A 57671-nucleotide genomic window follows, 5' to 3' on the forward strand; every position below is an offset into this window, starting at 1 on the left:
TATTTAGCACCAAGCGCTAACCAATGCGGAGCGGTAGTTCAGTTGGTTAGAATACCGGCCTGTCACGCCGGGGGTCGCGGGTTCGAGTCCCGTCCGCTCCGCCACTTATTTAAAGAACCTCAGCTGAAAAGCTGAGGTTTTTGCAAATCTAGAGAATAGAAATTCTGCAGGGGTGTAGCTCCAATTGGCAGAGCAGCGGATTCCAAATCCGCGTGTTGGGAGTTCGAATCTCTCCACCCCTGCCATTATTAGAAGCCTCAGTCGAAAGACTGGGGCTTCTGTCGTTTGGATAATAGGAATTTCTTGAGTAGTCGGTGAGATTAGCCAGTGGTTCGTAGGTTTCTACATCAGTAATGAAAATATGCTTACCAAATTGGTTACTTTGTTATCATTAATATCGGTGATATTATCGCCCTACTTGCTTACATAAACGCCATACCGTGATTTACTCAGCTTCCGATCTCATTAACTTTGCTAGCGTCTTAAACAATATTATCTGCAGTGTTGTCGGATGTTTGTTCTTATTACAAATTCGTAGTGGTTTGTCTGGCTATCAGCGACTCTCAGCGTCGTATTTTTTCCTATTTTTTCTGTTGTTAGGTTCTGCTTTTTTTGCAATGGCTATCCGCTCTTGGGTTCCTCTTGGCTACTCTGTATTAATTAATAATGCACTCTATATGAGCGTGGCTTATCTGCTCTTATTTGGCACTCTAAGCTGGTATAAGAAACCAATAAAGTCTTGGCTATGGAAGGTTGCGGTTATCCACGTTCTTGCTTACACGGCTGTTCAGTACGTAATTTACTATAACTGGCCTGGAACCCTTCAGATAAGAGTTCAGTTAGCTTTCTTGAACTTTATTATGGTTTATCTCCCTGCATATTGGGTTTGTTATCGGAATCGACACCTAAACGGAAGGGGCGAGCGCATGTTGGCGCTCTCTGCTGTGGTTTGTATGATTGCCGCCAGTTTCCCCACTATCGCTTTGATTATGACCAACAGTCCTGATTACTATCGTGTGGCCGTTGTTGTTACTCAGAACATTGTATGTTTCTTTTTGCTTGGTTCATTGCTGTCGCTATTTTTATTTAACCAGATAGATTGGCATTATGAGCGCTCTATCCGTGATGAACTGACAGGGTTATACAACAGGCGCTATATCAATGAACGTATTTCTCAATCTTTATCCAATTCTGGCTCTCGAGGTGTTATCGCTGTTGTTGATATCGACCATTTTAAGAAGGTAAATGACTCTTTTGGGCACGATGTTGGTGACAATACGCTTATTGCCGTCTCTAACATCCTTAAGTCATTTATGGGGCAGCAAGACCTGATTGGTCGTTACGGTGGCGAAGAGTTTGTTCTTTTTCTTTCTCAGAGCGATTCTGAGAGTGTTAAAACGCTTTTAGAAGAGATGAGTAAGGCTGTTGAAACCAAAGCATCGGTAATGCTTCCTAACCCCGTTACAATCAGTGTTGGCTACAGCGAAGTGAGCAAAGAAGACACGCTACATAGTTTATTCAGTAAAGCGGATTCAGCGTTGTATATGGCGAAGCGCAACGGCAGAAACTGCATCATTAAAAAATAGGTGTGTGATAGCAATTTAATTACCACTATTGTTTACATTGTGATGAGAATAAGTTTTATTAACGCTTTGTTGTGTTGCTTTACCTGAGGCAGAAATGGATATTACTCGTCGTCGCTTTCTTTCAGTTAGTTCAGCTCTTGGACTATCTACGTTATTACCTGCCTGTTCATTGATTCGAACTGATCACGAAAGATATGTTTATGAACTTACAGCGGAAGCTTCTTCTGCTGAGATCGTTCCGGGTTATATCACTCCTGTTCTTGGCTTCAATGGTTCAATACCCGCTCCGACAATACGCTGTCGTCAGGGGGAAAAAGTGACCATTCGTTTTACCAACAAACTTGATGAACCGACAACAATCCATTGGCATGGCTTGCGTATACCTATTGGTATGGATGGTGTCCCATTTTTAAGCCAGAAGCCGATTATGCCCGGAGAGACGTTCGTTTATGAGTTTACTCCACCGGATGCGGGCTCCTTCTGGTATCACCCTCATATGAACAGCGTAAAACAACTGGGTATGGGGCTGGTTGGTCTTATCGTGGTGGAAGAAGTACAACCAGTCACTTTCGATGAAGAACATGAGTTAGTTCTTAAACATTGGCATCTTGATAAAAAAGGCCAATGGAAGGACTTGATGATTCCACGCTACAGCGCTCGCATGGGTACTCCGGGGGAGTGGGGAACGGTAAATGGTATTCACAATCCTAGTTACGATGTGCAGCAAAATGCCAGTGTCAGATTGAGAATTGCTAATGTCGACAACACGATTACTTATCCAATAGCTGTTGAAGGTGCTGAAGCGTGGGTAGTGGCTATTGATGGTAATCCGATTAAAACGCCTTATCCTTTAAAAGAGCATAAGATTGGGCCGGGAATGAGAGTGGACATCGCTTTTATTGCGCCTAAGGCTGGAAATGTGGTTTACGTGCGCCAGATGAAAGGAAAATTCCCGTTCCCACTGTGCGAATTTAAATGCCAGCAATCAAAGCTCGCCGAAGACAACGAGATCCCAGCTTTACCTCTCAATCCAATTCCTAAGATTGATTTAGCCAATGCACAATCCATAGACTTCGTTTTTGAGTGGGAAGGTGCCGTTGCTCCTGCTGATGAAAGTGGACATGCTGTACCTAATTTTTGGCTGATTAACAAACGAGCTTGGGAAGGAATGAGCGCCAATAATATTCCTGCACCACTCGCTAGTTTAGAACTCGGCAAAACGTATATTTTTAATCTCAAAAATGTCACGCAGTATCATCATCCTATTCACTTGCATGGACATACGTTTACCGTGTTAGAGTTGGATGGCAAACCTGTCGATGCTCCTTTTCATACTGATACAGTATTGCTCGGAAAAAATGGCTCGGCGAAGGCTGCGTTCGTTGCCGACAACCCAGGGCGATGGATGTATCACTGTCATGTGATTGAACACATGAAAACGGGTTTGATGGGATATATCGAAGTTGCTTAAAGTGACTCCTGTAACTTTTTAAAACTATTCAGTTAAAGAGGGTAATTCCTCTTATTATGAGAACATTATTTTCATCATTTTTGACTCTTTTGTGCTCAATAAATCAGTACAATGGCTGAAATGAATTTGGGAGGGTACATGGGACAATTTTCAATTTTGGGTCTTATTGCGATCGGTGGTGCGATCGGTGCGTGTTCTCGATACTTAGTATCAGAAATGTGTGTCACCTTATTCGGACGATCTTTTCCATATGGCACGCTAACTGTTAACGTGGTCGGCTCATTTATTATGGGGCTGCTAATCGCTGCAGTAGAAAATGAGTGGTTGGCTCCTTACCCGTGGCGACAAATTATCGGTTTAGGTTTCCTTGGTGCACTGACCACGTTTTCGACCTTCTCAATGGATAACGTACTTCTTATGCAGCAAGGTGCGTTTGTGAAAATGGGTTTTAACGTGCTACTTAATGTGCTGTTGAGCATTTCAGCTGCCTGGCTTGCTTATCAATGGTTAATAAAAGGTTGATTAAAAACTCTACTTTTGTTCTTGGTTAACTAAGTTTCTTTATCTATAATCGTTTCACTTGTCGGAGTGCCATAAGGCTGAGACCGTTTATTCGGGATCCGTTGAACCTGATCTGGTTAATACCAGCGAAGGGAACAAGAGAAGACCCTCTTTCTAGATTGGTTGGCGATAAGCCCCAAACCTAAGATCCGTCTACTCATCTCTTATTGACACATTTTTCCGCCAAGCATTTATCCCTAAAAACAATACAAGGAAAATGCTATGTCGAGTCGCAAACAAGCGAGACTGGAAGCAAAACAGTTTATCGAGAACCTCTCAGTTCAACCTTATCCAAATTCTAGTAAGACCTATGTCGTTGGCTCTCGTGCCGATTTACGCGTACCGATGCGTGAGATTTCACTTGCTGATAGCTTAATCGGTGGAAGCAAAGAAGCTCCGATATTTGAGCCTAACGAACCTATTTGTGTTTACGATACTTCTGGCGTTTATACCGATCCTGAACATGAAATCGATTTATACAGCGGGTTACCTAAACTAAGAGCTGGCTGGGTTGAAGACCGAAACGATACTGAAATTCTGCAATCGATGAGTTCTGAATACGCTCAAGAGCGTCTATCAGATGAAACATTAGACGAACTGCGCTATGGCAATTTGCCATCGATTCGTCGCGCCAAAGAAGGAAAACGCGTTACTCAGCTGCATTATGCTCGTCAGGGTATTATTACTCCTGAAATGGAGTTTATTGCGCTGAGAGAGAACATGGGTAATCGCCGTTACCAAGATGAACAACTCAACCAGCAGCATTCAGGACAGAGTTTCGGTGCAAATCTGCCTAAAGACATAACGCCTGAGTTTGTGCGCAAAGAAGTGGCTGAAGGGCGCGCGGTGATTCCATGTAATATCAACCACCCAGAAGCTGAACCTATGATTATAGGTCGTAACTTCTTAGTGAAAGTAAACGCCAACATTGGCAATTCGTCAGTGAGCTCTTCAATTGAAGAAGAAGTAGAAAAGCTAGTATGGGCGACGCGTTGGGGTGCTGATACGGTTATGGATCTTTCTACTGGCAGAAATATCCACGAAACACGCGAGTGGATATTACGTAACAGCCCAGTTCCGATTGGTACTGTTCCTATGTATCAAGCTCTGGAAAAGGTAAACGGTGTAGCTGAAAACCTGACTTGGGAAGTGATGCGAGATACCTTACTTGAACAAGCGGAGCAGGGGGTCGATTACTTCACAATTCATGCCGGTTTGCTTCTTCGATACGTACCTATGACTGCTAAACGCGTAACCGGTATTGTCTCCCGTGGTGGCTCAATCATAGCCAAATGGTGTTTGGCTCATCATCAGGAAAACTTCCTTTATACCCACTTCAGAGAGATTTGCGAAATTTGTGCGAAGTATGATGTTTCGCTTTCGTTAGGTGATGGTTTGCGCCCAGGCTCGGTTGCTGATGCGAATGATGAAGCTCAGTTTGCTGAGTTAAGAACACTTGGCGAGTTAACCAAAATCGCTTGGGAATATGATGTTCAGGTTATTATCGAAGGCCCGGGTCATGTTCCGATGCATATGATTAAAGAGAACATGGAAGAGCAGTTGAAGCACTGCCACGAAGCGCCTTTCTATACTCTTGGTCCTCTGACGACAGATATTGCACCTGGCTATGATCATATTACATCTGGTATCGGCGCTGCCATGATTGGTTGGTATGGCTGTGCCATGCTTTGCTATGTCACGCCAAAAGAGCATTTGGGACTTCCTAACAAAGTAGATGTAAAAACAGGGCTTATTACTTACAAGCTTGCTGCTCACGCTGCTGACCTTGCTAAAGGGCACCCAGGCGCTCAAGTCCGCGATAACGCTTTGTCAAAAGCTCGTTTCGAATTCCGTTGGGAAGACCAATTCAACCTGTCTCTCGATCCAGTTACGGCACGAGCCTTCCATGACGAAACACTTCCTCAAGAATCAGGGAAAGTTGCTCATTTCTGTTCTATGTGTGGTCCTAAGTTCTGCTCAATGAAGATCTCACAAGAGGTTAGGGAATACGCGAATAACAAGGAACAAGTTGCCGCTGACCAAGCCATCGAAATCAAAATGCTTGATGACCCACTGCTATTTGAACAAGTAGATCAAGGTATGCGTCAAAAATCTCAGGAGTTTTTGCAGTCAGGTTCTGAGCTTTACCATCCAGCAGTTAAACAGAACTCTGTCGTTACGGAGGAGTAACTTGTGAAGATACTTATCCCATCTCATTGCCTTGAGTTTACGGGAGAAGTTCAACAAGTTTTGCTGCTCGCAGCTGAGCAGGGGTTCAATATCAGTCACATTGAGTTGGGCGTAAGCCCGACCCAATGCATTGAACTTGTTGATACAGAGACTTCTCGTTTATACAGCAATTTATTTGAACTAATTGGCGACGGTGATATAGAGAGTAAACTGACGTTTCTCTACGGGGGGCAACCTCAAGAGATTTGTCTACCTAATGTTGTTCAAATTGGCGTTTCTCATGATGAACGTCTGGTAGATAGCTGGCTTCATTTAGATAAAACAACGCTCTTGATTCATAGTCAGACCTTATCTTCGGATCAATCTTGGCTTCATTTTGCCTGGGTTGTAGCTTCTCTCGCTCTCGATTTCCCTCTGGAAGATGCTCTTGTTTTGAGTCGGGCTGCAATGAATGTTTCACGTGAAACATGGCCAACACAGTTCCAACATTTTCCGTTTATCGAGCAACCTGCAGTTTCCATTGCTCAAACAGGTTTCACCACTCTAGGTAAACAATCATTGGGTCTATACCCAGTCGTTGACAATGTTGAATGGATTGGAAGATTGCTCAAGTTGGGAATTAAAACCATACAACTACGGATTAAACACCCGAATGAGCCAAGTTTAGAACGACAAATCGCTAAAGCTATCCAGTTGGGTAGAGAACACAAGGCACAAGTGTTTATTAATGACTATTGGCAGTTGGCTTTGAAGCACAAAGCTTTTGGTGTTCACCTTGGTCAAGAAGACGTACTAGACGCAGATTTGGAGCTTATCGCAGATAGTGGGGTGGCATTGGGGTTATCCACTCATGGCTATTTTGAGTTGCTACGTATCCATCAGCTATCACCGAGCTACATCGCCCTTGGACATATATTTCCTACCACTACTAAGCGAATGCCATCGAAACCACAAGGCTTAGTACGATTGGGACTTTATCAAAAGCTGCTTGATAGTATGCCTTATGGCAAATCCATCGGAGTACCAAGTGTCGCGATTGGCGGTATTGATTTAGACAATATTCAGCAAGTGCTCGATCAAGGTGTTTCAAGCATTGCTGTGGTCAGAGCGATTACCGAAGCAAAAAATGTGGAAACGAACGTAAAAGAGTTGCAGTCAAAGTTTAGCCGCACCTTGAATGGACAGGTGGTGTTCGATGCTATCTGACAATGCCTTTTTACGATATCAACGCCAAGTTTGCTTGCCTGAGATCGGTGAATCAGGACAACAAAAACTGTGTGACTCTTCTGTACTTATCATCGGCTGCGGAGGCTTAGGTAACTCGGCTGCACTATACCTAGCTGCTGCAGGAGTCGGAAAGCTGGTTCTTTGTGATGATGATGAGGTAGAAGTTTCTAACTTATCTCGTCAAATCGCATTTCGTAATCATCATGTATCAACACCAAAAGTCGAAGCATTAGCGCAACAACTACGAGCTTTAAATCCAGAGTGTCATATTCGAACGGTACAACGACGAGCTGATAAGAATCTGTTGCCTTTAGAAGTGTCGATGGCGGATGTGGTGTTGGATTGTTCGGATAACTTAGAGACTCGACATCTCGTTAATCAGGTGTGTTTTGAGTGTCAGGTTCCACTTATATCCGGTGCCGCAATTGGTTGGAGTGGTCAGGTTATCGCTTTTGATTTTACCGCAGCAAATAAAGCAACTGGCTGCTATGCCTGTATGGTTCCTCGCGACTATACCGATCAAGTGGGGAAATGCAGTGACCTTGGGATTATCGGTCCGGTAGTTGGAACGATTGGCAATCTACAAGCCTTGTTGGCCATTCAATATTTGGCTGAGTTGCCTGAGTTTAAAACTCATCAGTTAATGACATTCGACGCTAAACACCTAGATTGGCAAAAGTGGCAGTTGATGGCAGATCCTGATTGTGAAATCTGCGGAGCCAAAGAAACCACTACTAATAACAACGAGGGGGTGATATGTCCATCACTGTAACCGTTAATGGCGTTGTTCAGCAGATCAATCAGCAAACCACGCTTACTTCTTTGCAACAGCAATTAGATTTACCCGCAGTTGGTTGTGTCTTTGCCATCAATGATCAAATCATCCCTAAAGGCTTGTGGTCATCTCAGGTGCTCAATGAAGGGGACCGAATCTCTCTTTTTCAAGCGATAGCAGGAGGCTAACGTTATGTCGAATAACCGTCTTTCAGGTCAAAATTTACTAACAATTGCGGATAAAACATTTCGCTCAAGGCTACTCACTGGTACTGGCAAGTTTTCTAACCGCGATACTATGACTAAAGCTATTCAAGCTTGCGAATCTGAATTGGTTACTATGGCCCTCAAGCGAGTGAACCTTGAGACTCGTGACGATGATATTTTGTCTCCGCTAATAGAAGCTGGGGTGAATATATTACCAAATACATCAGGTGCTAAGTCAGCAAAAGACGCCATTTTTGCCGCGCATTTGGCTCGTGAAGCACTTGGTACAAATTGGCTTAAATTGGAAATTCATCCAGATCCAAAGTATCTGATGCCAGACCCAGTGGAAACGTTGTTGGCCGCAGAGCAGTTAGTAAAAGATGGCTTTATCGTATTGCCATACTGCCATGCAGATCCTGTACTGTGTAAAAGATTAGAAGAGGTTGGCTGTGCTGCTGTTATGCCGTTGGGGGCGCCTATCGGTACCAACAAGGGATTGGTATCCCGTGAGTTCCTCGAAATTATCATCGACCAGGCGAATGTTCCTGTCATTGTTGATGCTGGAATTGGCGCACCGTCAGACGCTGCATTAGCAATGGAACTAGGGGCGGACGCTGTATTGGTGAATACCGCAATTGCTATTGCGGGTGATCCGATTGCCATGGCCAAAGCATTTAAACTGGCAGTGGAGGCGGGGCGAATTGCTTTTGAAAGTGGATTGGCAGGTCAGGTAAATCACGCTGTAGCGTCAAGTCCGTTTACAGAGTTTCTGGGAGGCGCGTGATGAGCTTTCTGGAGCGATTTAAACAACTCGACTGGGATGATATTAAGCTCTCTATATACAGTAAAACTTCTCAGGATGTCGAACTGGCGTTAAGCAAGTCAAAGCGAAATCTTGAAGATTTTAAAGCGCTAATCTCTCCTGCTGCAGAACCATACTTAGAGCAAATGGCGCAACAGTCTTACTTGAAAACTCGCCAGCGCTTCGGTAATACGATGTCGTTCTATGTTCCGCTCTATCTATCAAATTTATGTTCTAACGATTGTACCTATTGTGGGTTTTCAATGGGTAATCGTATCAAACGTAAAACCTTAACTGATGATGAGATAGAGGCTGAAGTAAAAGCGATTAAAGAAATGGGATTTGATAGTGTTTTGCTGGTCACTGGCGAACATGAAACCAAAGTAGGAATGGATTATTTTCGAAGAACCGTTCCTCTGATCAAGTCTTCATTTAACTATCTGGCTATGGAAGTTCAGCCCCTAGATCAAGCGGAGTATGCGGAACTAAAAACGTTAGGTTTAGATGCAGTCATGGTTTATCAAGAGACCTATCATCCGTCGACTTATAGTAAACATCATTTACGTGGTAAGAAGATGGACTTTCTATATCGCCTAGATACACCGGAGCGTTTAGCCAAAGCGGGTATAGATAAAATTGGGCTAGGGGCGTTGATTGGTTTGGAAGATTGGCGAACGGACTGCTTCCATGTAGCCGCGCATATCGACTATCTGGAAAAAACGTATTGGCAAAGCCGATACTCGATTTCCTTTCCACGATTAAGACCGTGTGCCGGAGCCATGCAGCCGAAATCTGTCATGAGTGATAAGCAGCTTGTGCAGCTCATTTGTGCCTATCGATTATGGAATGGTGAAGTAGAACTCTCTCTATCGACACGTGAGTCTGCTAGTTTTAGAGACAATGTTTCAGTGCTCGGTATCACTAGTATTTCTGCCGCTTCGAAAACTCAACCCGGTGGTTACGCAAATTCTAATGTTGAGTTGGAGCAGTTTGCGATTAGCGACGAACGCTCTGCAAATGATGTGGCTATGGCGATGAAGAGCAAAGGGTTGGAAGCAGTGTGGCAAGATTGGCATTTTGCCTATTCAGGATAAAAGTTCCCACGCACTATTTGACTTGAAAGCTACAGATAAAAAGACGAATAGAGACAAAAGATGTTTCACGTGAAACATAAAAAAGGCGACCATAAAGTCGCCTTTCTCTTATAAATCTGAATCTACTAATCTAAGCAGCTTGCTCTTGCTGATACTTACCAAGTAGAGCGTGGTAGAAATCATGGTCACTTAACGTTCCAACTAACTCTCCATTCTCGATCAGCACAATAGGGTTACCAGTATGGTAGCGAATTTCGATAGCATCACGCATTTCGATATCTGGCGAAGCAACTACAAGTGAATCACTGGTTAATTCTTCGAACTTAGTCTGTTCGTTCCATTCAATCAGCTTCAGTTTTGGCGAAGAAGATACATTCCATTTGTTGTCATTTTTCTCTATCCAAACATCAGCTTGTTGGCATATCTGCCAGCGACCAGATTCTTGCTTAAGCTCATCACAACTGTTCATTAAAGATCGTCCTTTAAGGACATTTAATGGGTTGGTATGAGAAACGAAATCTTGGACGTACTGAGTCTTCGGCTTGAGAACAATCTCTTCTGGTTTGCCATATTGGATCAGCTTTCCTGATTCCATAATGGCGATACGAGATCCAATTTTCAGTGCTTCATCTAAATCGTGGCTAACAAACACAATGGTTTTGTTTAGGCGTTTTTGTAGGCTGAGTAGCTCATCCTGAAGTTGCGATCGAATCAATGGATCAAGCGCAGAGAAGGGTTCATCCATTAACAGAATATCGCTATCCATCGCGAACGCTCGTGCTAAGCCAACGCGTTGTTGCATGCCGCCAGACAGCTCATGTGGAAGCTTATCCTCCCATTCTGCAAGTCCAACCATTTCAAGTTTTTCACGTGCGCGAGCTCGGCGTTCCTTTTTAGCTAGTCCCTGCATTTCAAGACCAAAGGCCACATTGTCCAAAACACTTAGCCAAGGCATGAGCGCAAACTTCTGGAATACCATAGAGACTTTATTGGTGCGTAGTTCTCGCAGAGTTGTTTCATTACATGTGGCTAAATCGATGCTTTGCTCTTTGTCCTGAACCACTAGAGAACCACGAGTAATTGGGTTAAGCCCGTTAATTGCTCGTAGTAAGCTCGATTTTCCGGAACCCGATAACCCCATAAGAACACAGATTTCACCTTGGTTTACATCAAGGCTTACATTATCGACGCCAACAACTAAACCTGTCGCATCGATAATTTCCTGACGAGTTTTACCTTGATCCAGTAGCTCTGTTGCAGCGGCTGTTTGCTCACCAAACACGACGTCCAGATTTTCGATATTAATGGTTTTCATTATGATACCTCTTTGCTGTTTGGTGCTTTACACAGTCGATCCAAAATGATGGCGACGAGTACAATCGCTAAACCCGCTTCGAAACCTTGCGAAATGTTTACCGTGTTTAATGCGCGAACAACTGGCTTACCTAAGCCATCTGCGCCGACTAAGGCTGCAATCACAACCATCGACAGTGATAGCATGATGCATTGGGTAATACCCGCCATGATGCTTGGCAGAGCAGCTGGAAGTTCGACTTTGTAGAGCAGTTTTGTACGGTTAGCACCAAACGCTTTACCGGCTTCAATCAGTTCTTCCGGTACACGGGTAACACCCAAGTAAGTCAAACGAATCGGCGCTGCAATGGCAAAGATGATGGTAGAAATCAGTCCCGGAACGACACCTAAACCGAACAATACCAGTGTGGGGATCAGATAGACGAAAGTAGGAACTGTCTGCATCAAATCCAAAATAGGACGCATCAGGGTGTAAACCCATGGACGATGTGCCGCCATGATTCCGAGTGGGACGCCAATTAATACGGAAATCGTTGTCGCGGAGAAAACCATAACAAAGGTTTCCAGCATTTCTTGCCAGTAGCCAAGGTTTAAGATCAGCAACAGGGCTGCGATGATAAACACAACTAACGAAACACTGCGGTGCAACCACCACGCAATAGCGGCGGTTAAAAGAATAGGAGCGGCTGGTGGCATCCATTTAAAGACATCAACCAACAACATAATGATGCTTTCAAGTAAGAATGAAATGGTATCAAAGAAACCAGAGGCATTAATGGTGAGCCAGTCGACCCCGGTTTCCATCCAACTTCCTAATGGGATTTTATGCTCAGTAATAATGTTCACGAGAATTCCTTATTTAGTGGCAGGGCATTTAGCCCCGCCAACCAGTTTGTTAAGCGTCTTTGTTCAAATATGCGGTTACCGCTTCTATCGCTGGTTTACCGTCTTTAGTGGTGACTTTCTGTAACCACTGTTCGATAGCTTGTGGGTTAGCACGCAGCCATTCCTGAGCCGCTTTTGATGGCTGTTTCTTTTCGTTAAGAATGGCTTCCATCAGAACGTTTTCCATATCAAGGCTGAATGACAGGTTGTGAAGTAACTGACCCACGTTCGGGCACTGTGCTACGTAATCTTTGCGTACGTTGGTATAAACGTTCGCACCGCCATAGTTAGGGCCGAAGTAGTCATCACCACCCGCAAGATATTCCATCTCAACATTGCTGTTCATTGGGTGTGGTGCCCAACCGAGGAATGCAATCCATTCGTTGCGGCGAACGGCACGCTTAACCTGAGAAACCATGCCCGCTTCACTCGACTCAACCAGTTTGAAACCTTTAAGGTCGAATGCGTTGCTATCAATCATTGATTGAATGAGTCGGTTACCATCGTTACCAGGTTCAATACCGTAAATTCGGTCTTTGAATTGATCAGCATGCTTTGCAATGTCGGCAAATGACGTTACGCCTGCGTCATAAACATATTTAGGGACGGCTAGGGTGTATTTCGCGCCTTCAAGGTTGGCGCGAATAGTTTCGACCGTTCCTGCATCACGATACTTGGCAATATCGCCTTCCATTGTTGGCATCCAGTTACCTAGAAAAACGTCGATATCGCCATTGGCCATAGAGGAGTAGGTAACCGGTACTGAAAGTAGGTCAGTCTTGGTTTGGTAGCCCAAACCTTTTAACAGTTCGGTTGTGACAGAGGTAGTTGCTGTGATGTCTGTCCAGCCGACATCAGCGAAACGAACTGTTTCACAAGTGTTTGCATAGGTGTTGAACGACAGCATAGTTGCTGCTGCAAGAGTGATGACTTTACGCATGTTTTATTTCCTTATTGATCTTTCATTTCCGAAGATTGAAGGGAGTCCAATGAGCGTCGTGGTGCGTTTTCGCGCTGGTCTTGTTGCCAGTTCTCTGCGATCCACACGGGTGCTTGCTCACGAGGAAGAAGAGTTTTACCTAAGATGATGTCTGCCGCTCGCTCAGCAACCATGATGGTTGGAGCGTTAAGGTTACCGTTAGGAATGGTTGGGAAAATCGATGAGTCCACCACTCGCAGTGATTGAACACCGCGTACGCGACATTCGTTGTCGAGAACTGCCATTGGGTCGTCGTCTGCGCCCATTTTGCAGCTACAAGAGGGGTGGTAAGCACTTTCTACATTCTGCTTAACCCACTCATCGATCTCTTCATCTGAAGAGATATGGAACCCCGGTTGAATTTCATCGCCACGGTATTTATCTAACGCAGGTTGAGCCAAGATCTCGCGGGTTAAGCGGATACAGTCACGCCAATCCTGAATATCTTGCTGCTCTGATAAATAACGGAACAAAATGCCTGGCTTGTCTGCTGGGTCATTTGAACGAATCCAGACCTGACCGCGACTCAGTGGTTTGTTCGGACCAACGTGTACTTGGAAACCGTGTCCGTCAAACGCTGTACGACCATCATACCGCATGGCTGCTGGTAAGAAGTGGTATTGAATGTTTGGCCACTTTAAGCCTGCGCGAGAGCGTATGAACGCACAAGATTCAAAATGATTTGTCGCACCAAGGCCACGCTTGGTAAGCAGCCATTCAGCGCCTATCATCCCTTTACTGATAAGGCCTAGCTTGCTGTTTAATGTGATAGGCTCTTCGCAGCGATACTGGAAGTAGACTTCCAAGTGATCCTGCAGATTCTGACCTACACCGGGTAGTTCATGTTTTACTTCGACACCCGCGTTTTCCAGTACATCGCGAGGGCCAATACCAGATAACTGTAACAACTGTACTGAGCCAATAGAGCCAGCACTAGAAATCACTTCTTTGTTTGAAAATACGGTTTCGACCTGACCTTTATGTTCAAACTCCACACCTACTGCTTTACTGTTTTCGATAACAATTTTACGTGTCAGTACATTTTTAAGCAGAGTCAGGTTTGGGCGTTTCAAAGCTCGGCGCAGGTACGCGTTCGAAGTTGAAGCTCGAACGCCCTTATCCACCGTCATATGCATCGGGCCGAAGCCTTCTTGTTGGTAACCGTTGTAATCGTTTGTCGTTGGATAACCGGCTTCTTCTCCGGCATCAATAAATGCCTGATAGAGCGGGTTCAGTTCCATATCGTTACCGTTACAAGTGGCTAACGGACCTTGATCGCCACGGTACTGATCGCCGCCATGAATCCAGCTTTCGGCTTTCTTGAAGTAAGGTAAGCAAGATGCGTAATCCCAGCCGTTAGCGCCGTGTTGTTGCCATTCATCAAAGTCGCAAGCATGCCCACGAACGTAAACCATACCGTTGATTGATGAACTACCACCGAGCACTTTTCCTCGAGGGCAGTGCAGTTGGCGACCATCTAATCCCGGTTCTTCTACAGATTCAAATTGCCATGCATACTTAGGTGTATTCATAGGGTATGAGAGAGCAGTTGGCATTTGGATGAAAATGCTTTTATCGCTGCCACCGGCTTCCAGTAACAAAACAGAATGCTCGCCACTTTCAGTTAGGCGATCAGCTAAAACGCAGCCTGCAGAACCAGCACCGATAACAATATAATCAAAGTGTTGTTTCATCATTCTTCCTTACTCGTAAGCTCCAACATAGTCATCCAGCTCAATCAGGATGCTTTTTGTTTGTGTGTAGTGGCTTAAGGTTTCGATGCCGTTCTCACGGCCAACGCCAGAGAGTTTGTAGCCACCGACAGGCATAGGCGCAGGAGAATCACCCCAAGTATTAATCCAGCAGATACCCGCTTGCAGCTGGTGGATTACTCGGTGTGCACGGGAGATATTCTGTGTAAATACGCCAGCAGCAAGACCATAGTTGGTCGCGTTTGCTCGCTTAATCGCTTCGTCTTCATCGCTAAACTTAATCACCGCCATAACCGGACCGAAGATTTCCTTCTGGACGAAATCCATATCGTCTTGGCAATCAACAAACACGGTGGGAGCAACAAAGTTACCTTTGGCTAACTCACCTTCAGTGACTTGATAGCCGCCGGTTAACAATTTAGCGCCGCTGTTCTTTGCGCTTTCGATGGCTTCAAGAACCTTCACTAAATGCTCTTTAGAGATAAGTGCACCCACTTGAGTGTTCGGATCTTGGGGATCGCCTACGATCAGTTTTTCCGTACGTGCTTTTAGCTGAGAGATGAAGTCTTCATAGATATTTTCATGAACGAAAACACGAGTACCGTTAGTACACACTTCGCCTTGGGTGTAGAAGTTAGCGGTCATTGCACCTGATACGGCTTGGTCTAACTTTGCGTCTTCAAAAATAATCAGGGGAGATTTACCGCCCAGCTCCATAGTGACGGATTTCAGACTTTGAGCGCTGGCAGACATTACCGCTTTACCAGTACCCGTTTCACCGGTGAATGATACTTTTGCGATGTCTGGGTGAGCTGTCAGCATTTGGCCAACACGACCATCACCTTGAACAACGTTAAATACGCCATCAGGTACGCCCGCTTCAGTAAAGATTTCAGCCAGCTTGAGTGCGGTCAGCGGTGTCTCTTCTGAAGGTTTGAAGATCATAGCGTTACCTGCAGCAAGAGCGGGCGCTGACTTCCACATGGCAATCTGAATTGGGTAGTTCCAAGCGCCGATACCAGCACAAATGCCTAGTGGTTCTTTACGTGTATAAAAGAACTGGCTCTCGGAAAGCGATTGTTGTTCGCCCTGAATAGCAGGTGCAAGACCAGCAAAGTATTCGATAACATCTGCGCCAGTCACAATATCAACGCAATTGGCTTCTTGGATTGGTTTACCGGTATCCAATACCTCTAGAAGTGCCAGTTCATCGTTTCGTCCTCTAAGGATTTTCACCGCTTTTAGCAGAATTCGGCTACGTTCTACGGCTGTCATTGCCGACCAAACAGCAAAGCCACGCTTGGCAGAATCTACCGCTGCCTGAACATCTTGTTCACTAGCCTGACCAAGAGTGGCCAGAGGTTCACCGGTTGCTGGGTTATAGCTAATAAAAGTTTCGCCCGATGACGCCTGTTGATAACGACCATCGATATAAAGTGATGCTTTTTCCATTTGAAGACCTAACGAGTTGTCAGCGCGTGTTGCGCCAGTTGTAGTTCTAAGTAATCGCCAATTAATGCACGCGCCTGTTGAGCGTTGATACCTTCTTGGTTCATTGCGCCGCGTAGCCAAAGACCGTCAATCAGTGCGGCAATACCTTGTGCAACCTGCTTAACCTGTTGATGAGGTAATAGGGCTTTGAGTTCGATTGTGAGGTGAGAGAGGAGTCGCTTTTCGTTCACGCGTTGCAAGCGGTGAAGTTGCGAGTCATGCATTGAGTAAGACCAAAATGCCAACCATGTTTTTGCAACCTTGTTGGAAGCTTGGAAATCGGAGAAGTTGGCTTCAACAATTGCATGGATACGCTTTTGATGTTGATGCTTAGGAATGGCGGACAGCAATTGCATTACCGTTTCAGAGTGCTCGCGCAAGATTGCGCGCATGGTTTCTTCGAGCAAGCCATGTTTACCGCCAAAGTAGTGATTGATGATGCCTGTGGATACACCTGCTTCGCGACTAATTAATGCGATGCTTGCTGCGTGTAAACCGACACGTTCAATCACTGTCATAGTGGCATTGACGAGTTGTGGTTTGCGTATGCTAGGCATTCCAACTTTAGGCACAATCACTCCTTAATTTTTTTAATTGAACGATTAGTTAAATATAAGTTAAACAAAATAATCGTTAGATCTCAAATTAAATTGTGAGGGCTTTTGTATGTTTTTGTTTTGTTTTTGTGTTTAATTTAATTAAAATCAGTTATTTATATAATTTAAAAAATAATTAAATGATTAGAGTAAGATTGTTTCGTTGATTAACGAGTTAGAAATAAAAAATCCCTTAGTGATTTCTCACTAAGGGATTGATTTAAAAGTAAATGAATTGTTATTAATGGGCGATTGGCTGAGTTGCCTGTTTTAGCCACTGCTTAACATCACCTTCAACTAGAGGGCTAACGTCATCCCACACTTTTTGGTGGTAGTCATTCAGCCAGTTAAGTTCAGGTTTTGTCAGCATGTTGACATTGATAGCGCGAACATCAATAGGGCAGCGAGTGAGTGATTCGAAGCCATGAACATGGAAGTCGCCTTGGGTTTCGACTTCTACAACCAATTCTAAGTTTTCGATACGAATACCAAAGCCGTCAGCTCGGTAGTAACCCGGTTCGTTCGACAACACCATGCCAGGTAGCAAGGCAACGTTGTTAAACACTTTACTAATACGTTGAGGCCCTTCGTGAACACTGAGGAAGTGACCAACACCGTGACCTGTACCGTGATCATAATCGTAGCCGTTTGCCCATAAATGTTGGCGGGCTAAAACATCAAGTTGGTGGCCACAAGTGCCTTTCGGGAATCGAGCTTTAGCCAAAGCAATATGACCTTTTAGAACTAAGGTGAACTGTTGCTTAATTTCGTCACTGACTTCACCAATCGCAATGGTACGGGTTATGTCGGTTGTACCATCAGTATATTGGCCACCTGAATCAACAAGGTATAGCGTGTTCATTTCTAGCTTACCTGGCTCTGGTTGGTTCATGTGGTTGTAGTGACACATAGCCGCATTCGTGGTTGCTGCTGAAATGGTGTCAAAGCTCAGGTCTGCTAATGTTGGATCAAGCTCGCGGAATGCTTGAAGCTTATCAGCCAGTTGCGCTTCGTTATGCAGTTTGCCAGCCGCCACTTCGCTGTCTAGCCAAGATAGGAATTTCGCCATTGCAGCACCATCGCGAACATGACACGCTTTCATGCCTTTAATTTCAGTCGCGTTTTTGGCGGCTTTTGGTAACAAGCAAGGATCGGCGTCTTTAATGAGTTCAGCGTTGACATTCTGCAGTGTCAGTGTGAACCAAGCGTTGCTGGTGGCTGGGTCTACAATCACTTTCTTACCTGAAAGTTTCTCAAGTTCTGTTTGCAGCGTATCTGGATGATGAACTCGTACACCTGCACCAACGTGATTCTCAAAGCGTTCGGCTAATCGAGCTGGGTCGAGGAAGAAGTCGACACTTGCGTCAGAATGAACAATGGCGTGCGATAGCAACACTGGTAAGCGTGATACGTCTAGACCACGAATATTCAACAGCCAACAGATAGAGTCTAATTCTGTCAGCACTGCGCTATCTGCTTTTTTAGAACGCAAGATGTCTGCAATACGCTGACGTTTCGTCGCGCTGTTGACACCAACCAGCTCATCACTCATTAAACGCATGTCAGAGACAACAGGAGCAGGGCGATCATGCCAAAGTTGGTCGATAGCATTGCCTTCGGTCGCAACTAATTCTAGTTCGCCAGCAAGTTTGCTTTGAGTTGCCGTTAACCAACTCGCACGGTGCATTCTTGGGTCGTAGCCCACTTTGCTACCTGTAGGCAAATGACTTTGTAGCCAATCTAAATACGGTTCTTCAATCAGATGACGGTACTCAAACAGTTCTTGTGGAACCTGCTTGCGAACCTGAACGGTATAGCGGCCATCAACAAAAATTGCTGCCGAGGTTTGAGTAATCACAGCGGCACCCGCTGAACCAGTAAATCCAGTTAACCAATGTAATCGTTCGTTGTGTTCTGGTACGTATTCGCCAAGATACTCATCTTCATGAGGAATAATGAGTGCGTCTAAACCGTTACGTGTTAACCAGTTACGAAGTTCCGTTACACGCTGGGAGATGGATTGGTACATCTTGCTATTCTCCTAATAATTGTCCTTTTGTTCAGCTGATGCCGATATATCCGTTCTCTTGATATACCCACTTTGCCTATCTATGTAGTGCAGGACGTGAACCGATAAGCTACTCGTTTTGTAGTGAGTGTGCAAATGTGCTGAACTTAATCTTATCAATAGTGTTATAGGGCATTTGTTTAACGCAAATGTAAGGTTTTCGTCTGAATGATTTGCCTTAACCAAGAGAGTGCTGGGTCGTTTTCTCTGTCTCTGTGCCAGAACAGCGTATAAGCCATTGGAGGGAACTCAAGAGGCAGTGGCAGCACCACCAAATCGAGATGTTTGGCGACCAGATGCGTAAAATGGCTCGGCGCGGTAAACACAAAGTCTGTGTAGCTGCATAAACTGGCGGCACTGTTAAAGTCGGGGACGGTAATCGCAATATCACGCTGATAACCTAAGTCAGCCAAGCGGTAGTCCAGCAGCCAGCGGTCACTGCCGTCACAGCGAACTTGTACATGTCGAAGGGTTAGATAGCGTTCCAAATTCCATGGCTGCTTTAGAACAGGGTGATCTCGTCGAACGACACACATTTGTGAATCGCGATAGATCTCTTGTTCGCAGATATCCTTTGGTGGAAGCATGGTTAACTTCGCATCGTTGATATCGATGTCTTTACCTGTGATACCAATATCCAGCTCGCCCATTTGCAGCTTTTTAAAGGTTTGGTCTGTCCAAGAGTGGGTACTGATATTGAGATTTGGGCCCTGCATGAATATCGCTGGTAAAAAGTGGGGAAGAATTAATGGGTAGACACTTTCGACAGCCGCAATATGGAATCGGTACTCACTCGACTGAGGATAAAACTGCTCTGGCTGAGTAATCAGTTCTAGCTGATCAACCAAGGTTTCCAATTTAGGCTTTAAAAACAACATTTTTGGTGTCGGTTTTAGGCCATGGGAGGTTCGGATGAAAAGTGGATCATCGAATTGTTCGCGTAGTTTCGCCAGCGACTTACTGACCGCAGACTGACTCAGATGCAGCCGGCTCGAAGCGCGTGTAACGCTGAGTTCCTCTCCAAGAACTTGTAAACAAACAAGCAAGTTAAGGTCAATTCGCGCTAATTTATCAATGTTCATGTGATTTTCCATTGAGGAATATTACTGATGATTATAAGCCATTTGTTCGAATAACAGCATTCTTCTATCATGCACGCTCTTTATTATTCAATTTTTGGAACCTATTTTGAGCGTAACTTCTTCTGTGAAAGAGTCTTCTGTGCAAAGCAAACAGCAAATGATTCTACTGACTTTGTTGGTACTGTTTAGTCCGTTGGCAATCGATATTTACTTGCCTGCGTTGCCACAAATCTCGCAAGCGTTTCACGTGGAACATGCCTTAGCTCAAGATACGATTACTTGGTTCTTATTTGCTATGGGTGTCGGGCAACTGTTTGCTGGCCCTTTGGCGGATAAACTCGGACGTCGAACTGTTGCATTGGCTGGCGTTAGCATCTACATCTTGAGCGCTTTATTGGCGTGGGGCGCTCAGAGTATTGAGTGGATGCTAATGTCTCGTTTGCTACAAGGATTGGGTGCGTGTGCAACGTCTGTAGCAGCCTTTGCGACGGTTCGCGATATCTTTGGCCCTGAGCGCAGTGGCAAGATGATCAGCTACCTCAATGGTGCAATTTGCTTTATTCCGGCTTTAGCGCCAATTCTGGGAAGCTGGTTAACACAGCAATTTGGCTGGCGTTCTAACTTCAGCTTTATGGCAGGCTTTGGTGTATTTGTTGGATTCTGGTTGTTGATTCGTATGAAAGAGACCAATCCAAGTACTGAAAAGCAAGCCGTGTTTAAGCTGTCGCGTTACTGGTCTGTGTTAAAAGTCCCTTCATTTTTGTTCCATGCTTCGCTTTGTATGCTGGCGATGGCGGTTATCTTGGCTTATGTCACTTCAGCCCCTGTGGTTCTAATGGAAAACTTAGGCTTAACCATGAATGAGTTTACTTTCTGGTTTGGCATTAACGCTGTGGTTAACATCGCGGCTTGTTTATCTGCTCCTAAGCTGATGGACAAATGGGGAACACATAAAATTCTGTTCTCTGGAATTGTGATGTTATTAGTGGCTGGTGGCCTGATGGTTGGAATGAAGTCTCAAGGCACGGCTTTAGCCTTTATGCTGCCAATCTTCTTCTCATCGGTAGGTTTTGCTTGGATTCTGGGTTCAGCTGCGGGTAAAGCACTGGCTCCGTTTGGCGACAAAGCGGGCACAGCCGCTGCACTGTTGGGTTTGTTCCAGATGAGTGGTGCTGGTCTTGTGGTAGGCACACTACAACGCTTAGATCTTGAACCGCAGATGATGATTGCACTTCAAATGTGGATTGTTGCCCCTGCGCTGATTATTTTGTTGTCTAAAGCAGGCAAAGAGTGGCATCGCTTAGCATTTCAGTGATGTGGTTGGCAGGAACAGGAAATAGCAACGCCCCTTACTCATTTGAATAGTGAAGAGTTGCAAGGTTTTGTAAATACTCTGAAGTGCTATTTTCTAATCAGGGTAACAGGTGTATATTATTCCGCTCACTATCATTAGAAATAGCGTCTTGGAATCGAAATACAGTGTCCCTAACTACCTATGAAATGGCTCGTATTCTCGAGCAGTTAGAAGAATCACCTGAAAAAGTGATGTTTGGTAAGTTACTTAATGAGTTAGGTAATCAAAGCAGTGAGCGTGTACGTAGTGCTGCTAAACAAGTCCCACTACCAGTTCTGCGCGATCTCGTTTATCAATTTCAACAAGTGATAGATTCGCGTAAAGGCGAGCAAGTCGATTTGCTGGCTAAGCAATTAGCGCAACAAGGTATCTCAGCAGAAGAGCTGATGAACTACCTGAAAAAATAATTGATGCTATAACAAGAACCCAAGTTTGAAACTTGGGTTTTTTTGTCTTTTCTGCTTTTTGAACTTGCTATCTTTTAGCGTCGATTTAAGGAATCACATTGCGGTTGATAGGGTTCTGTAGCGAGATCAGTGTCTCTGTCGACTGAACTTCGTCAATCGCCTGCAACTTGTCGATCAATACAAACTGCAGTTCTTCAATTGAACGGCACATCAACTTAACGAAAATACTGTAAGCACCGGTGGTGTAGTAAGCTTCAACCACTTCATCAAGAGCATTGAGCTTTTCCAGTGCAGAATGGTAATCACGCGCGGCTTTCAGGTTAATACCAATAAAACAGCACACGTCATAGCCGAGCTTCTTGGTATTCACGACAACTTCTGTGCCTTGAATGATATCCGCAGCTTTCATTTTTTCGATGCGTACGTGAATAGTGGCAGGGCTGACATTAAATTGCTTCGCCATTTCTGCATAGGGCGTACGTGCATCATCCATTAAGATTTTCAGAATAGCGCGATCAAGCTCGTCGAGCTTTGTAGAGGCGACTTGCATACAGGTTCCTAGTTCACTTATTCAACGAAGATTCTTCCGCATCTTATCACACTGAAACCTTAGGTTTCTGATGAAAATCCGCTACACTGGCAGCGATTTTTGAAACTCATTATGGAATGACACTTTGCAGCTACAACTGATTTGTGAAGCCCCTGAACGCGCTTCTGAGCTTGATGAAATAGCAACTCGCTGGAAGCTTACACACAGTGACGAAAGCGTTTTTGCGCTGGTACTCACCAGCGAGCAATTAGAACTGCGTAAAGTTGATGAACCTAAGCTGGGAGCCATCTTCGTTGATTGGGTCTCCGGGGCGGTGGCGCATCGTCGTAAGTTTGGTGGCGGTAAAGGTCAATCCATTGCAAAAGCAGCAGGGCTCAATAAAGGTGCCACACCTACGGTGCTGGATGGAACGGCAGGCTTAGGTCGAGATGCATTTGTTTTAGCCTCTTTGGGCTGCAAAGTACAAATGGTTGAGCGCCATCCTGTGGTTGCGGCATTGTTGGATGATGGATTAAATCGAGCCAAGCAGGACAGTGAAATTGGTGGTTGGGTTTCAGAGCGCGTGACGCTGCTGCACGCATCCAGTCACGATGCGCTCAATAAATTAGCCAATGACGAAAGCTTCGTTCGCCCAGATGTGGTGTATCTCGATCCTATGTATCCTCATCCTGAGAACAAAAAGAAAAGCGCTTTGGTTAAGAAAGAGATGCGCGTATTCCAGTCGCTTGTCGGCGCAGATAACGACGCTGACGCGCTATTAGAACCCGCATTGCAACTTGCGACTAAACGAGTAGTGGTGAAGCGTCCTGATTACGCAAATTGGCTGGCAGAGCAAAAGCCAAGTATGGCAATAGAAACCAAAAAGAACCGCTTTGATGTTTATGTGATTGCAGCGATGACGGACGAAAAATAACAGGCGGAAACATCAGACGAAAACAGCTGACGAATAGCACGCTTGCCTTTTTATTAGCAGAGGGTTATATATAACCAAGAATCATTATCATTTTTGTTTGGTTGTATTTATGGCTCAGCGTTTATGTAAATTAAGTCGTCACGATATCACTGCTTCGTTGTCAGATATTCATCGAATCGTTGCTGCACCTAAGTACTTATGTCGCTCGTGCGCGCGTTCATCTTCCGACAAAAAGAGATTGTGCAAACCTCAGGCTTTTTCTGTAAATGCTCCGGTTGCGAAAGAAAGTACTACCGTTGACAAGAGCAGCAAAGCGGCGTTAAAAGTTGCTAAGAAAACGCTTAAAGCGCAGAAAAAATATCAGAAGAAACTGGAAAAAGTGCTGAAAAAACAACGCAAGCTTGCCAAGAAACAGCAAGCACTGCAGTTGAAGTTTGCCAAGTTAAATCAGGCAACAAGCAGTGAGTATTCACTTACTTCTCAGTATCACTAACGGCTACTTAAAGCCTCAAATACAAAAACGCCATCAGCTTAACCTGATGGGCGTTTTGCTATGCGATTCTTTCTTACCAGTGTTTGATCAGCCAGTGTTTAAGCGCTTTCGGCTTCTTTGTAGCTTTGAGCAACTTTACGTTTCACCCAAGTTTCGTTAACCCACAGTGAGAACAAAATGATGATGCCGCCAATAGTCAGACGAGCGACATCCACATCTCGGTTCCAAATAACGATGTTGACGATTAAACCTGCTGGAACCAAAGCGTTATTCATGATCGCCAATGCACCCGCGTTAACTAAACACGCGCCCTTGTTCCACACGAAATAACCTAGACCAGATGCAATCACACCAAGGTAAATCAGAATGCCCCATTGTAGTGAGGTAGTTGGTAGCTTCGCTGGGTTGCCTAAAAGCGCGAACGCTACGGTTGCCACAACCAGTGCGCCTAAGTAGAAATAACCAAATACCGTGCGTTGAGGAAGCTCTACGCTTTGGTTTTCCATAACATATTTATAAGCCACCTGACCGATTGCAAAACAGAGGTTAGCACCTTGCACAACAAAGAAGCCAATCACGAAGTTCTCATTGATACCTGCAAACTTAATGAACACCGCACCCGCTACCGCGATAGCGGCCGTAACCAGATACCACGGAGAGAAACGTGCTTTAAGCAAATCGTAAATCAAAGTGACGTAAATAGGTGTGAATACGGTAAACAGTAATACTTCTGGAACAGAGAGCAGTAAAAACGATTGGTAGTAGAAGCAGTACATCAATCCAAGTTGGATACCACCGATAGACATTAACTGAACAATCAGTTTTTTTGGTACTTGCTTGAATTTCAAAAACGGTAGGAAGACAACGCTTGCCAGTGCAACGCGCATGAACACTGAGAACCAAGAGTCAACCTGACCCGCCAGATAAACGCCGATCAGGCTAAATGAAAATGCCCAAAGTAGGGTAACTGCAGATAAATAAAACATAATCCCGGATATTTCTATAAGTGGATGTTTGAAATTATCCGCAGTCTATCTGATTTATTATTGCTCGTCAGTCATTAAGTGGTACTACCAACATGTCGACAGGTGAACAATTTATGAGCTGTCTTGTTGAGGAGAGTAACTTGCTCCAAAAATCTTGGTGATGGCCACAAACCACAAGGTCAATATTGAACTCATTGATGGTGTCACACAGCTCATTACTCAAGTCACCACTGCCCACTAAAGTGTGGTTGATCGGGTAATTCGCGTGATCAGCCAGTTCTTTTAACTGAGCTTGCGATGCTTCCATCGCGTGGTGCTGAGTTTCCGCCAAATTGATATCAATTAGTCCGGTATACAGCTCGGCATAGTTGACGTCGATATGGATAAACGAAACAGCAGCATTGAGAGGTGTCGCGAGCGCAACGGCTTTTTCTACCAGCAATTTGCTGTCTTCAGATAGGTCAACAGCTACTAAGATATGTTTATAGCTCATGATGCCTTCTCCATTTAATAGTCCTCAAGTCAGGTTAATTAAACTTTAGCACCTAGTTAGAAACAATTTTGCCATGATGATCTCATATCCATGCTGAATGAAGGGGCGGCTCAAACTAACAAATAATAATGATCGTGTTATAGTGACTTCCAGTTTGCACAATGATTTAGGAGCGTCTTATGCTTTCACAAACGATGGTTGATCAATTGAATGATCAAATTAACCTCGAATTTTTCTCATCCAATCTATACTTACAAATGAGTGCTTGGTGTGAAGATAAAGGATTCGAAGGAGCAGCTGAGTTTTTAAGAGTTCACGCGGCAGAAGAAATGCAGCACATGCAAAGACTGTTTACTTATGTCAGCGAAACGGGCTCACTGCCGATTTTAGGCGCGATTGAGGCTCCTCGACATAACTTTGCAAGCTTAGGTGATGTGTTCCGTGAAACCTACGAACATGAGCAAATGATTACAGAAAAAATCAACAAATTGGCTCATGCGGCATTCACATCGCAAGACTACTCAACATTTAACTTCCTTCAGTGGTACGTTGCGGAGCAACATGAAGAAGAGAAGTTGTTTAAAGGGATTTTAGACAAGCTAGAACTGGTTGGTGAAGATGGTAAAGCGTTGTTCTTTATCGACAAAGATCTAGCTGCTTTGGCACAAAAAGGCTCATCTTCGGTAATGGATGCCCCTGCTGCTTAATTGCAGTAAAAAGACTCTAAACACGATCGTCTTTTTCTCCGGGTAGCCCTCTTACTTTGGATGTAGGGAGGAAAAGATGATCAGTGGAGATACCATTCTACTAGCGCTAATGATTGTTACTGGTATTAACGTAGCAAGATACCTTACCGCGCTGCGAGCTCTGATTTATATCATGCGAGAAGCTCATCCGTTGCTTTATCAACAAGTTGATGGACGGGGATTTTTCACCACACATGGCAACATGTCTAAACAGGTTCGCCTATATCACTACTTGAAAAGTAAAGAGTACCTTCATCACCATGATGAAGTGTTTACTGGCAAGTGCGATCGTGTGCGTGAGCTTTTCATTCTCTCTTCGTCTCTCGTGGTGTTTACCTCAGTGGTTGCGTTTATGCTCTAGATGAACTTCTGCGCTTTTTTGAAGAATAGAAGTTTGGATAAACGCATTGGTAAGAGTGAACGTTTACCGTTAAAATGCCGCTTCAAGTGAGTGAGGACGTACCGCTGTACGTCCTTTTTTATTGCCTGTTCTTGCTAATAACATAGTTCTAGACGGGTAGAGTTCTGATTACTGGCATTGGTATGAGTCATGAGTGAAAAAGTAGATGTTGTCATCATAGGCGCCGGAGCGGCTGGCCTAATGTGTGCTGCTCAAGCCGGAAAACGTGGACGCCGTGTGATGGTGATTGATCATGCGAAAAAACCAGGACGTAAGATCCTTATCTCCGGTGGTGGTCGCTGCAACTTCACTAACTACGATGTCTCGGCTCAAAACTACCTTTGCCGTAATCCGCACTTCGTGAAATCCGCGCTTTCGCAGTATACCAACTGGGATTTCATCTCGATGGTGAGTAAGTATGGTATTGAGTTCGAAGAGCGATCTCATGGTCAGCTTTTCTGTTTAGACTCGGCGAAAGATATCGTCAAAATGCTGCTTGAAGAGTGCGACCTTCCAAACATTAGTCAGCGCTATCAAGTCGAGACGCTCGATATTCAAAAAACCGAACAAGGTTTCTTGTTGCACACCACACAGGGCGACATTGAGTGTGAGTCTTTGGTTGTGGCGACCGGTGGTCTTTCAATGCCAAAGCTAGGAGCAACACCGTTTGGTTACAAGATTGCTGAGCAGTTTGGTTTACCTGTTATTTCCACTACCGCAGGCTTAGTACCTTTTACTCTGCATGTTGAAGACAAAGACGCATTAGCGGAGCTTTCGGGTATCGCTGTTCCCGCTGAAATTCAGGCAGAATGCGGAAAAAGCTTTAAAGAAGCGCTACTGTTTACCCATCGTGGCTTATCTGGCCCGTCAGTTTTGCAGATTTCTTCGTACTGGAAGCCGGGACAAGCTGTTACCATTAACTTAGTGCCTGAAGTCGATGTCGATGAGTTATTAACTCGTTCCCGAGAAAAGCACCCGAACCAGACACTGAAAAACACCTTAGCGCGCGTACTGCCTAAGCGTTTAGTGGAAGTGTTTATCGAACGTAAGTTGCTGGTAGACAAGCCTCTCAAACAGTTCAATCCGAAAGAGCTGGAAGCAATTAGAGAGACTTTAGAACAGTGGCGTGTGGTACCAAACGGAACAGAAGGCTATCGAACGGCTGAAGTGACCCTTGGCGGCGTGGACACCGATGTTCTTTCTTCTAAAACGATGGAATGCAAAGACATCAAAGGTCTGTATTTCGCTGGTGAAGTAATGGATGTGACTGGCTGGCTCGGTGGTTATAACTTCCAATGGGCATGGTCAAGCGGCTATGTTGCTGGGCTGAACGTATAAAATCGCTGTTGAAATATTTAACCCCCGCAGAGTGTTATTCAGTGAATTGCGGGGTTTATTTGTTCTCTACCAGTTGAGAGTTCTTGGGAAACACGTTGGGATGGTGCTTACGCATATATCTTTGCTCGGCAATCATCTCTTTGAATGACAGGCCTTCCGATAGCAGGAAAATCACTTCATTACCGACCGCTCTCAGTACTTTGCCTTTAACTGGAATATTGGTGTCAAAGGCATTGAGAAGAATTTCACCTTCAACAGTGTCGTTGGGACTAAACAAAGAAGTATCACGCACAATCACACGCATGCCCTGTTCCGATATTTCGCTGACTTTGAACTCTTTGCTTTGAACTCGGAATGTAGGCATGGCGACTTTGGTCTTGTAACTTAGACGAAAATATTGTCTTTGCTCGGTGTGATTCGTCATCTTAGTTAATTTGGCTTTAGCCACTCTTCAAAATTAGGTTAGACGCAGCAGAACATTTTTCTCTGCTTAGTTAGTTAAAGTTTATCTACTTTTCCTGATTTTTCGAAGCGAGTTATCTATTAATCAGTCATTCTTTAGGATGTTTGGTAATATCGCGAAGGATTATTCCATCCAATCGCCTTAAGTAAAAATGATTTGTGTAATAAATAGCGACAGAGCGTAGCCAGAAAGATAGATCTCACATGGTATTTTCTTTTGTACATTGAAAATATAGTACTCTCTACTTTAATTAACCTTGGTTAACACAAAAACTATAACTATATGAATTTACGAAAACTCTTTTTTGTCATTTTGGTATTAGTTTTCTCTGGTTGTGCCACCTATGCTGGGCTCAACTACGATGAACTGTTTGGAGCACCTGAAGTTCGTGAGCGTCAGGTGGCTTTAGACTCGCCTCAAGCTCAGTATTTTATGCAAGAGGTGAAACCCATCATCGATAACCGATGTGTGGTTTGCCATGCTTGCTATGACGCACCTTGTCAGCTGAAACTCTCTTCGGTGGAAGGGATTGATCGCGGCGCAAGTAAAACTCAAGTTTATGAAGGTACGCGCTTAAGTGCGGCAACACCAACTCGCTTGTTTGAAGATGCTCAAACCACTCAAGAGTGGCGTGATTTTGGTTTTCATCCTGTGCTGAATGAACGAGATCAATCGACACGAGCAAACCTTGAAGCAGGGCTGGTGGCAAGACTGCTGAAACAAAAAGAGTTACACCCTCAGCAGCAGCAAGATCAGCTGGAAGGGTTCGATTTTTCTATTTATCGAGAGCAGCAATGTCCGACATTGGAAGAGCATGAAGCTTACCAGCAGGACTACCCTGACTGGGGAATGCCTTTTGGCATGCCAAATCTCAATAAGAGTGAGTACAACAAGCTAATGGCATGGTTGGAAAACGGCGCTCAGATGAATGAACATATACCGCTGACAGCATCGCAACAGACCTTAGTTGATAACTACGAAACACTGTTAAATGCCGACGGTAAGAAAAACCAGTTAGCGGCTCGCTATATCTACGAGCATTTGTTCTTATCCCATATTTATTTTTCTGATCTGAACGAGAAAACGCCGCGTTTCTTTACCCTTGTTCGTTCTGCAACTCCGCCGGGAGAGCCTGTTAAACGCATTGCAACTCGTCGTCCATATGATGATCCGCAAGTTGACCGCGTTTACTACCGCATCATCCCTGAGCAAGGCACCATAGTCGATAAAACCCATATGCCTTACGCCTTGAATAAGAAGCGTATCCACGATTGGAAAGCGTGGTTTATCGATGCGGACTACAAGATTAACGAACTGCCAAGTTACGAGCCTTCGGTCGCGGCTAATCCGATGACGGCCTTTATCGATTTACCCGTTAATGCTCGCTATCGCTTCTTATTGGATAACGCGCAAAACACAATAATGGGCTTTATCAAAGGTCCGGTTTGCCGTGGTCAGCTTGCACTCAACGTTATCAATGATGATTTTTGGGTATTCTTCTTAGACCCTGATAAGGCGGATATCCCAGAGGTAAATGAGTTCTATCGCTCCCAGGCGAATAACCTAAAACTGCCAGCGGAGCGTGAGGACACCATCAACCCAATTGCTACATGGATTAGTTATGCCAAGCAGCAAGCGCGTTATCTGGAAGAAAAATCTGAGTTCACGGCCAAGCAATTTAAAGATGGCCGCTACGTCACGACCGATTTGATTTGGTCTGGTGATGGCACTAACCCGAATGCAGCATTAACCGTATTTAGGCATTTTGACAGCGCCTCTGTGGCACAAGGGTTGGTGGGTAATAAACCCAAAACAGCTTGGGTCTTTGACTACGCTTTGCTGGAACGAGTTCACTATCTGCTGGTGGCGGGTTTTGATGTCTATGGAAACTTCGGTCATCAGCTTGTGACCCGTATGTTTATGGATTTCTTGCGCTTAGAAGGTGAAAGTAACTTCGTTACCTTACTGCCACAAAAAACACGACACGAGGAACTGTCGAGCTGGTATGAGGATCAAAGTGCGTATTTCACTGAGTTTCTATTGCGTAACGTTAAGCCATTTGATGAGCCGAGTAATATCGAGTACACCACGGATGATCCGAAATCAGAGCTGTTTGATAAGCTACGCGAACATGTCCAGCCAGTACTTAGCCAGAGATACGACATCGTTGACACTGGGTTTACCGCTGATCATGAATATGCGCTTAACAGCATCAATTATATTAAAGGAGAGGGCATCCTGCCGGTCCCTCAGTTAATGATGCTGATGATTGAATCCAAATCGGGTGAGTCGCAACTGTTTACTCTGATCCACAACAACGCTCACAGCAACATTTCCAGCTTGTTTGATGAAGAGAACAACCGAGTTCCAGAAAACGACACATTAACCTTGGTAAGAGGTGTTTTGGGCAGTTATCCGGCAGCTTATTTATCGCTGAGAGAAACGGAAATTCCTGAGCTGGTGGCTCGTTTGAAAACACTGGATGGTGAAGAAAGTTATGTGCAGCTATTGGATCGGTTTGCGGTGCGTCGTAGTTCACCAGATTTCTGGTCGTTCAGTGATAGAGTTCATCAGTGGTATAAGCAAGACCAGCCAATTGAATTTGGCTTACTGGATTACAACCGGTTTGAAAACCGATAATCCACAGCGAAAAGAGAAGCCAGTCATACGACTGGCTTCTTTGTTTTTAACTCAGAGATATCGATTCTAAGTCGAAGATAACTATGAATCTCCGGTTGCCAGTGAGCCTATTCGGCTGGTATTCACCACTTTGCGGCGTTCGCTCATGATGATCAGCAGACGTTGCAGTGCGATAAAGCTGAACAGCAAAATACCGACGATGATCTTGGTCCACCAAGAGCTCAAGGTACCGTCAAAGGTGATGTAGGTTTGGATAAGCCCTTGAATAAGTACGCCAAATAATGAGCCAAAGACAGTACCGACACCGCCGGATAGCAAAGTGCCACCGATAACCACAGCAGCGATAGCATCCAGTTCAACACCGACAGCAGCGAGCGGATAGCCCGCAGAGGTGTAGATAGAGAACACAATACCGGCACAAGTGGCCAAGAAAGTGGAAAGCATGTAGATACCGATGGTGGTGCGTTTGACTGGAATACCCATCAAACCTGCTGAAGTCGCATTCCCGCCAATCGCATACACATTGTTACCAAAGCGGGTACGGTGAGCCACAAGCATGCCGATGACGACGATGAAAAGCATCACCACTGCCAACAAGCTTAGTCGACCACCGCCGATGATGTGCCATGAAAAGCGTGACATCTCACGATAGACAGGGTGCTCAATAGGAATGGATTGCTCAGAGATTAAAAAGCTCACACCGCGCAGGAAGAACATACCTGCCAATGTGACGATAAACGCTGGGATTTTTAACGTATCGATAATCCAGCCCATCAAACCGCCAAACAGTGAGCCCATCACCAACACCATGATAATGGCAGTGAAAGGATGAACGCCCCATTCGCCAATCACTGTGGCAAGGAAGATACCGGTAAACGCGACGACCGAGCCCACTGACAGGTCAATACCGCCTGAGAGGATAACGAAAGTCATGCCCACAGCGAGTATGCCCAAGAAAGCATTATCCGTCAGAATGTTACAAATCACCCGCGTGCTCATAAATGCAGGGAACTCCACCATGCAAAACGCATAGCCAATCAGGAACACTGTGATGGTGATAAATAGAGGAAAGTTACGTTTTATCATGATCTATTTCCTCTTAATCAGTTGAATAACCGTCGGGGATTGCAGTATCAACACGGTTAACACCACAAGCGATTTCACAATGTGGTTCCATTGCGGCTGATAACCTGACAACAGAATACCTGTGTTGATGCTTTGAATGATAAAAGCGCCAACCAGTGCGAGCAACAGATTAAAACGGCCGCCCATCAGAGATGTACCCCCAATAACCACCGCTAAAATGGCGTCCATTTCCAACCATAAACCAGCGTTATTGGCGTCAGCACCTTTGATATCGGCAGCGACAATGATCCCTGCGATTGAAGCCATTACACCACTGATGACATACACCGACATCACAATTGCCGGGGTGTTAATACCTGCGTTTTTGGCTGCTTTGATATTGATACCCACAGACTCGATAAAGAGCCCCAATGCTGTTTTCTTGGTGAGTGCCCAAACAATCAATAAGGCACACGCCAACAACAGGATTGGGGTAGGGAAATAGAACAGTGAACCACTACCAAACCAAGACAAAGTGTCGTTGTTGAAGGTGATGATTTGTCCCTCTGTGATGAGCTGTGCGACGCCGCGCCCAGCAACCATCAAAATCAAGGTGGCAACAATCGGTTGGATTTTACACACAGCAACAAGGAAGCCGTTCCATAAACCACAGGCAACCCCCGCTAACACTGAACAGAGCAAAATGGTTGATGGTGCGTAACCTTGCTCAGCCATACTAGCCAGCACGGCTCCGCTTATCGCCATCACCGCACCAACGGAAAGGTCGATACCGCCAGTTGCGATAACCAGTGTCATCCCGATGGTAAGCAGTGCAACAGGTGCACCGCGGTTAAAGATATCGATGACACTGCCAAACAAACGGTCATCTTGAATGTGAATAGAGAAAAAGTTATCAGCAATCAAACTGTTCACAATGAACAGCAGAATAAGAGCAGCAAGCTGTGGCGTGCCTTTTGGCAGTGTAAATTTATTGCGCTGCTCGGGCTTCTTGACTGACTGCAGTGGATTGAGCGTATTCATAATCACCTCAACTCGCAATCGCTTGCATTATGGCTGGTACGGAAAGTTCTTCAGTGGGTATCTCTGCTACCGATTTTCTGTCTCGTAACACGATGACGCGGTCGGCGTAACCAACCAGTTCTTCGAGTTCGGAAGAGATAACCAGCAGAGCGAGCCCGTTAGCACAAAGACTTTCAATCAGACGAATGATCTCGGCATGTGCGCCAACGTCGATACCTCGGGTTGGTTCATCGAGAATCAGGAACTTCGGCTTAGTAAGCAACCAGCGAGCAAGCAGAACCTTTTGCTGATTACCACCAGAGAGGAACTCTACAGGTTGATCAAGGCTCGGCGTTTTGATGGCTAACTGGTCGATATAGCGTTGTGCCACTGCTTCCTGCTCTTTACGTGAGATGGGTTTAAACCAGCCGCGTTGTGCCTGTAAAGCCAGAATAATGTTTTCACGAACAGAAGCCGCGCCAATAATGCCGTCGGTTTTGCGATCTTCAGGACAGTAACCAAAACCCAGATGGGAAGCTTGGCGAGCTGATCGAACCTGAATAGGCCGTCCCTTCAAAGTACAGGTGCCCGAATCGCTAGGTTCTATACCAAAAATCACTTTCGCCGTTTCGGTACGGCCGGAACCTAATAGCCCAGCCAAACCTACAATTTCCCCAGCATGAACTTCGAGATTGAAGGGATTAATGGTGCCTTTCTTGCCATAGTTAGTGAAGGTAACCATTGGCTCATTGTGCTTGCGGGTTTTTCCAGCACGTTTGAGAGCCGTATCTTCCAGTTCACGGCCAAGCATCATTTTCACTAGCTCAATTTGTGGTAGCTCGAGGGTCTCTTTAGTACCAACTAACTGACCGTTACGTAAAACGGTAATGCGGTCGCTCACTTCGTACACTTGGTCAAGGAAGTGGGTGATGAAAATCAGGCTTACACCTTGCTCTTTTAAACCAAGCATTATGTTAAATAACATCTTCACTTCGTTACTGTCGAGACTGGCGGTTGGCTCATCGAGAATCAGTATTTTGGCTGAAAGAGAGATGGCTCTGGCGATAGCAATCACTTGCTGAATCGCAACGGAGAACTGGTTGAGAGGCTGAGTCACATCAATATCTAACCCATAGCTAGTGACGATTCTGCGTGCTTTTTCAGCCATGGTTTTACGGTCAACAAAGCCCCATTTTTTAGGTTCATTGCCGATGAAAAGGTTGTCCATCACGGACATGTTCGGTAGCAGGTTGACTTCCTGATAAACCGTGCCGATCCCGAGATGTTGTGCATGAGCGGTATTCTGTGGAGAGATGGATTGACCATCGAGAGTAATTTCGCCGCCATCACGTTGATACACGCCGGTTAAGGTTTTCACTAACGTTGATTTACCTGCGCCATTTTCCCCCAACAACGCCATGATTTCGCCTTTTCTCAGGCTGAAATCGACATTTTCTAGCGCTTTGACACCGGGGAAATATTTGCAGATCCCTTTGGCGTCTAATATGACATCTTGCTGATTGTTTAACGGCATAATAACTCCAAAAATCTAAACCCTCCCTCCCGAATGGGAGGGAGGGAGATAATAAAATTAATAACCTAAGTCTTTTTTCATTTCTAACTGAGATTTTGCATCAGCTGGTAAATATAAATTGGACTCGGTAACAATTTTCTTCGGTGGAATTGTGCCTTTATCTTTATAAGCCATAAGTGCATCAAGAGCAGGGCCTGCCATATTTGGAGTTAGCTCAACGGTTGCATTCGCTTCGCCACTCATCATCGCTTTAAATATATCTGGAACCGCATCAATAGAGACAATTAAAATATCGCTGCCCGGTTTTAAACCTGCTTCTTTAATTGCTTGAATTGCACCGATTGCCATATCATCGTTATGGGCGAACACCGCACAAATATTTTTACCGTTATTTTCAGCTTTAATAAAGCTTTCCATAACTTCTTTACCTTTACTACGGGTAAATTCGCCTGACTGAGTACGTACAATTTGAATATTGTCGACTGTATCTACAGTGTCGCTGAAGCCTTTTTTACGGTCGATAGCAACACTCGCACCCACGGTACCTTGCAGTTCAACCACGTTACATGGTTTGCCAGCTACTTTGTCGATTAGCCATTTACCCGCTACAGCGCCTTCCAGTACGTTATCAGCGGTGACTGCTGTCATATAAAGCGAGTCGTCTTCTACTGTGATACCACGGTCTAGCAGGAACACGGGAATGCCGTAATCTTTTGCTTCTTCAAGCACAGGCCCCCAACCAGTTTGTACCACAGGTGCGATAAAGATAGCGTCTACACCTTGTGCGATGAAAGAGCGTACCGCCTTGATTTGGTTCTCTTGCTTTTGTTGTGCATCAGAAATTTTTAGTGTCACACCGCGTTTTTCAGCTTCAACTTTGGATACCGCGGTTTCCGCAGCACGCCAGCCTGATTCAGAGCCAATTTGAGAGAAACCTACGGTTAATGAAGCAGCCATGAGTGACCCAGACATTAATATGGTACTGACAGCGGTTGCTAAAGTGAGTTTTTTCAACATGATTAAATCCCTATCTTGTTTAAACTATTTGTTTCACTGTGAAGCTCATTATTAAAATTTATTGAAATAGCCATGAGCAGTAGAAAGAGTAAGACTCAGGATTTATTTGTGGTTAGATTTTAATCACATAAAAAATTTGGTAGCCAAATAGTCCATTTTATTAGCAACTTATTCCTAAAATTCTAATACCTAAGTGCAATTAAATTTTAATTTTCTAATTTAATTAATGTTGATGAGAGTTTTATTTGAAAATAAAAAAAGCCCTCTTAATTCGAGGGCAACATGAGAAAGATATATGTGGAGTGTATAATTTATTGAGATTTCTGTTTGTAACGGTCAAAAATAACAGCAGCAAGCAAGATGGCACCACGTACAACATATTGAGCAAACGGAGACATGTTCAATAGGTTCATTGCGTTTTCTACCGTACCAAGGATGAGAACACCTGCGATAACGTAAGAAACTTTACCGATACCACCTTTCAGTGACACACCACCCAGTACACACGCAGAGATAACAACTAGCTCGAAACCAACAGAAGTCATTGGCTGACCTGATGTCATACGTGCTGCAAGGATGACACCTGCAAGTGCTGAGATAAAACCAGAGATAGTGAAGATCATCATCTTAGTTTTAACCACGTTTACACCAGCAAGACGTGCTGCTTCTTCGTTACCACCAATCGCAAGTGTGTTACGACCGTAAACGGTGCGGTTAAGAAGGAAAGCAAACACACCGAAAGTGATCAGTGTTAACCAGATTGGTGTTGGGATACCCAGAATTGAAGAGTTACCTAAAGCAAAGAAGCTCTCTTCAGTGATACCGACCGCTTTACCATCAGAGATTATATAGCCAAGACCACGGGCAATTTGCATGGTAGCCAGTGTTGTGATCAGCGCGTTGATTTGAAGTTTGGCGATAACGAAGCCGTTTAGCAGACCAAACACCACACCAGAAAGCAGGCCAGCACCAATACCGAGAACTACGCTGCTGGTGGCGTTGATAGCCACTGCGGTTACAACGCCAGAGCAGGCAATGATCGATGCAACGGAAAGGTCTAAGTCACCACAAGCCAGACAGAACAACATGGCACACGCCACCATACCGCTCATTGAAATGGCAAGACCAAGGCCTTTCATGTTGATGAAAGTCGCGAAGTAAGGAACGAATAGGCAGCAGAGTATAAACAGACCTGCAAACACCATTAGCATTCCAAACTTGTCCCAAATTTTAGAGAAGTTAAATCCGCCGGATTTCGCCTCAGACGTCATCGCTTTAGTAGGGCTAGATAAAGACATAATGATATTCCTCAGGTTTAAGCTGCTGCTGACTCTTTGTCGAGCATCGCAAGACGAAGAGCAGTTTGTTCGTTAAATTCATCGCGTTGAAGTTCGCCTGTCACAGCGCCATCTTTCATCACAAGGACGCGGTCAGAGATACCCAACACTTCTGGTAAATCGCTGGAAACGACCAACACGGTGACTCCGTTTTCCGCCAGCTTAAAAATCAATTCGTAAATTTCAGACTTCGCACCTACGTCGATACCACGGGTAGGTTCGTCCAGTAAGATCACGCTCATCGCAGTTGACAACCAACGGCCAAGAATCACTTTTTGTTGGTTACCACCAGAGAGCTTGCCAATCGGTTGTTCAAGCGACGATGCCTTAACATTCAGCGCTTGTTTTTGCTTGGTTGCATTGTCTTTTTCCCAAGCGAAATCGATAAGGCTGTTAAATTTGAGGTGCCATGGACGCGCACTGATGTTGGTGTTTTCCTGCACCGACATGATTGGCACTATGCCATGTGCTTTGCGGTCTTCAGAGCAAAGGGTAATACCTGCACGTATCGCATCTTGCGGTGTTTTAATGCCAATTTTCACATCGTGAAGAAAAATATCTCCACCGGTTTTACGCTCTGCGCCAAACACCAAGCGAGTCAGTTCGGTACGTCCTGCGCCGACAAGACCAAACAAGCCAAGAATTTCACCTTGTTTGATATCCAATGAAACCGGAGCAGAAAGCCCTGGGCCTTGAATGTTCTCTAGGCGTAAGCCACTTTTGCCCAGTTCTCTTGAGCGGTAGTTGTAGATGTCGTTAATTTCGCGGCCAACCATCAGTTCTACGAGACGATCGTGAGTCAGTTCCGACATGTCTTCAAAAGAACGAACGTGTTGACCATCTTTGAAGATAGTAATGGCATCACACAGGTTGAAGATCTCTTCCATGCGGTGAGAGACGTACATAATGATTTTGCCAGCATCCCTTAGTTCACGAATAACCTTGAACAGGTTTTGAATTTCACGTTGAGATAAGCTACTGGTTGGTTCATCAAATGCGATGATTTGTGCGTTGCGGCTAAGAGCTTTGGCGATTTCCACCATTTGCCATTGGCCGATAGATAATTCTTTTAACTGGCATGCTGGGTCAAAAGTTTCACCAAGACGCTCTAACTGCACACGGGCATTTTTGTTTAGCGTTTCGGTATCAACACGACCACCTTTGGTTGGAAGCTGCCCAAGATAAATGTTTTCAGCAACGGTCAGCTCAGGAACCAAGTTCAGTTCTTGGTAGATGATAGCGATACCGTGATCAAGTGCATCGTTAGTTGAAGTAAGAGTGATCTCTTTACCATCAATTGCGATATGACCTTCTGTTGGCTGGTGGAAGCCACTCAAGGTTTTAAGTAGAGTTGATTTACCTGCACCGTTTTCTCCCATCAAAGCATGAACACTACCTGCGCTTGCGCGGAAGCTAACGTTGTTCAGTGCTTTTACACCAGGGAAGTGCTTCGAAATATTACAAAACTCTATGTAAGAAGGGGACTTCGCCATGACTTCTCTCCATTGGTTCAAGGTAACCGTAAAATCAAGAGGGTGACGGCCAAGGTAGCCGTCACCAAAATTGAGCTTATAGCCCTTTCTTCGCTAGTTCGTCTTTGAAGTTGTCACGAGTGATAAGAACTACGTCAGTAACTTCAACGAATTTAGTTGGTTCAACGTCTTCTTTAACCCATTTGTAAAGAGATTCGATACTTCTGTAACCGTGTACGTCTGGGCTTGGAAGTAGAGAACCGTAGAAGCCAGTTGCGTTTGCTTTAGCAAGTTCGTTTACAGCGTCTACACCGTTGATACCGATACCGATAACGTTGTCAGCGCCGAAGCCTTGACCTTCAGTAGCACGGATACCACCAAGAACTGTGTTGTCGTTCATACCAACAACAAGCCATTGTTTAACATTTGGGTATTGAACAAGTAGTGAGTTAGCTGCGTCCAATGCTCCTGGGATGTCGTTAGTTTTAGTTGGTACGCGGTAGATTTGACCTTCTGGGAAACCTGCTTGTTTTAGAGCTGAGATAGAACCATCAACACGGCGACGTGCAGTGTCTAGCTCGTCAGCAGTGATCGCCATAACACCTGTTGATGCTACGTCCCATTTACGCTTAGTCATTTCTTTATAAAGTTCTGAACCTTGACGTTCACCGATAGCGGTTGCCGCCATCATTACCAAAGGTACGTCAACCATAGGTTCGCCTTTGGCGTTAAGGAACTGGTCATCAACAGTAATAACTTTTAAATCATAGCTTTTTGCTTTAGCCATGATTGCTGGACCTAATTTAGGGTCCGGAGTACAGATAACGAAACCTTTCGCGCCTTGAGCTGCAAGGGTATCGATAGCATTCAGTGTTTTTTCACCATCTGGCACAGCCATTTTCACAACTTCAAAGCCAAGGTCTTTACCGGCTTTTTCTGCGAATGACCATTCAGTTTGGAACCATGGCTCTTCAGGTTGTTTAACTAGGTAACCTAGTCGCATGTCATCGCTTGAACCAAAGAACGCATTGGCAGAAGCGCTTAACATTGTTGCCCCGGTTAAGGCAGTCGCTAGTAATAATTTTTTTAGTTTCATTGTTATTCCATCCGCTGGGTAGGGTTTGTTTCACGGACATATTTGAAGATTTCATTTCAAGTTGAAGTGACGAAAATCACACCAAAAAAATGTAGCGATTTTGTCCATTCATTTAGCGGAGGTGAACATGATGGGGATCTCAAATGTTACGTTTTAGTGCATTTCTGACTGCTTTTGGTGCGTATGTAATCGTTTGAATAGTCGTTATAGCCTTATTTGGCAAGGCTTGGTGTGTTTTTTAATCAGATGCACAGAAATAAATTCATGGCGGTTTTGTCCATACATCTAGCAGGCAATGTCATGGCTGAATCATCCATGCAGGGGTATAACAAACAAAAAAATATCACCCTACATGGACACCCTATACGGAGCTGTTATGAAGCATTTAGCGACACACCCTGCACACGTTATCGGTCTGGATTTTGGTTCAGATTCTGTACGTGCATTATTGGTCAACGCTGTTAGTGGTGAGGAAGTGGCATCTGGTGTCACTTACTACCCGCGTTGGATGGAAGGCCTATATAACGAACCTGAACAATCTCAGTTTCGCCATCACCCGAAAGACTACATAGAAGCGATGACTCAAGCGATACGTGAAGCGCTTGAGCAAGTCCCTGCGGAAATCGCTCAGTCTGTAGTGGGTATTGGTGTTGATACTACGGGTTCGACGCCAGCTCCGGTTGACGCACAAGGTAATGTTTTAGCTCTGTTGCCTGAATTTGCAGAAAACCCGAACGCGATGTTTATCTTGTGGAAAGACCACACATCAGTTTCAAAAGCAGATTTGATTAATGAATTGGCCCATGGCGGCGAGTTCATCGATTACACCAAGTACATTGGTGGTATTTACTCTTCAGAATGGTTCTGGGCTAAAGCAGCTTGGGTGAGTGAACAAGATGATCAAGTCGCGAAAGCCGCTCATAGCTGGGTGGAACTGTGTGATTGGATCCCTGCACTGCTTTCAGGTAACGAACATCCAAGTAAATTCCGCCACGGTATCTGTGCCGCTGGTCATAAAGCGATGTGGCATGACAGCTGGGGTGGCCTACCGGATCAAAAATTCCTTTCTGCAATTTCGCCAACTCTTGATGGTATTCGTGAGCGTATGTTTGATGAGGTTTATACCTCTGAAGATGTTGCTGGTTACCTAACTCCGGAGTGGGCAGAGAAATTTGGTTTGCCAGCAGGTCTAGCGGTTGCTGTGGGTGAGTTCGACTGTCACATGGGCGCTGTTGGCGCAGGGGCAGGCGAGCATGATTTAGTTAAAGTTATCGGTACTTCAACCTGTGACATCCTGATGGTGGACGCAGATAAAGTGGGCGATCGCACCATTCACGGCATTTGTGGTCAGGTGAAAGGCAGCGCGCTACCAAGCTTGATGGCTTTGGAAGCGGGTCAATCGGCATTTGGCGATGTTTATGCTTGGTATAAGCGCGTACTGATGTGGCCAATTCAGGCTCTAGCGAAAACCAATACCGACGCAGCAAAACTGATGGAGCATTTGGATAAGTCGATTGTGCCAATGCTTACTGATGCTGCGCAGCAATATGCTTTCAACGATAACTCACCATTAGCGATGGACTGGCATAACGGTCGTCGTACTCCTTACGCAAACCAACGCCTCAAAGGCGCGATTACCGATCTGAACTTGGGTTCGACCGCTCCAGCGATGTTTGCGGCTCTGGTTGAGTCAACGGCTCACGGCGCGAAAGCGATTGTCGACTGCTTTGTTGACCAAGGTATGGATGTTGAACGTGTTATCGCCATCGGTGGTATCTCGCAAAAATCCCCATACGTAATGCAGATGTGTGCTGATGTTATTGGTCGTGACATTGCAGTGGCAAGCTCTGAGCAGTGTTGCGCTCTGGGTGCTGCGATTTTCGCGGCAGTTGCTGCCGGTGTGTATGAAGATGCTCAACAAGCGCAGAAAGCGATGGCAAGCCCAATCAGTCAAGTTTACAAACCAAATGCGGTAGCTAAAGCGCTACGTGAACAACGTTACGCTGGCTACCGTGAGCTTGGCCAACACCTAGAGCAAATTTCTGAATCAAAACTGTCTCAGGAGCGCAGCCATGGGTGAGCTAGCAACGGGCGCAGCTAAAGCGGTACTTAGCCAAGAAGAGCGCCTAAAAAAGCTTCGCCATGATGTGTGGCAAGCGAACTTAGATCTCGAACGTCACAAGTTAGTGACGTTCACTTGGGGCAATGTGTCAGCGATCGACCGTGAATCTGGCTTGGTAGTGATCAAGCCAAGCGGTGTGGCTTACGAAGATTTAAGCGCTGAAAACATGGTGGTGGTTGATCTGGAAGGCAACATCGTGGAAGGCGATTTGAACCCGTCTTCAGATACCGCGACGCACTTAGTGTTGTACCGCACCTACGCCAAGATTGGTGGCGTGGTTCACACCCATTCACCTCAAGCAACGGCTTGGGCGCAAGCGGGTAAAGCAATTCCGGCATTAGGCACAACTCATGCGGATTACTTCTACGGCAGCATTCCATGTACTCGTGCTCTCTCAAATAAAGAGATCGCTACAGATTACGAATTGAATACCGGTCTGGTGATCGCAGAAACCATTGGGGATAACGACCCAATTGCGATTCCCGGAATTTTAGTCAAAGAACATGCACCGTTCTGCTGGGGCAAAGATGCTCATCAAGCGGTGCACAACGCAGTAGTGACAGAGGTTGTTTCCGGAATGGCTCTGCAAACTCTACAGATCAATCCTGCGGTGGAATATATCAATCAAGCGTTGCTCGATAAGCACTACCTACGTAAACACGGAGCCAATGCTTATTACGGTCAGTCAGCTAAGAATAAAGGGTAAGTCATGAAAGTATTTAATGAAAAACAAGTTTGGTTTGTCACTGGTTCACAAACGCTATACGGACCAAAAGTGCTTGAGCAAGTTGCGCTTGAAAGCGGTCAGATGGTTGCGAGTTTCAACGAAACCAGCGCAATCTCTGTACCTATGGTAGACAAAGGCACAGTGAAGTCTCCGGAAGAGATTCTTAATGTATGTCGTGCAGCGAACAACGATCCTGACTGTATCGGTTTGGTTCTTTGGATGCACACCTTCTCTCCTGCAAAAATGTGGATTGCTGGTCTTTCTCAGTTGAACAAACCGTTCATGCACCTTCACACTCAGTTCAATGCGGCGCTTCCTTGGGACAGCATCGACATGAACTACATGAACACACACCAAAGTGCTCATGGTTGTCGTGAATTTGGCTTTATCGGCACTCGTATGGGTATCGACCGTAAAGTGGTTGTTGGTCACTGGCAAAACCCACAAGTTCATAAAGAAATGGATGACTGGTGCCGTGCGGCTGTGGGTATCCACGCAGGTCAAAACCTAAGAGTGGCGCGTTTTGGTGACAACATGCGTCAAGTTGCGGTCACCGAAGGCAACAAAGTTTCTGCGCAAATCCAGTTCGGCTATGAAGTGAACGCTTACGGCTTGGGTGAACTGACTGAAGCAGTTCAATCAGTATCGGATGCTGATGTGGCTCGCATGTTGGATGAGTACGCATCAACTTACGAAATGAAATCAGAGCTTCTAACGGATGCTTCACTGCTTAAATTGATGCAGCACGAAGCGCGCCTAGAAATGGGTATGGAACGTTTCTTAACAGATGTTGGTGCTAATGCATTCACCAACACCTTTGAAAACTTAACCGGTCTAGGTTCTCTACCAGGTCTTGCAACACAACGTCTGATGGCGAAAGGCTTTGGTTACGGCGGTGAGGGTGACTGGAAAACGTCGGCTATGGTTCACATCATGAAGCAGATGGGTAAAGGTCGCCAAGGTGGTACTTCATTCATGGAAGACTACACCTATAACTTCGGTGCAACTGACCAAGCTCTTGGCGCGCACATGCTAGAAGTGTGTCCATCAATCGCTGCGGCAAAACCACGCCTAGAAATTCACCGTCATACGATTGGTCTGAAGTGTGATGTTCCTCGTCTGCTATTTAGCGGTAAAGAAGGTGATGCACTTAACGTGTCTGTGATTGACCTTGGTAACCGCTTCCGCATGGTAGTGAACACAGTGAAGACTGTCGCTCCACCACAAAGCATGCCACACCTACCAGTTGCTCACGCGCTTTGGGAACCAATGCCAAATCTACAAGTCGCTGCGGCAACTTGGATTCATGCAGGCGGCGCACACCACAGTGCATACAGCCAGCAGGTGAGTGTAGATACCCTAGCGGATTACGCAGATATCCTAGGTATGGAAATGGTTGTTATCGACGAAAACACTGAGACTCGTACGTTCAAGCAAGAGCTGAAAACTAACAGCTTGTACTACCGTCTAGCTTCAGGCGTTTAATCGAAAAATCTCCCTCACGGTGAACACTCATTGTGAGGGAGAAGTTGTAGAGGTAATTATGGCGGTTGACGAATCTAAACTAGAGCAGGGCTTTGATACTCTCAGTCCGTTTGATATTCATTATAACCGTTGGACACTGCGTGTTGCTGGTCAGTGTTCAACTAAGTTTGAGCTACTTTTTGACGATACTGTGTTGTATCAAGGTAAGCTGGAACTGATTAACAATGGTGAGTTACTGGATGTATCGCAGGCTCAGTGGAAGTTTCGTCATCGCCATGATCGAATAGAGCAGTGGTGTCAGCTACATCATGTCGACAAGTTATCCGTCAATATGAACTACTACTTTCACGATAAAGCAGTGGTGATTGAGTATTTGGCGCGCAATAGTATTCCAACACGTTTAGACATTAGACATGAGATAGTGCCGCTGGATAGTGTGGAAAACGTTCAACCGCCACAATCAGAACAACCGGATTGGCAACGCTGTCGTCATGGTCTTCCTAGTGAATCTATTCGTCACTCCATTAAACCAGACCTGTTTCGCGAAGCTTTTTCAGCGACTCAGTGGATCGTATTAGATAAAATGTGATGTCGAAAATCGCAATACTTCCGGGCTCAACATACACTAGAAAAAATTCTAATGATTGTTGGTCTATGCAAAACACAGATCCACTCAAGCCGGGGTATGACTTTGATGCGCATTTAGTCGCGGGTCTCACTCCTATTATCGAAGGTGACGAGCTCGACTACACCATCGATCGTCCAAACGGCATGAAAGGGTACATCATCAATATCACCAGCAAAGGTGAAGGCACCATTTTTTCCGGTGAACATGAGTTTCATGTTAAAGCTGGAGACTTACTCCTGTTTCCCCCTAGCGCCGCCCATTATTACCGCCGCAAAGAAGACAACGCTTCATGGTTTCACCGTTGGGTGTATTTCCGGCCGCGTGCATTTTGGAATGACTGGTTAAACTGGCAGGAAGAGCGTAATGGGGTTTATGTCACTAGCGGCTTGTCTGCGCAGGACATCGAGCACATTGAAAGCTTGTTTGTCGATATCGAATACACCGCGAAATCGGATTTACCTTATCGGGACGATTTGGCGATTAACTTGCTTGAACAGCTGCTGATTCGCTGTAAATCGGTGCAGCCGGATGTGGTCAGTAAGCCACTCGATCCACGCATCATTCAGGCGATTAACTACATGACACAAAACCTCAATCAGGATTTCACGCTTGAGGAAATTGCTGCACATACCTGTTTATCGCCATCTCGCTTAGGGCATCTGTTCCGTGATGAGATGAAGATGACCATTACCCAATGGCGCGATGACCAACGTATTAGCCGTGCGAAGCAATTGTTAGTGACTACTCACTATTCAGTTAACCACATTGGTCGAATAGTCGGCTATTCCGATCCCCTTTATTTCTCTCGCGTATTTAAGCGCAAAGCGGGTGTCAGCCCGAAGCTGTATCGAGAGAAAATCACCTGATAAATTATCTCAAACAAAGCCGGAGACCTTCTCCGGCTTTGTTTTGTTACTGGCTAAATAACAATGATGAGAGCAAGTATCTTGAGCTAGATTCCAGCTTTAGCTGCAAAGCACATGGCATTTTCAACAATGATTATTTCTAAACTATAGTTGATTTGTTAGTTGGCAAAAGGAGTAGCCAGAATGAATCAAGAAGCCTTGCTCTCTCGTTTTAATGAATTACCTCGTATTGAAAGTATTCAACAAGAGCTACTGAATATGGTGAACAGTGAGAACCTCAACTTCAGTGAGCTTTCACGTAAGATGTCGATGGACCAAGTGCTTAGCGCTCGAGTTTTGCGGATGGCAAATTCAGCCCAGTTTGGTGGCGCGCATGGTGTTTCAACGATTAACGAAGCGATCATTCGTGTCGGCAGTGGTGCGGTGCGAACTCTGGTCTCTTCCTCGGTTGTGTCTGGTGTTTTCCCTAAACTCGCCACCCTCAATATCAAAGACTATTGGGCCAATACTTTTGAAATTGCCATGATTGCCAGCAAACTGGCGAAGGCGGCACGTTTAGACCCGAATGAAGCTTTTACGACCGGAGTGCTGCACAATATCGGTGAACTTATGATTCATGCTTTGGAGCCTGATATCGCTTCGCAAATAAAATATCGGGTAGAGCATGGTGAAGAGTTGGTTGCAGTGCAAAAAGAGCTGCTTGATACCGATGCTCAAGAACTTGGTGCTAGGCTAGCTCGCGAATGGCAGTTCCCATCTGATATGGCGGATGCGATAGAAAATGTGAATCATCCGGGCAAGGCTACAGAAGCTAAGCGATTAGCCTGTGTTCTACTTTTGGCTCGTGAAATCCATAAGCGTTGGGACTCATTGTTCGATGAACGAGAAAAGCGTGCGTTTCTTACTCGTCATCCCGCTGCTAAAGCTCTGGCGTTGTCGCCGGATGTGTACGTGGAAATAGACAGAGTTCGCGGGCAAGGCGTGGAGCTAGCACACCAACTTTTTTAGTCAGTCACAATCGCTTAAACAGCCCATGCAACAGCGTGGGCTTTGACTTTTTTAGGTAGAAGGCGCGAGCTTTTTGGAAAGCTTCAGTTGCTGCACTATCAAACCAATGATGATTAGCACTAAGCCGATTAATGTCGAAGGATGAATTTCTTCACCTATGATGGTCGCAAGCAGGATCAATGAAATAAACGGCGAGGCAAAAATTAGGTTACTGATGCGCGCGGTATTGTTGGTGCTCTTTAATGCGCTAAGCCAAAGTACAAAGGTAATTCCCATTTCGAATAATCCCACGTAGGTCACAGCGGCCCAACCTTTAATGGTAATTTGGCTCCATGGTGCGCCTTCGTAGACGTTCAATCCAATGGCAAACGGGATAGCAACAAGAAAGCCCAGCAGCACGCCGACAACCGGTTCAGCTTGGTTCTTGGTATTGAGTATCCAATATCCCGCCCAAAGCAATGTGGAAAGCAGTGCTAACCCAACACCCAATGGGCTGTCGAATTTCAAACCGAGAATATCGCCTTTGGTTGCTATCACAATAACGCCTAAGTAACTGAGTACACAGGCGAGCCAATCTTGCTTTCTGATAGTCTGACCCAAGAAAACCGCCGCCATCAACGTTAAAGTGATTGCCCAGCTATAATTTATTGACTGAGCTTGCGAAGCTGGAAGTAACGCATACGCTTTAAATAGAATTAAATAGTAAGCCAGAGGGTTAATCAGCCCTAGAAGCAAGTAGTACCAAGGGTTAGCAAAAAAGGTGCTGGCGATCAGATTTAGATGACCTCTTAGGGCGCAAATAATGAATAAAGCCAGTGCTGAGACAATACTTGCGATAGTGAGCATTTGAATCGGCGTGAATTCTGCCAGAGTGAGTTTAAAAGCTGTGGCAACGGTGGACCAAAGCAGAACTGCGGACAGTCCTAGCCCTAATGCGCGACGCTCGTTCATTTGTTTTCCCTAACTTTATTTGCTGTTGTTTGGATTTGACGTTATTTGGCTAGTCTAACGGTGGAATAAATGCGCCACAAACTGGACATTTATCCAGTATGGAAATACCATTTTTGTCAACAGACTTAAGTCACGACTAGACGAAGTAAACCTTTATGATGCAATGGATTATCAACAACATACTGCTTTGGGCTCCTGCACTCGCGAGTGCGATTATCTCTGGGAGCGTGATTGGGCTTTGGGTTAAGCAAAAAATGCAGGTCAGAACCCAACTGCTTGATCAGCAAATTATTAATGACGCTCGCTGGTATCAACAGCAAATTGAGCAACTGAAGGTAAGCTTGAACAACAGTTTGGGTGAGTTGGAAGAGCTGGATCAAGAGCGTGATAAGGCAGAGTACGAGCTAAAACAACTGCACGGCAAACTGATGGCAGCAATGGAAAAACTGCGTTATTTCGATGCCGTGAAGCTGGAACGAGATCAGTACAACGATGAGTTGAACCACTTACGCGAGCTAAAAGCGCAGCTTGATGTTCAGCTGCGTGAGCAAGAAGCGCGTCATCAGCAGCAGCTAGAATCCTGCGCAGAAAAATTACGTTTGTTGGAAACCGCCGAAGAACGCCTGAAACAGCAATTTGAACACCTTGCTAACCAAGTGTTTGAAGACAAGGCAGCAAAAGTGGAACAACAGAACAAACAGAGCCTTGATAGTCTGTTGAGCCCGCTTAAAGAGCAGTTAGAAGGTTTCCGTAAGCAGGTGAATGACAACTTCAACAACGAAGCCAAAGAGCGTCACACCTTAGTGCATGAGCTGCGCAATTTGCAAAGTCTCAATGAACAGATGGCAAAAGAAGCGTTGAACCTTACTCAGGCACTAAAAGGCGACAACAAGCAGCAAGGCAACTGGGGGGAAGTGGTTCTCGCTCGTGTGCTTGCTGAATCAGGCTTGCGTGAAGGCCATGAGTACGAAACTCAGGTTAGTTTGCAAAATGATATGGGCAAGCGTTATCAGCCGGATGTGATTGTTCATCTGCCACAAGATAAGCAAGTGGTGGTGGATTCGAAAATGGCGCTGGTGGCTTATGAGCGATACTTCCATGCTGAAACCGATGAAGAGCGTGATGCTGCTTTGCGCGATCACTTGCTTGCACTTCGTAATCACATCAAAGGTTTAAGCCAGAAAGACTACCATCAGCTGCGCGGAATTGAGAGCCTCGATTATGTGCTGATGTTTATTCCGGTTGAACCTGCATTCCAAGTCGCGATTCAGGCTGATCCAAGCTTGGTGAAAGATGCGATGGAGCAAAACATTATTCTTGTCAGTCCAACCACATTGCTGGTGGCGCTGCGTACCATTGATAACCTATGGCGCAATGATCGCCAGAACCAAAATGCTCGTCTCATTGCCGAGCGTGCCAGCAAGCTCTACGACAAGCTACGTCTGTTCGTTGATGATATGGAAGGATTGGGGTCTGCGTTAGACAGAGCCAACCAAAATTATCAGGGTGCGATGAACAAGCTTGTCACTGGTCGCGGAAATGCTATCAGTCAGGCAGAAAGCTTTAAGCAGCTTGGGGTTGAAGTGAAACGTTCTATCCATTCTCAGTGGGCGGAAAAGGCACAAATTGGCGAAGATTATGAAAATGCCCCTTTAGTAGAAAGACATCAAGGAGAGGATAAAGTAAACTGATTGCCCGCGGCAGTTTAGTCACTTTTTTGAGCGCCTTTTTCAGCAGAAAAGTTCTCAAACCAAGAGTGCGCTGCATAGCAACCAAATTGAAAAGAAACGAATGATGGCGGGCGCAGTAGCGACCACGATGACGGATAGAAACGATGACGGACAGTAGTAGCGTGCAAACGAATACAGCAATGACAGATCAAGAAACAACGCATTTCGGTTTCGAAACCGTTCGTAAAGAAGAAAAAGCAACCAAAGTAGCTCAGGTGTTTCACTCAGTAGCAGCGAAATACGACATCATGAATGACTTAATGTCGGGTGGCGTTCATCGACTATGGAAGCGTTTTACGATTGATTGCTCAGGCGCACGTCCGGGACAAAAAATTCTCGATCTTGGTGGCGGTACTGGTGACCTAGCTGCGAAGTTCTCTCGTATCGTTGGCGATAAAGGCCACGTTATTCTGGCGGACATCAATAACTCAATGCTAAATGTGGGCCGCGATAAACTGCGTGACCGCGGCATTGTCGGCAACATTGATTTCGTACAAGCGAACGCGGAAGAACTGCCGTTCCCAGATAACCATTTTGACTGCATTACTATCAGCTTCTGTCTGCGTAACGTAACAGATAAAGATAAAGCACTGCGTTCAATGTACCGTGTTCTGAAACCGGGTGGTCGTCTGTTAGTGCTTGAGTTTTCTAAACCTGTTTTAGATCCGCTTTCTAAAATTTATGATGCCTATTCGTTCCACATCCTGCCAAAAATGGGTGAACTGATTGCTAACGATGCAGACAGCTACCGTTATTTAGCAGAATCAATTCGTATGCACCCAGACCAAGAAACCTTAAAAGGTATGATGGTTGAAGCAGGCTTCGAGCAAGCAAGCTACTACAACCTGACTGGTGGTATCGTCGCACTGCACCGCGGTTACAAATTCTAAGGACCGCTTATGCCGTTTGAACCTCTTGTCACCGCGGTGATAGAAACCTCTCTGAATACCCTGATTAAAGACGACCCTAACTTGGGTCGTCGTCTCGCACGCCTTAAGGGGCAAGTGATTCAAGTGCATCTCAAAGAGCTAAATAAGACACTAACGTTTGTGTTTAGCCAACAGATCGATGTACTGGCAAATTATGAAGGCAAGCCAGACTGTTACTTGTCATTGCATCTTTCTGTACTGCCTGAACTGCGTGAACAAGCCAATATCACTAAACTTATCAAACAAGATAAGTTGGTGTTGGAAGGTGATATCCAACTAGCTCAGAAATTTTCTCAATTGATGACAGATTGCAAACCTGACATTGAAGAGTGGCTGTCACGAGTCACTGGTGATGTGGTGGCTCACACTGTGGTTCAGGGGGCGAAAAACGTTGGCTCTTTGCTGACTTCTCAGTTTAACAAGCATCAGAACCATCTGGCTCAAGTGCTGACTGAAGAGTGGCGAATTGCTCCTGCGCCATTAGAGATTGCGTATTTCTGCGATCAAGTCGATGACGTGAAAAGTCAGGCTGCACGTTTAGAAGCAAAGCTAGCGGCACTGCTAGAGAAAATAAGCAAGGAAAACGCTGAGGTTGCCAAATAACGTATGACGCCTTCAGAACTTAAGCGCCTATATAGAATTATCAAAGTTCAGCTCGAATATGGGCTGGATGAATTTCTTCCTGATCATCAGTTAGCAAAAGCACCACGATTGTTGCGTAAGTCGCTGTTTTGGATTCGTAATCAGCACAGTGATAAGCCGTTAGGTGAACGTCTGCGTCTTGCGCTGCAAGAGTTGGGACCAGTGTGGATTAAGTTTGGTCAGATGATGTCGACTCGCCGTGATCTGTTCCCGCCACATATCGCCGATCAGCTTGCGCTGCTGCAAGACAAGGTTGCGCCATTTGACGGTAAACTCGCCAAACAGCAGATGGAAAAAACGCTCGGCGGCAGTTTAGAAACGTGGTTTGACGATTTTGATATCGAACCGCTAGCATCAGCTTCTATTGCTCAGGTACACACCGCGAAACTAAAAGAAAACGGCCGAGAGATCGTTCTAAAAGTGATTCGTCCTGATATTCGCCCTGTGATTGATGCCGATATTAAGCTGATGTATCGCATGGCGCGTATTGTTGCCAAAGCGACTCCGGAGACGAAGCGTCTCAAGCCTGTCGAAGTGGTACGAGAGTACGAAAAAACGCTGATCGATGAGCTGGATTTACGCAGAGAAGCGGCCAACGCGATTCGCTTGCGTCGTAACTTCGAAGACAGTGAAGAACTTTACGTTCCTGAAATAATTAGCGATTTGAGTAATGAAACTGTCATGGTTTCTGAGCGAATATACGGCATTCAGGTTTCCGACGTAGAACGTTTGCGAGCAAACGGCACCAATATGAAGCTGTTAGCTGAACGCGGAGTGAGCGTGTTTTTCACACAGGTGTTCCGCGATAGTTTCTTCCATGCCGACATGCATCCGGGCAACGTGTTTGTGAACCCTGAACATCCAGAAAATCCACAGTGGATTGGCTTGGACTGTGGCATCGTAGGCACACTCAACAGCGAAGATAAACGTTATTTAGCCGAAAACTTCTTGGCATTCTTTAACCGAGATTACCGCAAAGTTGCTGAGCTGCACGTTGATTCTGGCTGGGTACCTCACGATACCAATATTGATGAGTTTGAAGTCGCAATTCGTATCGTCTGTGAACCTATTTTTGCAAAACCTCTTTGTGAAATTTCCTTTGGTCACGTGCTGTTGAACCTGTTCAATACAGCACGCCGATTCAATATGGAAGTTCAGCCACAATTGGTATTGCTGCAGAAAACTCTGCTTTATGTTGAAGGGCTTGGTCGCCAGCTTTATCCGCAACTCGATTTGTGGCAGACGGCAAAACCTTTCCTAGAAAAATGGATGATGAACCAAGTGGGGCCGCAAGCTGTCATCAATGCAGTGAAAGAGCGTGCGCCATTCTGGGCAGAAAAATTACCTGAATTACCAGAGCTGCTATACGACAGTTTGCGCCAAGGTAAAGTGATGAATCAGCGTATTGATCAGCTTTACCAAGGGTATCGAGAAACAAAGCGTCAGCAGGCTACAGGCAAGTTTTTATTTGGTATTGGCGCCACATTAGTCGTATGCTCGGCAATATTGGTTACAAATGGTTATGAACATCTTGCTGTGAGCAGCGGAGTCACGGGTGTTCTTTCTTGGCTGTTTAGCTGGCGAACATATCGCCACTAAGTGTTTTTATATTATTAGCATATTACCAGAGGGGATAATTATGGGGATAAGTTGGCCACAATTATTGATTATTGCAGTTATCGTGATTCTATTGTTTGGTACAAAGAAGCTTCGTGGTATTGGCAGTGATTTAGGCGGTGCAGTTAAAGGCTTCAAGAAAGCGATGGCTGAAGATGAAGATAAATCTGAAGCAAGCAAAGACGCTGACTTTGAACCAAAGAACTTGGAGCAACAAAAAACAGCTGCTTCAACTGAAACCAAAAAAGACAAAGAGCAGGCGTAAAGAGTGTTCGATATCGGTTTTTGGGAGCTGGTATTAATCTCTGTTGTTGCTTTAGTTGTATTAGGTCCTGAACGTTTGCCACATGCTATTCGCAGCGTGACCAAGTTTATTGGTGCGGCGAAAAGCATGGCGAACAGTGTGAAAGATGAGCTGGCTCATGAGCTGAAAGTGCAAGAGTTACAAGAAAACTTGCGCAAAGCTGAGCAAATGGGCATGAAAAATCTTTCACCTGAACTTCAAGAGTCGGTCGATAAGCTAAAGCAAGCGGCGCAAGATGTTCAGCGTCCTTATGCTGCATCGAACAATACGCAAACAGCGGATAATTCAGCCGCAACGAGCGCAGAAACTATGGATGTTTCAGAATCAATCAAGGGTTCAGAAACGATAAATGTTACTGCGCAAGCTCAAACTCAGCCAACTGAGGAAGAGCTCAAATCGGCAGACAAGAAAGCCGAATAAGCCATCAAATGAAGAGCACACGTTGCTCTTCATTTTCTGTTTTATGATCTCAGTTATATGAGCTGTCACATGAGGTTCCAATGTCTTCTGTAGAACAGACGCAGCCTTTAATTAGTCACCTTCTTGAGCTACGCAACCGCTTATTGCACAGTATCGCGGGCGTGCTGGTTGTGTTTCTTGCTTTGATCTATTTCTCCGGTGACATTTACGAGTTTGTCTCCAAGCCGCTGGTGGAACGTCTGCCGGAAGGCGCGACGATGATCGCAACCGATGTTGCTTCACCGTTCTTTACGCCACTTAAACTGACTCTGATTGTTGCTGTGTTTCTTTCTGTGCCTTATATCCTTTATCAGGTATGGGCATTTGTGGCTCCGGGTTTGTATAAACATGAACGCCGCTTAATTTTCCCTCTGCTGTTTTCCAGCTCTCTCTTGTTTTACTGCGGTGTCGCTTTCGCTTACTTCGTGGTATTTCCGCTGGTGTTTGGTTTCTTTACCGCTATTGCATTGGGTGGTGTGGAAATCGCAACCGACATTGCCAATTATCTTGATTTCGTCTTAGCACTGTTCTTGGCGTTTGGTATCGCGTTTGAAGTACCCGTCGCCATCTGCTTGCTTTGCTGGACAGGGGCAACCACACCTAAGGCTCTGGCAGCTAAGCGCCCGTACATCATAGTGGCAGCCTTTATTGTCGGCATGCTGCTTACGCCGCCGGATATGATTTCACAGACCTTATTGGCTGTGCCTATGTGCTTGCTGTTTGAAGTCGGACTTATCTTTGCTCGTTTCTACACTAAGAAAGAAGCGGATGAAGAGGAAGTGGAAGAATAGGCCGATAAGCCGTAGTGAATATCGAAATGAAAAGGAGCATAAGCTCCTTTTTTGTGCCCGCTGGCTGAGCAAATTCTATAGCCATCACAGTTTTACGATTTGATGCGTTGTTGATGATTTTTTGCACAATAGTTTGATTTAAAACAATTGTGCTGCGATCTGCTTTCGCATTTGAAATTCTTTTGTCTAATTATATAAGCGAATTCTAATTTACCAGGAAGGTATGTTCGGAATGAAAACTATAACGATTAGACACAACTCGGTGTTATTGCTGTTACTTACGGTGTTTTTCACCGTAACTACGTCATGGGCTTATGCGTCAACGGCTGATCACCAAACCTTTGAACAACTGAACGGGCCTTTTAACAAAGCTCAGGAAGTGACAAAAGCGTGTTTGGAATGCCATACCGAAGCGGGTGAACAGATTCAGGCTTCAACCCACTGGACGTGGGAGCATGAACAGCTCAGTTCAGATGAGATTTACGGCAAGAAAAACGTCGTCAATAACTTCTGCATTTCTACTGCTTCCAATGAGCCTCGCTGTACAAGCTGCCATACAGGCTATGGCTGGAAAGACGACCAATTTGATTTCACCAAACAAGAGAGTATCGACTGTTTGGTCTGCCATGATCAATCCGGTCAATACCGAAAATTCCCTACCGCAGCCGGTCATCCTAATTATGTCGATACTGAATGGCCTGTTGGCTCAGGGAAAATTCTCCCTGCGGTTGATTTGGCACAATCTGCCAAAAGTGTTGCTACGCCAGAAGTAAAGAACTGCGGTAGTTGTCATTTCTTTGGTGGTGGTGGTGATGCCGTCAAACACGGCGATATGGATTCAAGTCTTAATACCGCCTCGCCTGAACTCGATGTGCACCTTGCCAAAGAGGGTGCGAATTTGAAGTGTCAGGACTGTCATACAACCAGCGCTCACATCACCCAGGGATCGCGTTATTCCATGAATGCGAAAGATACCTCCGGTATCGATATTCCCGGACACACAGACATGAATCGTGCGACTTGTGAGTCTTGTCATAGTGCACAGCCACATCAAGGCTCACGCGAAGCGATTCGCCTCAATCAGCATGCAGAAAATGTCGCTTGTCAGACATGCCATATTCCAGAATTTGCCCGTGAAAAAGCGACGAAAACCTTCTGGGATTGGTCTACTGCTGGCGACAAGAAACGGCCAATGACCAAAGATGAGTGGGGCAATCCACTTTACGATCCGAAAAAAGGGGATTTCGTCTGGGAGAAAAACGTGGTTCCTGAATATGCCTGTTTCAATGGCGAGATTGATTACACCACTGTGGGTGAGAAGGTTCAGCCTAATGCCGATGGTGTGATTGAACTGACCAAAGTTCAGGGAACTTGTGGTGAAGAAGGCACTCGCATCTGGCCGTTCAAAGTGATGAAAGGCAAGCAGCCTTATGATGTGAAAAATCAACTGATGATAACACCACACTTGTTCGGTAAAGATAGTTCAGCTTATTGGAAATCTTATGATTGGGCTGCGGCTGCTACAGCAGGTATGGCGGCGAGTGGATTAGAGTTTGGCGGTGAGATGGCGTTTGTCGATACCGATTATCACTTCCCGATCACCCATATGGTGGCTCCAGCAGAGAAAGCATTGGAATGTCAGGACTGCCATAGCAAAGATGGGCGAATGGCGAAAATTGCTGGTTTCTATATTCCTGGTCGTGATGATGCCCTTGGTGGGATTAGTCAGTATTTGTGGTGGTTGGTTGCTCTGACTGTGTTGGCAGCCGTAATACATGGCTTGTTAAGGTTATTCTCGCGTCATCCGCAAGGTAAGGAGTAGGTTATGCGTCATATGGTTTATAAACGCTTTGAACGCTTCTGGCATTGGGCGCAAAGCTTACTGATTATCGCAATGATAGCGACCGGATTTGAAATTCATGGCTCTTACCAGTGGTTAGGTTTCGAAGATGCTTTGTTGTGGCATGAGTTGTGTGCAGTGACATTGATTGTGCTTTGGTTGTTTGCCATTTTCTGGCATTTCACGACAGGGGAATGGCGGCAATATATGCCAACGACCGACAAACTTTCTGATGTGGTGCGTTTCTATGTGCGAGGTATTTTTCTAGGGCAGCCACATCCGTATCAGGCGACACCAGAGAGAAAGCACAATCCTTTGCAGCGCTTTTTCTATCTGGGTTTTAAGCTGATATTAGCGCCATTGATTTGGGTTTCTGGTGCTCTGTTATTGCTTCACCCTTTCGGTATTGAAGTCATTCCTTTGGGCACATTATCGGGGATGCATTTGTTGGTGGCGTTTTTATTTGTGGTGTTCTTGATTGGGCATATTTACATGACCACCACAGGGCCGACGCCCACCAGTCATATCAAAACTATGATTACTGGCTACGAGGAGGAACATTAATCTAAAGTGAAAGGAATAAAACTCTAACTCTTGGCTCACTATGAGAAAGCCCCCTTAAAAGATTAGGGGGCTTTGTTTTTACTAAAGGTTGAATAGCTTTTTGGCATTCAACGTGGTGAGAGTGTCTACTTCTTCAATGGTCATCTCACGAAGCTCTGCGACTCGTTTCGCGACGAGTTGGGTGTAAGCCGGTTCATTGCGTTTTCCACGATGAGGAACCGGCGCAAGGTAAGGGCAGTCGGTTTCTAAAATCACGTAGTTAAGGTCGAGATGAGGAATCACCTGATCCATGCCACCATTTTTAAAAGTAGAAACACCACCTAAGCCAAGATGAAAGCCCAAATCGTTGATCGCTTTCGCTTCTTCTACACTGCCACCAAAGCAGTGGAACACGCCACGCAGTGAACCATCTTGCTCTTTACGCAGTAAGGCTAAGGTTTCCTCAATGGAGTCTCGGGTGTGTATCACCACAGGAAGGTCCATCTCTTTCGCCCAGTTAAGCTGAGTGACAAACGCCATTTCTTGTTCTGCGCGATAGGTTTTATCCCAGTAGAGGTCGATACCAATTTCACCCACAGCGATGAAATTGTGTTTATCGAACCATGCGCGAATAGTTTCCAGAGTCTGATTTACGTTAGCGTCTACATAACAAGGGTGAAGCCCCATCATAGAACGGCAAACCTCAGGATAGGCGGCTTCTGTTGCCAGCATAGGTTCGATGGAATCTAAGTCGATATTTGGCAACAAGATTTGGTTGATACCTTGTTCTAAGGCGCGTTGAACAACGGCATCTCTGTCTTGGTCAAATTCGCTGGCATAGATATGGGCATGGGTATCAATCATGGTGTTGTCTCGCTAAATTCTGTTTGCGGGCAGTATACGTGAGTGTGAGCATCGGGTCATTTTTTGTATTTTTACTTAAAGGCTCTAGCACCAGAGTTTGAGAGTGATATGATTTCGCCTGAACCTGTTCCACCTGAAGTGCTTTTCTATGAGAGCTTTCTGTCTGAATGGGAATCTACACATCAAATAAAGTCTGAACTTTGAATCAGACAGACCAAGAAGGAGAGTAGAGTGTCAGTATCCATCCAAGGCCAGTTCCCAGGTCGTCGTCTACGCCGTATACGTAAACACGATTTTTCTCGTCGCCTAGTGGCCGAAAACAAACTTTCGGTAAATGACCTGATTTACCCGATGTTTGTTTTGATGGGCAAAGATCGCCGTGAAGCGATTGAATCTATGCCGGGAATTGAACGTCTGTCTATCGATCTATTGTTGGAAGAAGCGTTGTATCTAGCAAACCTTGGTGTTCCTGCTATCGCTCTGTTCCCTGTGGTTAATCAAGATGCAAAAAGTTTAGACGCTGCGGAAGCTTACAACCCTGATGGTTTGGTTCAGCGCGCCGTTCGTTTGTTGAAAGAACACGTTCCGCAAATGGGCGTGATCACCGATGTAGCCTTAGACCCTTATACTACTCACGGACAAGACGGCATTATCGATGAAACCGGCTATGTGATGAATGATGAGACGACAGAAGTACTGATCAAACAAGCGCTTTCTCATGCTGAAGCGGGGGCTGATGTGGTTGCTCCATCAGACATGATGGACGGTCGTATTGGCAAAATCCGTGAAGCGCTAGAAGAAG

Annotated in this window: 54 protein-coding genes, 2 tRNA genes and 1 riboswitch (1 of these 57 running past the window's edge); of the genes, 35 read left to right on the plus strand and 21 right to left on the minus strand. The window is 45.3% G+C overall.

The annotated features are described in order from the left end of the window. Positions 1–27 precede the first annotated feature (27 nt). From HKI82_RS15320 to thiH, 11 genes are all read left to right on the plus strand, one after another. Positions 28–104 (plus strand) — tRNA-Asp (locus tag HKI82_RS15320). Between the two features lie 64 nt (positions 105–168). Beyond that, positions 169–245, plus strand: a tRNA-Trp gene (locus HKI82_RS15325). Between the two features lie 681 nt (positions 246–926). Further along, on the plus strand, positions 927–1586 hold the full coding sequence (locus tag HKI82_RS20535; RefSeq protein ID WP_240956734.1) for a GGDEF domain-containing protein: 660 nt from the start codon (positions 927–929) through the stop codon (positions 1584–1586). A gap of 94 nt (positions 1587–1680) precedes the next feature. Further along, a complete protein-coding gene (locus HKI82_RS15335) occupies positions 1681–3057 on the plus strand; it encodes a multicopper oxidase family protein (protein WP_171138457.1) in 1377 nt (458 codons plus the stop codon). A gap of 138 nt (positions 3058–3195) precedes the next feature. After that, the gene (crcB, locus tag HKI82_RS15340) at positions 3196–3579 is read left to right on the plus strand and encodes a fluoride efflux transporter CrcB (protein WP_102954552.1); all 384 of its coding nucleotides are present in this window, start codon (positions 3196–3198) and stop codon (positions 3577–3579) included. A 52-nt stretch (positions 3580–3631) separates the two neighbouring features. Continuing rightward, positions 3632–3730, plus strand: a riboswitch (TPP riboswitch). 110 nt (positions 3731–3840) lie between these two features. Continuing rightward, positions 3841–5808 (plus strand): phosphomethylpyrimidine synthase ThiC, encoded by a 1968-nt coding sequence (gene thiC / locus HKI82_RS15345; protein WP_171138458.1) that lies wholly within the window; start codon positions 3841–3843, stop codon positions 5806–5808. A 3-nt stretch (positions 5809–5811) separates the two neighbouring features. Continuing rightward, complete coding sequence (gene thiE, locus HKI82_RS15350; RefSeq protein WP_171138459.1) at positions 5812–7014, plus strand: thiamine phosphate synthase; 1203 nt, start codon at positions 5812–5814, stop codon at positions 7012–7014. Then, complete coding sequence (locus tag HKI82_RS15355; RefSeq protein ID WP_171138460.1) at positions 7004–7807, plus strand: HesA/MoeB/ThiF family protein; 804 nt, start codon at positions 7004–7006, stop codon at positions 7805–7807. The genes thiE and HKI82_RS15355 overlap by 11 nt, the downstream gene beginning before the upstream one ends. Further along, positions 7792–7998, plus strand: coding sequence for a sulfur carrier protein ThiS (gene thiS / locus HKI82_RS15360; RefSeq protein WP_171138461.1), 207 nt, complete (start codon positions 7792–7794; stop codon positions 7996–7998). Before HKI82_RS15355 ends, thiS begins: the two co-directional genes overlap by 16 nt. 4 nt (positions 7999–8002) lie before the next feature. Next, a complete protein-coding gene (locus HKI82_RS15365; RefSeq protein WP_171138462.1) occupies positions 8003–8800 on the plus strand; it encodes a thiazole synthase in 798 nt (265 codons plus the stop codon). Then, positions 8800–9912 (plus strand): 2-iminoacetate synthase ThiH, encoded by a 1113-nt coding sequence (gene thiH / locus HKI82_RS15370; protein ID WP_171138463.1) that lies wholly within the window; start codon positions 8800–8802, stop codon positions 9910–9912. Before HKI82_RS15365 ends, thiH begins: the two co-directional genes overlap by 1 nt. 130 nt (positions 9913–10042) lie before the next feature. Here the strand turns inward: thiH and choV are convergent, their stop codons facing one another. From choV to HKI82_RS15410, 8 genes are all read right to left on the minus strand, one after another. Further along, positions 10043–11227, minus strand: a complete 1185-nt coding sequence (gene choV / locus HKI82_RS15375) for a choline ABC transporter ATP-binding protein (protein WP_171138464.1) — start codon at positions 11225–11227, stop codon at positions 10043–10045. Continuing rightward, a complete protein-coding gene (gene choW, locus HKI82_RS15380; RefSeq protein ID WP_042490103.1) occupies positions 11227–12072 on the minus strand; it encodes a choline ABC transporter permease subunit in 846 nt (281 codons plus the stop codon). The genes choV and choW overlap by 1 nt, the downstream gene beginning before the upstream one ends. 49 nt (positions 12073–12121) lie before the next feature. After that, complete coding sequence (locus tag HKI82_RS15385; RefSeq protein ID WP_171138465.1) at positions 12122–13051, minus strand: choline ABC transporter substrate-binding protein; 930 nt, start codon at positions 13049–13051, stop codon at positions 12122–12124. 11 nt (positions 13052–13062) lie between these two features. After that, positions 13063–14784, minus strand: a complete 1722-nt coding sequence (gene betA, locus HKI82_RS15390; RefSeq protein ID WP_171138466.1) for a choline dehydrogenase — start codon at positions 14782–14784, stop codon at positions 13063–13065. Between the two features lie 9 nt (positions 14785–14793). Continuing rightward, positions 14794–16254: a betaine-aldehyde dehydrogenase gene (gene betB, locus HKI82_RS15395; protein WP_171138467.1), complete on the minus strand. Its 1461-nt coding sequence runs from the start codon at positions 16252–16254 to the stop codon at positions 14794–14796. 8 nt (positions 16255–16262) lie between these two features. Continuing rightward, positions 16263–16865, minus strand: coding sequence for a transcriptional regulator BetI (gene betI, locus HKI82_RS15400; protein ID WP_042490095.1), 603 nt, complete (start codon positions 16863–16865; stop codon positions 16263–16265). 265 nt (positions 16866–17130) lie between these two features. Next, positions 17131–18918, minus strand: a complete 1788-nt coding sequence (locus HKI82_RS15405) for an aminopeptidase P family protein (protein WP_171138468.1) — start codon at positions 18916–18918, stop codon at positions 17131–17133. A gap of 179 nt (positions 18919–19097) precedes the next feature. Next, positions 19098–20039 carry a LysR substrate-binding domain-containing protein gene (locus HKI82_RS15410; RefSeq protein ID WP_171138469.1) on the minus strand — a complete coding sequence of 314 codons (942 nt, stop codon included), beginning with the start codon at positions 20037–20039 and terminating at the stop codon, positions 19098–19100. A gap of 157 nt (positions 20040–20196) precedes the next feature. Between HKI82_RS15410 and HKI82_RS15415 the strand changes: the two genes are divergently transcribed. Continuing rightward, on the plus strand, positions 20197–21354 hold the full coding sequence (locus HKI82_RS15415; RefSeq protein ID WP_102969536.1) for a multidrug effflux MFS transporter: 1158 nt from the start codon (positions 20197–20199) through the stop codon (positions 21352–21354). 164 nt (positions 21355–21518) lie between these two features. Next, entirely contained in the window at positions 21519–21800 is a 282-nt protein-coding gene (tsrA, locus tag HKI82_RS15420; protein WP_042490086.1) for an H-NS-like global regulator TsrA, read from the plus strand. Positions 21801–21885: 85 nt separating this feature from the next. Here the strand turns inward: tsrA and asnC are convergent, their stop codons facing one another. Further along, entirely contained in the window at positions 21886–22350 is a 465-nt protein-coding gene (asnC, locus tag HKI82_RS15425) for a transcriptional regulator AsnC (protein WP_042490084.1), read from the minus strand. A gap of 124 nt (positions 22351–22474) precedes the next feature. On the opposite strand from asnC, the gene HKI82_RS15430 reads away from it, so the two are divergent. Then, the gene (locus HKI82_RS15430) at positions 22475–23263 is read left to right on the plus strand and encodes a class I SAM-dependent methyltransferase (RefSeq protein WP_171138470.1); all 789 of its coding nucleotides are present in this window, start codon (positions 22475–22477) and stop codon (positions 23261–23263) included. Between the two features lie 109 nt (positions 23264–23372). Then, on the plus strand, positions 23373–23756 hold the full coding sequence (locus tag HKI82_RS15435; RefSeq protein ID WP_102941471.1) for a hypothetical protein: 384 nt from the start codon (positions 23373–23375) through the stop codon (positions 23754–23756). Positions 23757–23854: 98 nt separating this feature from the next. Here HKI82_RS15435 and HKI82_RS15440 read toward each other — a convergent pair whose 3' ends face one another. Beyond that, positions 23855–24742, minus strand: a complete 888-nt coding sequence (locus HKI82_RS15440) for a carboxylate/amino acid/amine transporter (RefSeq protein WP_102941472.1) — start codon at positions 24740–24742, stop codon at positions 23855–23857. A 67-nt stretch (positions 24743–24809) separates the two neighbouring features. Continuing rightward, positions 24810–25235, minus strand: coding sequence for a universal stress protein UspA (gene uspA, locus HKI82_RS15445; RefSeq protein ID WP_102941473.1), 426 nt, complete (start codon positions 25233–25235; stop codon positions 24810–24812). Positions 25236–25414: 179 nt separating this feature from the next. Between uspA and ftnA the strand changes: the two genes are divergently transcribed. From ftnA to HKI82_RS15460, 3 genes are all read left to right on the plus strand, one after another. Then, entirely contained in the window at positions 25415–25942 is a 528-nt protein-coding gene (gene ftnA, locus HKI82_RS15450) for a non-heme ferritin (RefSeq protein WP_042490073.1), read from the plus strand. A 76-nt stretch (positions 25943–26018) separates the two neighbouring features. Next, positions 26019–26342 carry a universal stress protein UspB gene (gene uspB, locus HKI82_RS15455; RefSeq protein WP_102941474.1) on the plus strand — a complete coding sequence of 108 codons (324 nt, stop codon included), beginning with the start codon at positions 26019–26021 and terminating at the stop codon, positions 26340–26342. A 189-nt stretch (positions 26343–26531) separates the two neighbouring features. After that, positions 26532–27719 (plus strand): BaiN/RdsA family NAD(P)/FAD-dependent oxidoreductase, encoded by a 1188-nt coding sequence (locus HKI82_RS15460; protein WP_171138471.1) that lies wholly within the window; start codon positions 26532–26534, stop codon positions 27717–27719. Between the two features lie 55 nt (positions 27720–27774). Here HKI82_RS15460 and HKI82_RS15465 read toward each other — a convergent pair whose 3' ends face one another. Then, positions 27775–28143: a PilZ domain-containing protein gene (locus HKI82_RS15465; protein WP_102941476.1), complete on the minus strand. Its 369-nt coding sequence runs from the start codon at positions 28141–28143 to the stop codon at positions 27775–27777. Positions 28144–28464: 321 nt separating this feature from the next. Here HKI82_RS15465 and HKI82_RS15470 point away from each other — a divergent pair, with 321 nt between their 5' ends. Then, entirely contained in the window at positions 28465–30822 is a 2358-nt protein-coding gene (locus HKI82_RS15470) for a fatty acid cis/trans isomerase (RefSeq protein ID WP_171138472.1), read from the plus strand. Positions 30823–30903: 81 nt separating this feature from the next. Here HKI82_RS15470 and yjfF read toward each other — a convergent pair whose 3' ends face one another. The 7 genes from yjfF to HKI82_RS15505 all read right to left on the minus strand — a co-directional run bounded on the left by yjfF (position 30904) and on the right by HKI82_RS15505 (position 39363). Then, positions 30904–31908 (minus strand): galactofuranose ABC transporter, permease protein YjfF, encoded by a 1005-nt coding sequence (yjfF, locus tag HKI82_RS15475; protein ID WP_102941478.1) that lies wholly within the window; start codon positions 31906–31908, stop codon positions 30904–30906. A gap of 3 nt (positions 31909–31911) precedes the next feature. Continuing rightward, positions 31912–32928, minus strand: coding sequence for a galactofuranose ABC transporter, ATP-binding protein YtfT (gene ytfT / locus HKI82_RS15480; RefSeq protein ID WP_171138473.1), 1017 nt, complete (start codon positions 32926–32928; stop codon positions 31912–31914). Positions 32929–32935: 7 nt separating this feature from the next. Further along, positions 32936–34441 carry a galactofuranose ABC transporter, ATP-binding protein YtfR gene (ytfR, locus tag HKI82_RS15485; protein WP_171138474.1) on the minus strand — a complete coding sequence of 502 codons (1506 nt, stop codon included), beginning with the start codon at positions 34439–34441 and terminating at the stop codon, positions 32936–32938. A gap of 57 nt (positions 34442–34498) precedes the next feature. Further along, positions 34499–35458: a galactofuranose ABC transporter, galactofuranose-binding protein YtfQ gene (gene ytfQ / locus HKI82_RS15490; protein ID WP_171138475.1), complete on the minus strand. Its 960-nt coding sequence runs from the start codon at positions 35456–35458 to the stop codon at positions 34499–34501. 311 nt (positions 35459–35769) lie between these two features. Beyond that, the gene (araH, locus tag HKI82_RS15495) at positions 35770–36756 is read right to left on the minus strand and encodes an L-arabinose ABC transporter permease AraH (RefSeq protein WP_102941482.1); all 987 of its coding nucleotides are present in this window, start codon (positions 36754–36756) and stop codon (positions 35770–35772) included. A 17-nt stretch (positions 36757–36773) separates the two neighbouring features. Next, positions 36774–38288: an L-arabinose ABC transporter ATP-binding protein AraG gene (gene araG / locus HKI82_RS15500; protein WP_102941483.1), complete on the minus strand. Its 1515-nt coding sequence runs from the start codon at positions 38286–38288 to the stop codon at positions 36774–36776. Positions 38289–38364: 76 nt separating this feature from the next. Beyond that, on the minus strand, positions 38365–39363 hold the full coding sequence (locus HKI82_RS15505; RefSeq protein WP_102941484.1) for an arabinose ABC transporter substrate-binding protein: 999 nt from the start codon (positions 39361–39363) through the stop codon (positions 38365–38367). Between the two features lie 376 nt (positions 39364–39739). Here HKI82_RS15505 and HKI82_RS15510 point away from each other — a divergent pair, with 376 nt between their 5' ends. The 6 genes from HKI82_RS15510 (at position 39740) to HKI82_RS15535 (ending at position 46199) form a co-directional block, all read left to right on the plus strand. Beyond that, entirely contained in the window at positions 39740–41443 is a 1704-nt protein-coding gene (locus HKI82_RS15510; protein ID WP_171138476.1) for a ribulokinase, read from the plus strand. After that, positions 41436–42191 carry an L-ribulose-5-phosphate 4-epimerase gene (locus HKI82_RS15515; protein ID WP_171138477.1) on the plus strand — a complete coding sequence of 252 codons (756 nt, stop codon included), beginning with the start codon at positions 41436–41438 and terminating at the stop codon, positions 42189–42191. The genes HKI82_RS15510 and HKI82_RS15515 overlap by 8 nt, the downstream gene beginning before the upstream one ends. A gap of 3 nt (positions 42192–42194) precedes the next feature. Next, on the plus strand, positions 42195–43697 hold the full coding sequence (gene araA, locus HKI82_RS15520) for an L-arabinose isomerase (protein WP_171138478.1): 1503 nt from the start codon (positions 42195–42197) through the stop codon (positions 43695–43697). A 58-nt stretch (positions 43698–43755) separates the two neighbouring features. Continuing rightward, positions 43756–44286, plus strand: a complete 531-nt coding sequence (locus HKI82_RS15525) for a hypothetical protein (protein WP_102941488.1) — start codon at positions 43756–43758, stop codon at positions 44284–44286. A gap of 65 nt (positions 44287–44351) precedes the next feature. After that, a complete protein-coding gene (gene araC / locus HKI82_RS15530; RefSeq protein ID WP_102941489.1) occupies positions 44352–45191 on the plus strand; it encodes an arabinose operon transcriptional regulator AraC in 840 nt (279 codons plus the stop codon). A 183-nt stretch (positions 45192–45374) separates the two neighbouring features. Beyond that, positions 45375–46199, plus strand: a complete 825-nt coding sequence (locus HKI82_RS15535) for an HDOD domain-containing protein (protein ID WP_102941490.1) — start codon at positions 45375–45377, stop codon at positions 46197–46199. Between the two features lie 51 nt (positions 46200–46250). On the opposite strand, the gene HKI82_RS15540 is transcribed toward HKI82_RS15535, so the two are convergent. Further along, on the minus strand, positions 46251–47150 hold the full coding sequence (locus tag HKI82_RS15540) for a DMT family transporter (protein ID WP_102941491.1): 900 nt from the start codon (positions 47148–47150) through the stop codon (positions 46251–46253). A gap of 158 nt (positions 47151–47308) precedes the next feature. On the opposite strand from HKI82_RS15540, the gene rmuC reads away from it, so the two are divergent. The 9 genes from rmuC to HKI82_RS15585 all read left to right on the plus strand — a co-directional run bounded on the left by rmuC (position 47309) and on the right by HKI82_RS15585 (position 56026). After that, positions 47309–48841 carry a DNA recombination protein RmuC gene (gene rmuC / locus HKI82_RS15545; protein WP_171138538.1) on the plus strand — a complete coding sequence of 511 codons (1533 nt, stop codon included), beginning with the start codon at positions 47309–47311 and terminating at the stop codon, positions 48839–48841. A gap of 143 nt (positions 48842–48984) precedes the next feature. After that, entirely contained in the window at positions 48985–49770 is a 786-nt protein-coding gene (gene ubiE, locus HKI82_RS15550; protein WP_102941492.1) for a bifunctional demethylmenaquinone methyltransferase/2-methoxy-6-polyprenyl-1,4-benzoquinol methylase UbiE, read from the plus strand. 9 nt (positions 49771–49779) lie between these two features. Beyond that, the gene (locus HKI82_RS15555) at positions 49780–50412 is read left to right on the plus strand and encodes a ubiquinone biosynthesis accessory factor UbiJ (protein ID WP_042487916.1); all 633 of its coding nucleotides are present in this window, start codon (positions 49780–49782) and stop codon (positions 50410–50412) included. Between the two features lie 3 nt (positions 50413–50415). Then, entirely contained in the window at positions 50416–52050 is a 1635-nt protein-coding gene (gene ubiB, locus HKI82_RS15560; protein WP_171138479.1) for a ubiquinone biosynthesis regulatory protein kinase UbiB, read from the plus strand. 37 nt (positions 52051–52087) lie between these two features. Next, a complete protein-coding gene (tatA, locus tag HKI82_RS15565) occupies positions 52088–52333 on the plus strand; it encodes a Sec-independent protein translocase subunit TatA (protein ID WP_102941613.1) in 246 nt (81 codons plus the stop codon). A gap of 3 nt (positions 52334–52336) precedes the next feature. Continuing rightward, positions 52337–52792, plus strand: coding sequence for a Sec-independent protein translocase protein TatB (gene tatB, locus HKI82_RS15570; protein ID WP_171138480.1), 456 nt, complete (start codon positions 52337–52339; stop codon positions 52790–52792). Positions 52793–52872: 80 nt separating this feature from the next. Further along, positions 52873–53622 carry a twin-arginine translocase subunit TatC gene (gene tatC / locus HKI82_RS15575; protein ID WP_171138481.1) on the plus strand — a complete coding sequence of 250 codons (750 nt, stop codon included), beginning with the start codon at positions 52873–52875 and terminating at the stop codon, positions 53620–53622. 232 nt (positions 53623–53854) lie between these two features. Then, complete coding sequence (locus tag HKI82_RS15580; RefSeq protein ID WP_171138482.1) at positions 53855–55444, plus strand: tetrathionate reductase family octaheme c-type cytochrome; 1590 nt, start codon at positions 53855–53857, stop codon at positions 55442–55444. Between the two features lie 3 nt (positions 55445–55447). Next, positions 55448–56026, plus strand: a complete 579-nt coding sequence (locus tag HKI82_RS15585; protein WP_171138483.1) for a cytochrome b/b6 domain-containing protein — start codon at positions 55448–55450, stop codon at positions 56024–56026. Positions 56027–56107: 81 nt separating this feature from the next. On the opposite strand, the gene HKI82_RS15590 is transcribed toward HKI82_RS15585, so the two are convergent. Beyond that, the gene (locus tag HKI82_RS15590) at positions 56108–56869 is read right to left on the minus strand and encodes a TatD family hydrolase (protein WP_171138484.1); all 762 of its coding nucleotides are present in this window, start codon (positions 56867–56869) and stop codon (positions 56108–56110) included. Between the two features lie 231 nt (positions 56870–57100). On the opposite strand from HKI82_RS15590, the gene hemB reads away from it, so the two are divergent. Further along, positions 57101–57671: the 5' portion of a porphobilinogen synthase gene (hemB, locus tag HKI82_RS15595; protein ID WP_171138485.1), read on the plus strand. 467 nt of this gene lie beyond the right edge of the window; the window shows 571 of its 1038 coding nt (coding positions 1–571); it begins with the start codon at positions 57101–57103; its stop codon lies beyond the right edge, outside the window.

The organism is Vibrio plantisponsor (assembly GCF_013041605.1).
Classification (GTDB): Bacteria; Pseudomonadota; Gammaproteobacteria; order Enterobacterales; family Vibrionaceae; genus Vibrio; species Vibrio plantisponsor.

Coding starts and splice junctions, on each gene's coding strand:
- araH (WP_102941482.1), bottom strand. CDS start 36,756: ATGTCTTTATCTAGCCCTACTAAAGCGATGACGTCTGAGGCGAAATCC.
- choV (WP_171138464.1), bottom strand. CDS start 11,227: ATGAAAACCATTAATATCGAAAATCTGGACGTCGTGTTTGGTGAGCAA.
- HKI82_RS15465 (WP_102941476.1), bottom strand. CDS start 28,143: ATGACGAATCACACCGAGCAAAGACAATATTTTCGTCTAAGTTACAAG.
- HKI82_RS15335 (WP_171138457.1), top strand. CDS start 1,681: ATGGATATTACTCGTCGTCGCTTTCTTTCAGTTAGTTCAGCTCTTGGA.
- HKI82_RS15385 (WP_171138465.1), bottom strand. CDS start 13,051: ATGCGTAAAGTCATCACTCTTGCAGCAGCAACTATGCTGTCGTTCAAC.
- thiH (WP_171138463.1), top strand. CDS start 8,800: ATGAGCTTTCTGGAGCGATTTAAACAACTCGACTGGGATGATATTAAG.
- HKI82_RS20535 (WP_240956734.1), top strand. CDS start 927: ATGTTGGCGCTCTCTGCTGTGGTTTGTATGATTGCCGCCAGTTTCCCC.
- tatC (WP_171138481.1), top strand. CDS start 52,873: ATGTCTTCTGTAGAACAGACGCAGCCTTTAATTAGTCACCTTCTTGAG.
- HKI82_RS15435 (WP_102941471.1), top strand. CDS start 23,373: ATGGCTCAGCGTTTATGTAAATTAAGTCGTCACGATATCACTGCTTCG.
- HKI82_RS15515 (WP_171138477.1), top strand. CDS start 41,436: ATGGGTGAGCTAGCAACGGGCGCAGCTAAAGCGGTACTTAGCCAAGAA.
- HKI82_RS15410 (WP_171138469.1), bottom strand. CDS start 20,039: ATGAACATTGATAAATTAGCGCGAATTGACCTTAACTTGCTTGTTTGT.
- HKI82_RS15365 (WP_171138462.1), top strand. CDS start 8,003: ATGTCGAATAACCGTCTTTCAGGTCAAAATTTACTAACAATTGCGGAT.
- araC (WP_102941489.1), top strand. CDS start 44,352: ATGCAAAACACAGATCCACTCAAGCCGGGGTATGACTTTGATGCGCAT.
- uspB (WP_102941474.1), top strand. CDS start 26,019: ATGATCAGTGGAGATACCATTCTACTAGCGCTAATGATTGTTACTGGT.
- HKI82_RS15460 (WP_171138471.1), top strand. CDS start 26,532: ATGAGTGAAAAAGTAGATGTTGTCATCATAGGCGCCGGAGCGGCTGGC.
- HKI82_RS15580 (WP_171138482.1), top strand. CDS start 53,855: ATGAAAACTATAACGATTAGACACAACTCGGTGTTATTGCTGTTACTT.
- HKI82_RS15510 (WP_171138476.1), top strand. CDS start 39,740: ATGAAGCATTTAGCGACACACCCTGCACACGTTATCGGTCTGGATTTT.
- betB (WP_171138467.1), bottom strand. CDS start 16,254: ATGGAAAAAGCATCACTTTATATCGATGGTCGTTATCAACAGGCGTCA.
- betA (WP_171138466.1), bottom strand. CDS start 14,784: ATGAAACAACACTTTGATTATATTGTTATCGGTGCTGGTTCTGCAGGC.
- araA (WP_171138478.1), top strand. CDS start 42,195: ATGAAAGTATTTAATGAAAAACAAGTTTGGTTTGTCACTGGTTCACAA.
- HKI82_RS15355 (WP_171138460.1), top strand. CDS start 7,004: ATGCTATCTGACAATGCCTTTTTACGATATCAACGCCAAGTTTGCTTG.
- HKI82_RS15525 (WP_102941488.1), top strand. CDS start 43,756: ATGGCGGTTGACGAATCTAAACTAGAGCAGGGCTTTGATACTCTCAGT.
- ubiB (WP_171138479.1), top strand. CDS start 50,416: ATGACGCCTTCAGAACTTAAGCGCCTATATAGAATTATCAAAGTTCAG.
- ftnA (WP_042490073.1), top strand. CDS start 25,415: ATGCTTTCACAAACGATGGTTGATCAATTGAATGATCAAATTAACCTC.
- HKI82_RS15590 (WP_171138484.1), bottom strand. CDS start 56,869: ATGATTGATACCCATGCCCATATCTATGCCAGCGAATTTGACCAAGAC.
- HKI82_RS15415 (WP_102969536.1), top strand. CDS start 20,197: ATGATTCTACTGACTTTGTTGGTACTGTTTAGTCCGTTGGCAATCGAT.
- ytfT (WP_171138473.1), bottom strand. CDS start 32,928: ATGAATACGCTCAATCCACTGCAGTCAGTCAAGAAGCCCGAGCAGCGC.
- HKI82_RS15540 (WP_102941491.1), bottom strand. CDS start 47,150: ATGAACGAGCGTCGCGCATTAGGGCTAGGACTGTCCGCAGTTCTGCTT.
- HKI82_RS15405 (WP_171138468.1), bottom strand. CDS start 18,918: ATGTACCAATCCATCTCCCAGCGTGTAACGGAACTTCGTAACTGGTTA.
- uspA (WP_102941473.1), bottom strand. CDS start 25,235: ATGAGCTATAAACATATCTTAGTAGCTGTTGACCTATCTGAAGACAGC.
- HKI82_RS15585 (WP_171138483.1), top strand. CDS start 55,448: ATGCGTCATATGGTTTATAAACGCTTTGAACGCTTCTGGCATTGGGCG.
- HKI82_RS15535 (WP_102941490.1), top strand. CDS start 45,375: ATGAATCAAGAAGCCTTGCTCTCTCGTTTTAATGAATTACCTCGTATT.
- asnC (WP_042490084.1), bottom strand. CDS start 22,350: ATGCAAGTCGCCTCTACAAAGCTCGACGAGCTTGATCGCGCTATTCTG.
- rmuC (WP_171138538.1), top strand. CDS start 47,309: ATGCAATGGATTATCAACAACATACTGCTTTGGGCTCCTGCACTCGCG.
- HKI82_RS15440 (WP_102941472.1), bottom strand. CDS start 24,742: ATGTTTTATTTATCTGCAGTTACCCTACTTTGGGCATTTTCATTTAGC.
- yjfF (WP_102941478.1), bottom strand. CDS start 31,908: ATGATAAAACGTAACTTTCCTCTATTTATCACCATCACAGTGTTCCTG.
- ytfR (WP_171138474.1), bottom strand. CDS start 34,441: ATGCCGTTAAACAATCAGCAAGATGTCATATTAGACGCCAAAGGGATC.
- HKI82_RS15470 (WP_171138472.1), top strand. CDS start 28,465: ATGAATTTACGAAAACTCTTTTTTGTCATTTTGGTATTAGTTTTCTCT.
- ubiE (WP_102941492.1), top strand. CDS start 48,985: ATGACGGACAGTAGTAGCGTGCAAACGAATACAGCAATGACAGATCAA.
- araG (WP_102941483.1), bottom strand. CDS start 38,288: ATGGCGAAGTCCCCTTCTTACATAGAGTTTTGTAATATTTCGAAGCAC.
- HKI82_RS15555 (WP_042487916.1), top strand. CDS start 49,780: ATGCCGTTTGAACCTCTTGTCACCGCGGTGATAGAAACCTCTCTGAAT.
- HKI82_RS15505 (WP_102941484.1), bottom strand. CDS start 39,363: ATGAAACTAAAAAAATTATTACTAGCGACTGCCTTAACCGGGGCAACA.
- thiC (WP_171138458.1), top strand. CDS start 3,841: ATGTCGAGTCGCAAACAAGCGAGACTGGAAGCAAAACAGTTTATCGAG.
- ytfQ (WP_171138475.1), bottom strand. CDS start 35,458: ATGTTGAAAAAACTCACTTTAGCAACCGCTGTCAGTACCATATTAATG.
- thiS (WP_171138461.1), top strand. CDS start 7,792: ATGTCCATCACTGTAACCGTTAATGGCGTTGTTCAGCAGATCAATCAG.
- crcB (WP_102954552.1), top strand. CDS start 3,196: ATGGGACAATTTTCAATTTTGGGTCTTATTGCGATCGGTGGTGCGATC.